This window comes from Vibrio sp. R12-SG2-ISO1 (assembly GCF_059834045.1).
In genome coordinates this window covers 1-57671 of record NZ_JCBDGO010000018.1, presented here as the reverse complement: position 1 = coordinate 57671, position 57671 = coordinate 1, and the positions used below count along the sequence as shown (strand labels likewise).

Sequence of the window (57671 nt, the reverse complement as noted above, 5' to 3'; positions counted from 1 at the left end):
GCGCGGTTCGTCAGTTGGGTGGCGTGGTGCTCAAAGGTGACAGCGTGGTTGGCGGCGAGCTCATCGAGTCGGAATCGGGATATCAGCTGGAGCAGATTTATACCGAGAAGATGAGCAAGACGCCATTGCGTGCGGCTCACTATATTATGGCGACCGGCAGTTTCTTTAGTGGTGGACTGGTGGCTGAGAGACAAGCCGTGCAGGAGCCGCGTTTTCACTTTGACGTTAGTGCCGATGACGAGCGTGACCACTGGGCCAATGACGCGTTTTTTGCTGCCGACTCCCAACCTTTCTTGGCGTTTGGCGTCAAGACCAGTGCCGATTTTTCCCCTCTACTGAATGGCGAGACGGTGCGCAACGTGCGTTGCGTTGGCGCTCTGTTGCAGGGCTTTGATCCGATTAAGCAAGGTTGCGGGGGCGGCGTCGCCATCAGCACCGCTTATCACGCAGCCACTGCAGTCGCAAAGAGCCATCAACACGCAGCTTTTAAAGAGGAGGTTGAGGTATGAACGCTCAAGTTGGTCAATTGTCTTTTGAAAACTGCATCAAATGCACGGTGTGCACCGTGTATTGCCCGGTCGCCAAGATCAACCCTCTTTACCCCGGCCCGAAACAGTGTGGCCCGGATGGCGAACGCTTGCGCATCAAAAGCCCAGATTACTATGATGAGGCCCTGTCGATGTGCACCAACTGCAAGCGCTGCGAAACCGCTTGTCCTTCTGGGGTGCGCATTGGTGATTTGATCGCGAACGCCAAAGGCTCCTTAGGGAAAAAAACGCTTAGCCCCAAAACCGTACGTGATTATGTGCTCAGCCACACCGACTTGTTCGGTTCACTGGCCACGCCGATGGGACACGTTGTCAACAAGATGACGCAACTGATTCCAGTCAAAACCATTTTGGACAAAACCTTAGGGGTGGCTCACCACAAGTCCTTACCTAAATATGCCCAAGGCACGTTTCGCGCATGGTTTAAAAAGCACAAGTCGTCCCAAGCAAAGTTTTCCCGACATGTGAGCTATTTTCACGGCTGCTATGTCAATTACAACCATCCGCAACTGGGCAAAGATGTGGTCGCGGTCCTCAATGCGATGAATTATGGCGTGACCTTACTCGATAAAGAAAAGTGCAGTGGCGTACCTTTGATTGCCAATGGTTTTTTAGATAAAGCGCGCAAAAACGCGCGAATCAACGTTGAGCAGATGACCGCTGCGTTACATGGCTCCAGCCACGGCGTGATCTCAACGTCATCCAGTTGCTGTTTAGCATTGAAAGAAGAGTACCCTCACGTGCTAGGGGTTGAGAATGATGCCATTGTCAACGACGTGCATTTTTTCAGTCGTTTTTTGCTGCGCGCGTTTGAGCAAGGCGAGGGGCCGACACTCAAACCATTAAACAAAGTGGTGGTGTACCACACACCGTGCCACCTTGAGCGGAGCGGTGAGCATCTTTTTACCATCGAACTGCTTAAACGGATCCCCGGTCTAACCGTGATAGTGTTAGACAGTCAGTGCTGCGGATTAGCGGGTACTTATGGATTCAAATCGGAAAATTACGCCACCTCAATGGCGATAGGGGCGCCTTTATTTGCGGCGATGGAAGAATCCGGTGCGGACTATGCGATAACCGACTGTGAGGCGTGTAAATGGCAGATTGAAGAAAATACTTCCCTCGCGTGTCACCACCCGATGACGTTGTTGGCGATGGCGCTTGAGTCTCAATCTCCTTATCCAAGTAATTAAAGACGACACCTTCGATGGCTTAGCGCTATGATGTCAAAGGATAGACAATCAAAAGGATAGGGCGATGAAGTGGTGGCTAGGCTTGAGTATGGTGCTATTGGCATCAGTGGTGAATGCAGAGGAGGAGGCGCATCAGCCCTTTGTACAGGTGTCGATGACATTAGAGTTGGAGGGGGTTGAGCGGGCACTGGATGACACCCGACAGTCGTTAGATACCATTGGTAGCGCGCTTGCAGACATCGCGCAAAGTGAGCACTTGACAGGGCAACAGCAAGAAAAACTCGACCAAACCATTGGCAATCTCAACGAATTGGTATTGCTCTCTAGACAGTCTATGGAGGCACTGCCAAGCGCATTTCAGCACTCTAAACAGACCATCGCCACGAAAAGTCAGCAGTTCTTTGATGAGCTGCGCCAGCAAGTGCTGGTGGCGATCGCACTGATTGGAGTGGTCATCATCGGGATAATATCGGCCATTTTTTGGTTCGTGTTGCGTCCGATGCAAGCGACACTGCTCGGTGCGACTTCACACCTCTCTTCAATGGCCGGAGCAATAAAGACCACGGCACAGGCGCTAGATTCGATCTCTCAGCAGCAAGAGGAGATCGCCAAACGGTTAGAATCGGCGCAGTCTTCCTCGCGTTAATGTGGTAACGATAGACGGATGGGTTCTCCACGCATTCCCCAAAAGGGCGAACCCTCCTCATGGCAAGCGCTATACAGCGAAGAGGGTTTACCCTAACGCCAAAGCACTATAAGGTGTTGATTCTTCATGTTGTGATACTCAAGGATTTGCCATGAACAGCACCATAGACACGTTATTGAATCACCGCTCCATTCGTCAGTTTACGTCTGAGGCGATTGGCCCTAAGCAGCTTGACACTGTACTCAAAGCGGGTTTAGCGGCATCATCATCGAGTTTGTTACAGGTGGTCTCAGTGATTCGTGTGACAGACCCTGACAAGCGGGCACGTTTGGCCGAATTTGCTGGCCAACAGTCTTATGTGGCGAGTGCGGCTGAGTTTCTCGTGTTCTGTATCGACTACCAGCGCCATGTGGAACTTAATCCAAACGTGCAGGCAGATTTTACCGAGCTGACGTTAATCGGCGCTGTTGATGCCGGCATTATGGCGCAAAATTGTTTGGTAGCGGCAGAGTCAATGGGGCTCGGTGGCGTTTACATTGGTGGTTTGCGCAATCGCGCGGCTGAGGTAGATGAGTTATTGGGTTTACCACAGCACTGCGCGGTGTTATTTGGCATGTGCCTTGGGCATCCCGCTCAAGACCCAGATCTAAAACCGAGATTGCCGCTGGAGGTGATTGTTCATCAAAATCACTACCACCCGCTCGATAAACAGGCCGTTGCACACTACGATGAGACCATGCACACCTATTATCAACAGCGCTCCAGCAACAACAAGCAGAGTGGTTGGTCAGAGCAAGTGACGGCCAAATTGTCGGGCGAATCTCGTCCGCACATCTTGGGTTACCTGAACAGTAAAGGATTAGCAAAGCGCTAACCCTTTATCCACCTCAGAGCTTAGCGAGCGGCGAACCTTTCGGTTTGCCGCTGTTGTTTCTTTTGTTGGCTTTTTTAACCAGTGCGATCAAGGTCGAGCTCGACCAAGCGCTGATTTTCGGTGAAAACTGACTGCGATTCATCGCCTCCAACTCGGCGTGGATAGATGCCCGTAACTCTTCTGACATCGACACTTCATCCAACCAGATCGCTGCTAGACGGTTGGCTTGCACATAGTCTTGTTGGCGCAGCGCCTCAATCAACGAACCAGTGCTGTTTAGCGTGGGCTCACGGTTTTGTTGCTCAGTGGTCAGCGTGTGAAGCGCGCGTTTGGTGCGCCACCACAGCCCAAGGGTAATCAGCCAGCCCAGCGCGAGTAGCGCACTCAGCAAAGGCCAAAAACCACGCTCAATGGTGGTAGTGGGTGGGGCGGTCTCGACGGGCGCCGCAGCGGTAATTGAGGGCGCAGTAGAGGCATGGCTTGTGACGGCAGGCTTGATGCTCAGCGTCAAACCATCAACGATTGTTTGGCGCTGGGTCTGTGTGGTGGTGTCCCACCAATCCACGATGACCTCAGGTAGAGTGATCTCTCCAGTCAGTTGAGGGATCAATACTTGTTTTAACTCCATGCGAACGACACCTGGTTGTGGTTCGCTTACCTGCGGCTTTTCGGCGTATTGGCGCACAGACGATGGGTAGGTTATGGACAGATTGGGTAACTGCTCAGCGCTGATCCCAGAGACCTCAAGGGTGAGGGTTCGCGTGATGGAATCGCCTAACTCTAAGCGGTTCGTTGTCTCACTGAGCTCGCCTTGTGATGTTTGCCACTGCTGACGCAGCGTCAGCTCCGAGGCAGGTAGCCAAGTGCCTTGATAGTCGCTTGGTTTATCCAATACGGTGATGGCGTAGCCCTTCGCAGCAGTGCTGGCATCAATCAGGCGGGTACTCCCTTCACGATCACTGCCGTAGACGATACTACCGCGAAAGCCAATACTGTGCAGTGTTTGTGCACCCGGTGTGGTCGCTGTGACTCGATAGTCTTGATCGACAATGGTGACCTCTAATCCATCTATCACACTTTGGTATTGGTTGGGTTCCCCAAGCGGTGAGAGCGTCAGTCCTTGTGCTTGAGGGGCTATAACCTGCGGATTTTGTAGTCGACGCGGATTGGCCTTGACGATGAGCCGAGTGCGCAAGGTGGCACTTTCACCAGGATAGAGTGTCTCTTTGCTCAATGTGGATTGGATTTCAATTAAATCCGAGACTTGTGGCGCATTTTGATCGGCCAAGACGGTAATCTCAATTGGCTCAGAGCGCGCACCTCCGACCTCAAAAGCGGGGATCACTGCGGTGCCAATGCGACTGGCAGCCAGTGAGAGATTCCATTCGCTGCGTGTGGAGCGATTGCCATTGATGATGTTGAGCGAGGAGCCAAAGCTTGGTCGCCCTAGATAAAAGTCATCGCTAAGCAGGCTAAAATCAATGTCATCTGATTCGGCTTTTTGATCCAGTACCACACGCAGTTGGAATACCTCATTTTTCACGACGCGATTTTTATTTACGGTGACTTGAAGCGTGGCGGCGCTGGTGGCGCTAGACCAAAGGAAAAAAAAGATAAAAAGGGATCGAAACGCTGTCATTACCATGTTTTTCCTGTAGATGCTGGGGGAGACTTTTGCTGCGCTTGCAATAGCAGTTGCGCGCGCAATAGGCGGCTAGGATCGCGTGCGGCTTCGACTTGCTCAAGTTTACGCAGCGCGGGATCGATCTCGTTGGCCTTGGTGTCGCCGAGTGTTGCCGATGTGTTAGGCTGCTCAGTTTGGTCGTTTGCCTCCTGCGAACCTCTCTTTAGCTCTGACACCGAGTCTTGTTCAGAATTCGTAGATTGCTCTGCAGTAGCAGATTGCTCTGAACTAGGAGGATTCTCAGAAGCAGAAGGTGCCTCGGACGTAGACTGCTGCGAAGGATTGCTCTCTTGGCTTTGCTGAGGTTCATTGTTTGGGCGCGGTGCTTCGTCTTGTTGCTCGGGCTGCGTGCCAGCGTTGCCTTCAGAGTTTTTACCAGATTGGGAATTTGGCTGAGACGCGGCTTGCTCAGATTGCTCACCTGATTCACCCTGCTGTTGCTGTTGCTGTTGCTGTTGCTGTTGCTGTTGTAGCGCTTGTTCCACAATCGCTTTGTTGTGGCTTGCCGATGAGAGCGCTGGGTTAAGCGTCAACGCTTGCTCATAGTGCTCAATAGCGGCGGAATACTGACCGCTTTGCGCGAGCGCATTGGCGAGGTTGTAGTGTTGGTTGGCCGTTTTTGCGCCGCTTAGGTTTTCAATGGCGGCGTCAAAATCGCCCGCTTGATAGTGTGCCAAGCCTTGCCATTGCGCATCGTTAAACTTCTCGGCGGCAGCCGAGTAGTCACCCGAGAGATAATCTTCATACGCTTGGAGATCTTGGGGTTTAAATGGGTTAGCGGCAACCTCCTGACTGGGCGAGAGCCAGAGCAGCGGCACTAGCAGCGCCGACAGCAAGACGCCACGGCGAAACAGTAGAAGCGAGAGCAGCACGATGAGTGGCAGCAGCCAATAGCCTTGGTTGACCTGATCGCTGACCGATTGATGACTGACGGCGCGAGTGGCTTGGTCGGTTTGATTCATCACGCGGTGAATGAGGTTGATGTCGTCGTTTGTCACCTGAACGGGCACAAAAATACCTCGGCTGGTGGACGCCAAGCGGCGCATATTATCAAAATTGCTTTTCGCGACCACCGTTTGGCCGTTATGCGTCAGCAATTGCCCATCTTGCAAAGGGATTGGCGCGCCGCTTTCAGTGCCAATAGCCAGGACCGACAGCGACCAAGCACCAGAATCGATCAGCTCGGCGCTGCGTGTTTGCTCGTCATCATCCAGATCATCACTAACAAGCAAGATATGGCCGCGATCTAAGCCCGCATTTTTCATCAACTCAATCGCCAGTTCGATGCCTTTGTCTGCCCGAGCGCCCGGGTAGGGCATGATGTCAGGTGAAAGATTGGGCAGCAGGTTAAGTATGGTTTGGCTGTCTGAGGTGAGCGGACTCACCACGTACGCGTCCCCGGCGTAAGCAATCAGCGCGGTGTCACCCTCTTGCCATTGGGCCAATAAATCCGACACCTTGTATCTGGCTTGGCTCAAACGATTGGGTTTGATGTCATTGGCGTACATGGACATCGACATGTCCATCACTATCACTCGCGCTTCGGTGCTGGAAAACGCCGGTCGCTCTGCTTGGCTAAAACTTGGCCCGGATAGCGCAACGATGGCAAGCGTCAGCATTGCGCCTAGCAGTGGCAATAGTCGATGAGTGGGCTGTGATGAGCTCATACCAAGCGCGGCAGCAATGTGCGGCGCAATGAGCGTATGGCTCTTTTGACGTTTGCTGAGCCAGTACAGCAATGCATAGGTGGGCAGCAGTGCCCACAACCACATCGGGTAGAGCAGCGTAAAGTCAGACATGATGCCTCCGCACGATAATCAGGCCGAGTAGGGTGAGAAAGGCGAGCGTGAGCGGGACATAAAACCATTCAGTTTGAGGGCGCCAGACTTGCGTTGCCGACGAGACGGGCTCGAGGGCATTAATGGTGTCGTAGATGGTGGCGAGCTCATCGGCGTTTCTAGCCCGAAAGTACTGTCCGCCGGTTGTCTCGGCGATCGCCATCAAGGTCCGCTCATCGAGATCATGGGCGGTATTGACTTTACGGCTCATAAAGAACTCTTTGACAACCATTTCACCGGCGCCAACACCGACTGTGTAGATGGTCGCGCCATACTGCTTGGCAATGTCTGCGGCTTCAAGAGGATCAAGAACGCCCGAGGTGTTCGAACCATCACTGAGGAGGATCATCACGCGCTGCGGCGCATCACTGTCGATAAAGGTTTTGGTCGCAAGGCCAATTCCTTCACCGATGGCGGTTTTTTCACCGATCAAGCGCAAAACCAATTGATCCACTTGTTTGGCGACGGTATGTCTGTCTAGGGTCAGTGGCGTTTGCAGATAGGCGTGATCAGCAAACAGCACCACGCCGATCCTATCGCCTTCCCGTTTGGCGACAAAATCATTGACCACCTGTTTGACTGCGCTCAGCCGATCAACATAGTCGTCCCCTTGACGCATGTCTTGCTGGCTCATCGAATAAGAGAGATCGAGCACTAACATTAAGTCACGGTGTTTCGGCTGTGTTGTGACGGGATCGCCAAACCACACCGGTCTCGCCGCCGCGAGTAACAGGAGTAGCCAAGTGAGTGAGAGGAGCAGACGTGTGACGCGCAAATTCGGCGTAGCCTGGGCCGCGCCCTGAGGTAAAACCGGCAGATAGAGCGGCGCTCGCTGCGCACTGGCAGGAGCGAAGCGGTAAACCAACAAGGGCAGCGGCAGTGCAAACAGCGCCCACCACCACAGCAGTTGCCAATCAGCCTCGAACAGGGCCACGAGATTTCCTCCGTTTTTTCGGTGGCAGCGCGTGCTCTATCCAATGGGCGCAGTGTTCGATCAACGCCTGAGACTCATCGTTGTGTTGCTTGCTGTAGAGCGCATGTTGCCATTTATCGTAATTGTCGGCAAAGAGCGGGGTGCTCAATTGCTCATCCAAAAATAGATACCACTCTTTTCCTGTTAGCTGAGCGATCTCTTCGCGTGGGAAATAGCACAACGCCGATTGGCGAACCAACTCAATCGCTGATGAGGGAGTGCTGCCTTGTTTCAAAATGCGTAGGGCGGCTTTTTTCGGTGCTAGGCGTTTTTTCTTCCAACGGGTGAAGCCCCAAATAGCGAGCAGGGCCATGATACCGGCGGCGATACTCGCCCACCATGCCCAGGTAAGCGGTAGCCAACTTGGTGGCGAGGGTAACATCATAGGGTCTAGCGGCAGCAATGAAGATTGACTGTTCGAGCTCATTCTAAAATCCGTGTAATTGTTGTTGTAGTGGTTGTGCACTTGAGAGTGCGCTAACGCTCATTCCTAGTTTAAGCGCGAGCCTAGAAAGCTGATTTTGCTTGGCTTTAAAGGCGGCTTCAATGTTTTTTCGCGTTGTTTTTTTTCCAAAATCAATCCATTGGGTATGCTGACGATCCGTCACCTGTTCGCAGCCGCGAAAATCAGTGACGCCTTGCTCAAGAGGATCCCACAACTGCACGATGCGCACGCGATTGTGGGTGTTGAGCCCAGATAGGGTGATCTCATCTTGTTCCGTCAGTCGGGCGAAATCGCTCAGTAGGATAATATCGCTGCCTTTAGGGCAGAGACGGTTGAGTGCTTCCAGCGCGGGTGCCATCGAGCTGTTTTGCGTCACGTGATGGTTCATCAGCGCTTTTTGGTGTTCATTGACCAAGGCGTGATTGAGTGCCAACGCCCCTCGCTGCCTTGGCAGCGGCTTGAGGTCGGTCAGTGTTGAGCCGGTATCGATAACGGCGCCGACTCTATCTTGCCCTTCGGTGGCTATCCACCCGGTGAGCGCGGCAAAATGCGCCGCTTGCACCGACTTTAGTAACAACGTTGAGCCGAACCTCATGCTCGGACTAAAGTCGACATAGACGATAACCGGCTTTTCGCGTTCTTCACTAAACAGTTTGGTGTGTGGTTTGCCTGTGCGCGCCGTGACGCGCCAGTCGATGCTGCGAATGTCATCGCCATGTTGATATTGGCGTACTTCACTGAAATCCATCCCGCGGCCAAGTTGGCGACTTTGGTGTTGCCCTGCCATTTGTGACCACAAACTTTTGGCTGGTGGCAGCCATTTCACCGCGTGCTGCTTAAGATGAAGCAACTCCTTCATGGTGAGGTTCACACCATCACTATGAGGCGGCAGTGTCGGCGTAGGGAGGACGGTATTTTTTGTGACCATGTTTATGCGCTACCGACCAGAGAGAGCAAGGTAGAGACCACGTGATCGCGGCTGATGCCTTCTGCTTGGGCTTGGTAGGTCAGCAGCAGTCGATGTCTTAGCACAGGGTAGGCCATTGCTTGGACGTCTTCTGGCGTAACAAAATCTCGCCCGGCCAACCAAGCGTGAGCGCGTGCGCATCGATCCAGTGCGATGGTGGCGCGCGGGCTGACGCCCATCTCCAGCATCGTTGCAAGGTTGTCGTCGTACTGCTCGGGCTCGCGGGTCGCCATCACCAATCGGATGATGTACTGCTCGACGCTCTCAGCCATATGTACGTTGAGCACTTCTTGTCTGGCGGTGAAAATATCGTGTTGCGAGAGTTGCGGTTTCTGCGCGCCGACTTCGCCTTTGGCTTCGCCGCGGTTTAAGCGTAGGATCGCGAGCTCACTGTCGGCGTCAGGGTAGCTGACGTTAAGGTGGAGCAAAAAGCGATCAAGCTGAGCTTCAGGTAAGGGGTAGGTGCCTTCTTGCTCAATCGGGTTTTGCGTCGCCATCACCAAAAACAGCTCAGGCAGCGGGTAGGTTTGCTTGCCGGCGGTAATCTGTTTCTCTGCCATGGCTTCTAGCATTGCGGCTTGTACTTTGGCGGGGGCACGGTTGATTTCATCAGCGAGCAGCAATGAATGGAAAATCGGACCCGGTTGGAAGCGAAATTCCCCAGTTTCTGGTCTAAATATGTCGGTTCCGGTCAAATCCGCTGGCAATAAATCCGGTGTAAACTGCACGCGATGGAAGCTGCCTTCAATGCAATCGGCTAAGGCTTTTACCGCGCGCGTTTTAGCAAGCCCCGGTGGTCCTTCGACAAGGATGTGGCCGTCAGCCAAGAGTGCAACAAGCAATTGCTTGACCAATTCACTTTGACCAATCACTTGACCGTTCAAATAGTGTTGCAGCTGTGATAGAGCGTGAGTGTGCATGAGCCGTATCTCTCCATGAGTTCTCGCCATAGGCGATAGCGCAGGTTAAGTCTCTGATATTGAGAACAATTAGAATATGGGTATTTTCCCTCGAGATACAACTCTTTCCCCGGTCAATTGACCAAAATTTTGCCAATGGGCTAAGGCATTGTGGAAATACAACCAAAGTGTGAGCTAGTCTAAATGAAAGAGGTAAAGTAATGCTTAAACCTTACGATATAAGTAAAGTGAATAGCACACTCGATGGCTTAGGCTCAGTGAAAGCAGTCTGTCACGGGATGTGCTTGTTTGTTCAACAGGGCTAGGATCAGCATGATAAATTTGAACTCCATTAGTATTAAACAGAAAGTGGTCGCAGGGATTACCTTTGCGGTACTGGCATCTACCATCATTGTCGGCGTGATGGCTCAACGTCAAGCAAGAGCTGTATTAGAGCATCGCTTGATCGATATTGAGTTGCCAACCATGCTGGAAAAAATCAAAGGAGAAATCGACAACGAAGTGAGTCAGTTGTTGATGGCAGCACAACAGATCGCCAACAATGAGTTCACCCAGCAAGCGATCAACACTCGTAATATCGATGCCGATAGCGAGCGTCTTTTGGTGAAGTCGCTAAATAACGTCCGCACGCAGTACAAACTCAACGATGCGTCAGTGGCCAACCGAGAGACCGCCTACTACTGGAACCAAAATGGCTTCCTACGTGAGCTTAACAAGCAGCAGGATGGTTGGTTCTTTGGCTTCACGCAGTCCGGCAATGCGACTATGGTCAGCATGTTCCAAGAGGCCAGCGGTGAAGTGAAGATGTTCGCTAACTTCCAGCAAGTCGACGGGTTCTCCATGTCAGGGGTGTCAAAATCAATGGATGACATGGTGAAGCTACTGAATGGATTCAAGATTGAGCAAACCGGCTTTGTCTTTTTAACCAACGCCAAAGGTGAAGTACAAATCCACCGCGACCAAAGTCAATCAAAAGCGACATTGGCGCAACTCTATGGTAGCAACGCGTCTGATCTATTGGATAAGTCAGACTTTAACCTTGTCCAAGCGAATTACAACGGCCAAAACGTCTTTGTTTCTTCCACTTATATTCCGGTCATGGATTGGTTTGTAGTGGGCGTGGTACCCGTAGATGAAGTGTTCGCGGATTTGACCAAAGTGGCGCATCAAATGCTGATCACGACCATTGTCGTCGCGGCACTGTTTATTTTGATGGGGCTGTTTTTGGCCAACAGTATTGCTAAGCCGATTCGTGCGATTGCACTGCGTTTTAGCGATCTGGGCAAAGGTGATGGCGATCTTTCTCAACGTATCGAGATCAAAGGCCGCGATGAAATCGGTCAATTGTCAGAAGGGTTTAACGGCTTTATTGAGAAGATTCATCAATCAATGAAAGAAGTAGCCTCGACCAGTAGCGCGCTTCAATCAGCGGCGGATGGGGTCTCACACAAAGCCAACACCACGCACGACAATAGCCAAGTGCAGCGTGATCAAACCATACAAGTCGTGACCGCGATCAACCAGATGGGCGCCACCATCAGTGAGATCGCAACCAACGCTGCCACGGCTGCGGAAACTGCCACCCAAGCGTCCGACAACAGTGAAGTAGGGCAACAAGTGGTCAGCAAAGCGAAAGATGCCATCAGTCGTCTCGCACTTGATATCGAAAATACCGGTCAAGTGGTGGAGCAGTTGGCGTCGACGACACAAGAAATTGGCTCCATTTTGGACGTGATTCGCGACATTTCCGAGCAAACCAATTTGTTGGCGCTCAATGCTGCGATTGAAGCGGCACGGGCGGGCGAGCAAGGTCGAGGCTTTGCGGTTGTGGCGGATGAAGTCCGTAATCTCGCCAGTCGAACCGCCGATTCGACCGAAGAGATCCAGAAGATGATCAACCAGTTACAAAGCGATGCCAAAGACGCGGTAACGGCGATGGAGGCGGGTAAATCCGTTACGGGTGAAGGGGTGTCTGCGTCGGACGAAGCGGTGAAAGTGCTGCTGAGTATCTCAGAGCGTATCCATGACATCTCGGATCGCAACACTCAAGTGGCGACAGCGACGGAAGAGCAATCTACTGTGGTGCACACCATCAATCAGAATATTGAAGAGATCAACGCCATCAATGAAGTGACCACTAGCACGGCGGAAGAGTTAGCAGCAGCGAGTACTGAATTGAAAGAGTTGTCCGTCCGCTTGGATAAAATGGTCGGCAGCTTTAAGCTATAACGACGTACAACGCTTTCGCGTGTCAAACTAGAAACTCTGGGGTTAAGTAGGTAAACTTGCCCCAGTTTTATTTTGGTAAGGGTATGTCAATCATGAGTGATGTTGAAAAAGAACTGGAGCTGATGTCTCAAGAGATGGGGGATGAGCCAGAGGTGGCATTGCCATCAATCGAAGAGCAAAAAGCCATCGCACAAAAGCTGAAAGAGCTTGAAGCCGAAGGTAAATTGACTCCAGAGGTATTGGAAGAGTACTTTGGAAAATTCTACGCCAAGACGGACGCGCCGATTCACTGATTGCGCTGGTTTACTTGGTCAAGAAAGCAGAAGAGAAGGTTGGCATTGCCAACCTTTTTGCTTTTTATCCCCTATGGCCGTTGTGTTGATCGACGTGGGCGCGGCGCCAATGACTATCTGGCGACGACTTGGTTTCTGCCCGCCTTTTTCGCCTCATACAGCGCTTGGTCAGCGCGTGATACCGCTTCACTCCAAGTATCATGCATGTTGAGGCTGCTGACGCCAAAGCTTGCTGTGCAGAATTCATCGTGCTTAGGAAGCAAGTGAGTGCGCTCAATGACCTGACGCAGCTTCTCTGCGACAAATTCAGCGTCTTCAAGTGACGTTTCGGGCAAAATGAGCAAGAACTCTTCACCGCCGTAACGAAAGCAAAAATCGTTGGCGCGCGTTTCCACGTGCAGAATACGACCGATACTGTTTAACACGCGATCGCCTGTTTGGTGGCCATAGAAATCGTTGATCTCTTTGAACCGATCAATATCCAGCAATACGAAAGAGAGATCGGTTTGAAAACGGCGTGCTCGGGCGGACTCTTTGGGCGCCAATTCAGACAGTGCACGTCGATTATAGAGTTGGGTGAGGTCGTCTTTCAGGGATGTGTCGTAGATGGTGGCGACCAAGCGGCCGGTTAGGAGCCAAGTGATCGAAAAGCCAATAAAAATCACCATAGAAATGAGAGAGATGAACGCCAGTTGGTGCACTAAGCCAGACTGCATGAAATCCTGAATTTGTTGTTGGAACGGCAAAATAGCGACGCGAAACAGGCTGTATCCACCTTGAATAATCATGGCAATAGAAAGTAACCGTTTTGAGCCAGGGATGTCTTTGTGCGTCCCTTTGAGGTTGGCGTATAAGGTGAGAAAACACATTAATGCAATAAAGCTTGCGACCAAAAAAATCCGTACATTGGTCGAGGGAAAGAAATAGGTAAAGTAGGTCAACCCCAAAATGATCATCGGCAAGCCATAGTAGCCGATGTTTGCCAAACGATGAGGAAAGCTGCGCAACAAGCACACGCCGTGGAGCAGCAAAACAAAGCTCAGTACAATCGCTGAATTGGCGGTGATCTTTGAGATCCAGTAAGAGGTGTGATTACCAAAACTCAGAAATAGAAAACCCACGCCGAGCAAAAGCAGCGCCAGCGCTATGGTATTGATTCCCCTAATGTTTGGCTGTAGGCGCTGAATCAGCAAAAGCCCACACGCGTACGTAAACGACAAAAAAACACAAATCACCGACAAGGTCGGAATATCTAAACGCGGCAAGTTTATGATCCATTTGATTTATTTGTGTTTAAGTGTAGTTGATATAATTGTGTTTAATAGAAAAAGACCACCGAATTCGGTGGTCTTAGTCAATAAAAGTGACCGATGGCTCGATCGCGCGCGGGGTGTGGCTTATTTCACACGCCAAGCGATGGTTTCGCCGCCACGAATGGGCACCACGATGTCGTCACCAAACGGCATGGTTGCTTCGACCGACCAGCTATCTTTCACCAAAGTGACGGTGTCGCTGTTGCGAGGGATGCCGTAAAAATCAGGGCCGTTGTGGCTGGCGAAGGCTTCCAGTTTGTCCAGTTTTCCTTCGTTCTCAAACACTTCAGTGTAGAGCTCTAACGCTGCGTGTGCAGTGTAAGAACCCGCACAGCCGCAAGCCGCTTCTTTTTTGCCCTTGGCGTGTGGTGCCGAATCGGTGCCCAAGAAGAACTTCTTGCTGCCACTGGTGGCCGCTTCAATCAATGCTTTTTGGTGGGTGTTGCGTTTAAGGATCGGCAGGCAGTAGAAATGTGGGCGAATGCCGCCGACAAGCATATGGTTGCGGTTGTAGAGAAGATGGTGAGCGGTAATCGTTGCTGCGACATTGTCATTGGCGTTATTCACAAACTCAGCGGCATCGGCAGTGGTGATGTGCTCAAGAACAATCTTTAGATTAGGAAAGTCATTGACGATTGGCGCAAGTACAGTGTCGAGGAACGCTTTCTCACGATCAAAAATATCCACGTCGTGATGAGTCACTTCGCCGTGCACTAACAGCAGCATGCCCACCTCTTGCATCGCTTCAAGCACGGGGTAGATGTTTTTCGCATTGGTCACCCCAGAGTCGGAGTTAGTGGTCGCACCCGCTGGGTAGAGTTTCGCTGCCACCACTTTGCCTGATGCTTTTGCTTGGCGGATATCCTCGGCGGTGGTGTTGTCAGTCAGATACAGCGCCATCAATGGTTCGAACTGCTCGCTTGGCTTTTCTGCCAGGATGCGCTCTCGGTAAGCCAGCGCCATCTCGGTGTTGGTCACAGGTGGGATAGTGTTTGGCATGATCAGCGCGCGGCCGTTGTAGCGACTGATGTCACGCACGGTGTCTTTGAGTACGTTACCGTCGCGTAAGTGAACATGCCAGTCGTCAGGACGTGTGATCGTAAGTGTTGTCATTGATTGCTCCCACCATAGATTGAATTATCGGATTGGAGCCTAAACGCGGCGAAAAGTGTGAAGGCAAACGCTTACGTTTAGGCGACAGGATGATAGAGCAAAGTCACTGGAATTTCATCTACTTTCTCGGATTTTGACCGATTTCGCCTTAAGTATCCGCGCGCCGCAGCGTATACTGCTGAGACAATCATTACGCTTAGGATTAGCAATGTCAGCGCCAGATTCTTCACAACAACCGCAACTCTCCCAAATCAATGTCTACCCCGTCAAATCGGTGGGTGGTATTGCACTTTCGACCTCGTGGGTGGAAAAACAAGGCCTCACGTTTGACCGTCGCTTTATGCTTGCGACTGCCGATGGTCAAATGGTCACCGCGCGCAAGTTCCCGCAGATGGTCACGGTTCGTTCCAGTTTAACGGCAGATGGGCTTGTGATAACCGCCGAGGGGCATGCGCCACTTCGCTTACGTTACGACGCGTTTAAAATGCAAGCGGCGTCTGCTCAAGTGTGGAATGACCGATTTACTGCCTACACCACCACGGATGAGGCTGATGACTGGTTTAGCGCAGTCATTGGTCAACGGGTAGAGCTGCTTTATACCGGCGAACAGTCCAATCGTCTGCGTGAAAAGCTGGGCCACAATGTCAGCTTCGCTGATGGTTATCCGTTGCTTATTGTCAGTCAGGCGTCGCTTGATGAACTCAACCGCCGTAGCCCTGAACGCCACGATATGGAGCAGTTTCGCACCAACTTAGTGGCGGGAAACACTGCGCCTTTTGAGGAAGATCGTTGGAAGCGCATTCGAATCGGTGACGTTGAATTTGAAGCGGTGAAGCCTTGTGAACGCTGTGTGTTGACTACAGTGGAAGTCGAAAAAGGCGCGTTTCGTCGAAGTAAAGAGCCTTTACAAACCTTATCGCAATTTCGCGCCAATGAGCGCGGTGGCGTGTTCTTTGGTCAAAACTTGGTCGCAAAGAACGAAGGCTTGATTCGACAAGGTGATGAGATAGAAGTGTTGGAGTACAAAGAGCCAGAGTTCTACGCTGACAAAGGTCAGCCGAGCCTCTCTGCTGTGGAAGCGCCAGTGCAGGACTCAGTAAAATCGCTGACCATCAGTGTCAACGGCAACATCTTCAGTGGTGATAACCAACGCACCTTACTTGAGCAAGCGGAGGACGCGGGTATCCCGATGGCAAACAGTTGTCGTGCTGGGCTGTGTGGTGCGTGCCGCGTTACGGTGGAATCTGGTGAAGTGGACCAAGAAGATGTGCCGGCACTTCATGGCTTTGCTCACGAACCGGGGTTAGCGTTAGCTTGCTGCTGTGTGCCGAAATCGGACATCGAAGTCATCAGCTAAATAGATCAGTTAAATAAAGAGATAACCTTACCTCTGAAATGAAACAAGCCCCAATCGCGCGGAAGATGTGCAGCATATAATCCGTGCGATTGGGGCCTGAATGTGAGAGGGGTTCTCACTATCCGCTGACAACAATAACCGGCGTGTCGTTTTCTTGTGCAAACAGCGCAATCTCTTCCGGCGGCGCTTCGTTGGTGATGACTAAATCAATGTCGGCCAAGGTACCCAGTTTTACCATCGCATTGCGGCCAAATTTACTTGAGTCGACGCCAAGAAAGACACAACGGCTATTTTCCATAATTGCGCGTTTGACGCGCACTTCATGATAATCGAAATCCAGCAATGAGCCATCGAAGTCAATTCCGCTGATGCCCAAGATGCCGAAATCGAGGCGGAACTGGGAGATGAAATCCAGTGTCGCTTCACCCGTCACACCGCCGTCCTTACCGCGTACTTCGCCGCCTGCCAAGATGACTTTAAAGTCCGGTTTGCTCATTAATAGGGTGGCGACATTGATGTTGTTGGTGACGATACGTAAGTTTTGATGCTTGCTCATCAGTGCTCGTGCGACGGCTTCAGGCGTTGTACCGATGTCGATAAATAGGGTGGCACCGTCAGGGATGTGAGTCACAAGTTCTTGTGCTACTTTGCTTTTTTCCGATTGGTGAGACACTTGACGGATTTGATAGGAAGAATTTTCTGAGCTTGAGACAATGGTCGCGCCGCCGTGGTTACGGCGGATCTTGTTCGCCTCGGCCAGCTCGTTTAAGTCACGACGAATTGTTTGTGGGCTGACATCAAAACGCTCAACTAACTCTTCGGTACTGACGAAACCTTGGGTTTGAACGAGCTCGATGATCTCTTGATGACGTTTTAACGCTTTCAAATTCACTTCCTTATTAAATGGCGTACAACACAGAAGTGTACGGACAGTCGCAGAGAAAAGCCAATGAACTTGGTCGTTCGAAGTGAAAGTATGCGCGTTTTCAGAAAATGTTCACAAAAACGCGCGTGACGAATTTAAGGTTTCATCGGAAAAACTCGGACTCGCGCATCCGGAGTGGGCGACTAGGCCGTCTCTTTGGCCACAGGTGATGCCAATAGCGGTTTGGCTCGCCCGAGTTTGAGCTGCGACAAAATGACCCCAGTGATCACCATCAATCCTCCGACAAGGTGATAGAAATGCATAGTTTCACCCAGTAACACAGAGGCTAATGTCACCGCTAAGATCGGCAACAAGTTCATAAACATTGCGCTTGAGTCAGCGCCGATCGCATCTATCGATTTGACCCACATCCAAGGCGCGAGCACTGAGGCGGCGATGCCAGCGTAAGCGATAAGCGGCAGAGCATCGCTACTGGGTATTGGCGACGCGCTGGTGATGAGCAGTGGAAATAGCATCATGAGTGCAAACACGCCTTGTAAATAGATGACGACCCAGTTTGAGAGCGGCATTTTCCAACGTTTAAGCAACACGCAGTAGGCGGCGTAGCAAAGTGCGGCTAACAGCATCAAGCCGTCTCCTGGCGTCATATCTTGATGGAGGAAATAGGTCATATCGCCTTGGCCCAACATATAGCTCAAGCCGATTAATGAAAGTACGCCACCGAGAATACTTACCGCAGAGATCGATTTACCCAGCAAGGGGACACTCAGAAACACACTAAGCAGCGGCACCAAAGAGGTGATGAGCGCCATGTTCGAGGCGGTCGTTGTTAAGCCTGCGTAGTAACCGAGCGACTGGTTGAGCACCATGCCCAGCATGGCAAGAAACGCCAGTTTCGTCAGGTGTGGTTTGACGTGGTGCCACTGTTTCACCACGCTCGGAAGACAAAAAGGCGATAGAAGTACTACGGCAACAAACCAGCGATAGAAACTCATCGCACCGGGTTCAATGTGGCTGGCGGCCAGTTTGGTTACGATGGTATTCCCGCCCCAAATGAATACGGTAAACAGTGGAAGTAAGTAGTTCATGTGAGCCCCATCGCAAAGTAATCAGTGGAACCGAGTGTGACAGGTCTATATAATTACAAATATCTCCATTAAGACATTGCGCGTCATAGGAAGACAATCTTGAGAAAATCGGCGAAACACCTTCATCCTTCCTTATCCATTGATAAGGCACCATCAGACGTATTTATGAATTTCGAGGCGTTTCTTTCGAATACAGAAACGCGTATGCATAGCCACCCTTGGGGGCAAGTTCAACTGATCAGTGGTGGGATATTGGAGATGGAAGCCGAAGATACGCGCTTTTTGGCTCCGCCCCATTTGGCTATTTGGGTGCCTGCGGGCGTTCGTCACACCAGTTACAATCGCAAACCTATTTCCTACTGTTCTCTCAATGTGGCGCAATCGCTGACGACAAATTTCCCAGATAGAACCAGCCTGATTAAAGTGACGCCGATTGTTTCCGCGATCATTGATGATTTTCGTCAGCGAGACATCAACGTTGCTGATTCTGATGCGGATAAACGCTTGGTTCAGGTGCTGCTTGACCAATTAGCCACCCGAGATACTCAGCATCACTTCTTGCCCTCGAGCGATCATAAATATTTAGCACCGATTCTAGCGGCGGTGGAAGAGAACCCCATCGATAACACGAGCTTGTCGCAATGGGCTGAGCGCGTCCATACCACAGAACGCACGTTAGCCCGTCACTGCCAAGCCGAGCTGGGGATGAGTTTTACCGAGTGGCGATTGCGCGTTCGTTATCTGCATTCGATGGAACTGCTGCGTAATGGTCACTCGGTGAAAGAAGTGGCGTTGACGCTCGGATATAACCAAGCCAGCCCCTTTATTGGCATGTTTAAGAAGTACTCTGGCCAAACGCCAGAGCAATACAAGAACAAACTACTTCATCCGGACAAAGGCTAAGATAGCCGCAAGCGTGAGCCAAGTAGGTCGGATTACTCCAATTCCACTGGCGGTCTAAAGACCATTTCATGAATGACGACATCGTCCGGTAGGTTCAATAAAGTGAGGACGGTCTGTGCCACGCTAGCGGGCTGCATATAGTTAGGGCGACTGGCAGCGCGAAATCCAGTGTCTGTACCACCTGGGAATAAGTTGGTGACTTTAATGCCGTGTGGTTGCGCTTCTTTCATCAATACGCCCGTCAGACCTGCCAATCCTTGCTTCATCGCCGTATATACCCCCATGGTTTCACTGGAGCGTTTGGCCACGGTACTGGCGACGTTAATGATGTAGCCGGATTGCTGCGCTTTCATCAGTGGTAGCGCTTCTCGGCAAAGAAGAGCGGGAGCACGTAGGTTGATCGCGTATTGCTGGTCAAACTCTTCTAGGGTGAACTCATCAAGGCCACACTTTCGGCTGTTCATGCCGGCGTTATTGATCAGCACGTCTAGCCCACCTAAGGTGTCGGTCGCTTGCTTGAATAGCGCTATGCACTGGTTGGCGTCGGCAAGATCAAACGCTGCGACATGGCATCCGGTCTCTTGTTGTAAGGTGGCCAGTGCTGCTGCATTTCTTCCGGTGGCAAACACTTGGTGCTGCTGGGCGCAGAGCTGCTGCGTCAGCGCGTAACCAATTCCACCACTCGCGCCAGTAACCAGTATCTTCATCATCCTTTCCTTATGTTGGTGTTGCTCTGTTTGGATGAAGTCTAACAGAGGCGCAGTGAAAAGAATTGGTCAACATACACAGGAATTGACTAACTTGGGTACATAAACAAAAATCCCCCCTCGCTGCGCATTAATTTGAGCGCAGTGAGGGGGGATGTGATTAGCCAATGTCGTTGTTAGTCTGTACACGCTTCGCGCCAGATTTGTTTTGTAAATCTAGAAGAGCGATCTCGGTTTGCCAAATAATTGTTGATAATGATATCGATTATTCTTCCTAAACTGTGATCTCACTTCAAAATTGTGTAGGGTCACCACGCTATCGAGTTCCTGTCTCTACTCAATCACTGAAAGGGCGGGATGCAATCTTTATCACAATCTTATTAAACACTTTGCTAAATAACTGAAAAATTTGGCGAATACCATTACGCTTATTTGGATGATGACAAGGAGATGAGGTGTTGGATGAGAGTATTGTTGGGGCTACTCAGCCATCTCTTGGTGTTTGCTGCGGGGATTGGACTGGGTATCTACGCATTGCCGATTATTACCCAGCCTCCGTCTCCAGATATCAGTCAGATTAAAGCCTTGTCTCATACCGCGCTCTACAGCGCCACATTTGATAGAGCACGCCAAGACAGTGATTTTCTTCATTGGGGAGAGGGCTCTGTGTCGATTACGCCAGATGCTATTGGGTTTATAGGTCAGCTTGCACCGGGCCCAGATTATAAACTCTATCTTTCGCCTCAATATGTGGAAAGCGAAGCGTCGTTTTTGGACCTTCAGGCAGAAATGGTGCTGATTGGGGATGTGAACACCTTCGAGCGTTTTTATCTCACTATTCCTGCTGGCGTCCATGTGGAAGAGTACAACACGGTGATCGTCTGGTGTGAAACCTTCAAAGAATTTATTACTTCTGCCCGTTACAAATAAAGCGTGTTTGACGTTCAAAACACGAGACCCTTGGTCAAAGTCACTTATTTATTCCCTTCATCCATTGTTTGTATGGTTAGGTATTCAGTACACTAAGGACAAATAATATTTGCAGTGCTCGGCGATGGGCACTGTGCAACATAACGAGGTTTGGTGTGGACAAAATTCACCTAGTGATTGACTTCCTGTTGACTCACAAAATGGTTTTTACAGCGCTGATTATTTTGCTGATTGCTTTGGTCCGTCGCGTGGTATTGGCTAAGATTCGTGGTGACGTGGCTTTTGTCAGTGAAGAGCAACGCAGTTGGATGTATCGCACAAAAAACGCCGCTTTTGCGGTCACTGTGGTGTTGCTGTTCACATTGTGGAAACCGGAAATCAGTGAATTCGCACTCTCAGTGACGGCGATTGCGGTGGCCATTGTGGTTGCCTCAAAAGAGATTATCCTCTGTTTCACTGGCTCCATTCAGCGTGCGAGCTCGCGTTCGTTTCGCATGGGCGATTGGATCGAAGTGGGCAAAAGTACTGGTGAAGTCATCGAACACAATTTGATGGCCACCGTGATTCAGGAGATTGATATCTATCACGGTGAGTACAACTACACAGGCAAGACCATCACCTTACCAAACAGCTTATTTTTTACCTATCCGGTCAAAAACTTGAACTTCATGAAGCGGTACGTGTTCCACCATTTCTCAATCATCGTGCCGGATTTTGTCAATCTGTACCCGATGCTTAAAGATGTCGAAGATAAAATTAATGAACGCATTCATTACTTTAGTGAAGTCGCCAAACGATACAATGCCATTATTGAAAAGCGAGCGGGGGTCGATTTGCCCGGTTCAGAGCCTCATATCGCGGTCACCAGTGCGGCGACGGGTGAGCAAATTGTTCAGTTCACTCTCTTTTGCCCTACAGACAAAGCGTCTCATCTAGAGCAGGGGATTCGTATGGATTTTATGGCTTTGTATGAGCAGCGTTTTCCTAAAGTAGCGCCGTAGCGTTATCAAGACGTTCTCAAGGAGGAGAGCATGATCAAGCAAGTGGGTCCGACAACAATTAAAGAAACACACACGCTAAGTTGTCACTGTGGTGCGGTTAAACTGGCGCTCTCTTTACCTAATGGGATTGAGAAACCGCACCGTTGCGATTGTTCAACCCGAGATCAGTAACGCATCTTCATTTTCAACGCAATATTAACCAGCGCAATCAACACTGGCACTTCAATCAACGGGCCAATCACGCCTGCAAAGGCTTGATCTGAGTGGAGGCCGAATACCGCAATGCTGACCGCAATCGCCAGTTCAAAGTTATTCCCGGTCGCGGTAAATGCAATCGAGGCGTTTTTATCATACTCAATTCCGAGCTTTTTCCCGATCCAAAAGCTGGTAAAAAACATCAATACGAAATAGAGCGTGAGCGGAATCGCAACACGTATGACATCCATAGGTAATTGCAAAATCATATCGCCTTTGAGGCTAAACATGAGAACAATGGTCGCAAGCAGTGCAATCAGGGTGATGGGTGAAATACGTGGTACAAACACCTCGTTGTACCAAGTTTCGCCCTTAAGCTTGGTGAGCCATTGGCGGCTGAGAAAGCCAGCAAGGAAAGGGATCCCCAAATAGATCAGGACGCTTTCGGCAATATCGAGCATAGAGATATCGACCTCAAACCCTTGGTAGCCGAGCAGTGGCGGCAGAACGGTAATAAATAGCCAAGCCATAAAACTGTAGGTAACAATTTGGAAGGCGCTGTTGAGTGCCACCAATGCGGCGCCGTACTCTTTGTTGCCACCGCCAATATCGTTCCACACCAACACCATTGCAATGCAGCGCGCTAAGCCAATCAAAATGATGCCCACCATGTAACCCGGTTTGTCTGCAAGAAACAGCAGTGCGAGCACAAACATCAAAATGGGCCCAACGAGCCAGTTCATGATCAGAGAGAGTTTGATGGCTTGCTTATCGCGACGAACTTGGCCAAGCAGTCGGTAATCCACTTTGGCAAGAGGAGGATACATCATCAAAATTAAGCCAATGGCGAGGGGCACGTTGGTTGAGCCCACTGACATTGCCTGATTCCATTCAGCCATGTGGGGGTACAGTGCGCCGATCGCAACACCGAGTGCCATTGCGGCGAATATCCACACAGTGAGATAGCGATCGAGAAAGCTCATGTTTTGAGCTGCGTTAGCGTGATTAGCATTCATGGTTGGGTCTCTATATTCGTTTATCGTCGAAATTCGATTAATAGCTTAAGACAAATGACGTCAATCATTTGGGCTGAACAAGTGGTGAAACAAATCGCCAAATTGTGCCAGTGCCACAGTATTGACGCGGTAGCAGACTTTGGGTGGTTTGGGCTCGCTAAGGATAAATTCTGCCTGTTTCAAGATTCTCAAGTGTTCGGAGACGGTAGATTGCGCCAGCCCCAGTTCGCCCACAAGGTCACTATTGAGGCACTCTCCGCGTTTGTCCATTTGTAGAAGAATGCGCAGGATACGCACGCGAGCCGGGTGAGCGAGTGCCTTGGCCAATAACGCTATTTTTTCCTCTTCGAGAGTGTCGCGAGTGTCGCGCTCATCGCGCACTACATCCTGAAGATTGGCCGGTTGGCAGTGAGTGCTCATGTTGCGATTCCTTAATCGTGAAAAGACGATTAATGCTACGCTTCGAGAGGCTGGCATGCAACAGATAAAGCGATCGTCATCACGCCGTCTCAAAAGTAGGATGCTCCGATGTTTATGCCAGTATGGAAATTAGCCAGCATAAAATGCTAATCATTCATGGTGCGAATGCTCTAAATCAGTGGGTTTTATCTATTGAATTATTAATAGGACATGTTGCGCTCTGTATTCAATGTTTTGTGATATCGAGCCCTAAAAAGAGTGCTAAATTTACAAAATAATAACAACAGCGACGAATTCAACATCATACCCAGTGTGTGATGTTGGAAGCAGTTCAAAGCAATAACGATAAAATCGATTCAGAATGGCTAGGAAAACAGGTATGAAACCACTAAAAATCAAGGACGTGTCCATTGCGATCAGAGCATGGTCAATCCTAGCGCTATTCGCGCTGGGGCTTATTGTTAACACTCTACTTAACATCGACAAATCCCGAGAGCACATGCGTTACAACTACGAGCATGGGGTTGAAACCTTAGTGCAAAGCGCGATGGGTGTCGCCAATCGCTACTACGAATTAGTCCAAAGTGGCGAGCTGACGTTGGAAGAGGGCCAAAAGAACGCCCTTCAATCGATCTCTGCAATGCGTTTTGACGAGGGGAACTACATCTTCGTGGGAGACAAACACGGTGTCCAATTAGCAACGGGCGTCGCTTCTTTGCTAGGCAAAAACATCATGGAGTTCAAAGACAGCTCTGGACATTTCTTTGTTAAAGACTTGTACAAGATGGCGCAAAGTGGTGGCGGCTTCGTCAACTACACTTGGAAGAATCCAGATAAAAATACCATCGATCCGAAAACCAGTTATGTGATGCAGTTTGAACCCTGGGGTTGGATGATAGGGTCTGGGATGAACATGGTGGCGCTTGAAAATGCAACCAGAATGTCGGAAATCGCCTCATTGAGCTACGCGCTGGGGATTTTGGTGGTCTTATCCTTGATTGTCGGTTACTTCATAAAAACCATCACTAGCCCAATTAAACGCACGGTGAGAGCGATGCGTGAGTTGTCAAAAGGTGAAGGCGATCTGACTCAGCGCTTGCCGGAAGAGGGCAGTGCAGAACTGATATTACTTGCGCGTTATTTCAACCAGTTTATTGCCTCACTACAGACCATCATGCAGAGCATCAGCGATGCCGGGGCTCAAGTCTCAGCATCCGCTTCGCAACTGACACACTCGGTGCATCATATTGATGATAGTTTGAACCAGCAGCAAAACGACGTCGATATGTTGGCGACGGCGATGACTCAAATGCTAGCGACGGTGGAAGAAGTGGCCAGTCGCACCGTTGAGGCCAATGATGCCAGTGGATTAGCGGCGAAAGAAGCTTCGAACAGCCACGCGATTATTAGTCAAAATGTCGCGGTCGCCAATGAACTTGCACAGCAAATCGAAGCAGCAACAGAGGTGGTGCAGCAACTAGCGAGCGATGCGAATAACGTTGACACGGTTCTGGAAGTCATTCGAGGCGTTGCTGAGCAGACCAACTTATTGGCGCTCAATGCTGCCATTGAAGCGGCGCGCGCCGGTGAACAGGGTCGAGGCTTTGCTGTGGTCGCCGATGAAGTAAGAACGCTATCTGTGCGAACGCAGGAGTCGACATTAGAGATCCAGAGCATTGTTGAAAAACTGCAAGCCGGTGCGAAAAATGTGGTGGAGGTGATGAACCAAGGCGCTGAAAAAGCGGGCAGTGCGTCTTCGTTATCGAGCCAAGCGGGAGATGCGCTGAATCTCATCAACAAAGAGGTACACACGATTGAGGAGATGAACCAGCACATCGCAACGGCTGCGGAGCAACAAACGGTCACGGTCGGAGACATCAACCGCAATGTTGTCAGCCTGCGTGATATGGCGTCAGAAGTGTCGGTAGAGTCAAAACAAATGGCGTCATCAGGTCAAGAATTGAACCGTGTCTCCAATGATCTACTGGCCATGATTCAGCGCTTCAAGCTGGCATAAACGTCTCTCAACACACAAGGCACGTCTTTCGACAACTGAGGTAAATCGCCAGCTCTGATGATAGAATCACGACCCATTATTTAGAGCAACATCCATCAGAGCCGTGCGATTCATTATGAGACACCTTAGAACCACTCTTCACCCCGATATTGATCACCTAGACGACAAAATTGTGTTTAAGCGTAATGCTGCACGCGCCATTGTCATCAGTGGAGAGGATATCCTCTTACTCTATACCGCGCGTTACCACGATTACACCATCCCTGGTGGCGGCCTCGATCCCGATGAAGATGTCATCGCAGGTATGGTGCGCGAACTGCAAGAAGAAACCGGCGCGCAAAACATTCACGCCATCAAGCCATTCGGCCTATATGAAGAGTTTCGTCCTTGGTACAAAGATGACGCCGATGTGATGCACATGATCTCCTACTGCTACACCTGCAAGGTGGACAGAGAGCTCGGTGATACGGCCTACGAAGATTACGAAATAAAAAACGGGATGAAACCTGTGTGGATGAATATCCACGATGCCATCGCTCACAACGAGAAAACCATGGCGCAAAGTGACAAAAAGGGCATGAGCATCGAGCGCGAAACCTTCTTGCTGCAACTGATCGCCAAAGAGATGCTGTGAGCGAACATGGGTTTCGTACAGCCCCATGCTCGTTTGACATGATGGCACTATCTTAGTATCGAGCAATGATGTCGCTGCGCTCCATTAATACGGTGACATGACCAAAGATGAAATCGACGGTGCTACTGATTTGTGACTCGTCAAAATAGGCGCGTCCTGCACGAGAATATAATGTGTCTTGATAGCTGATCACGGAAACATCTCGAAATTGAGCCCGATCCCCTTGATGGGAAATAAGCAACGCCACCGCTTGAGTCCCATTCTGGCGGCTCGGATCGTCTTTTGCTTTCTTTTGGTTTTGTGGGAAATCAAAGCCATTTTCTATCGTGAGGCTTCGAGCTTGAAAGTCAGCAGAATCGACACTGACCGTACGACTGCCAAAGGTGCCAAACTTCTTCCCGTTCTCATCCATCATACTGTTTGCTGTGACAATTCGCAGAGCTGACGTCGCTCCGATTCCAAGAATTACCAATCTATTCACGCTTTAAATCCTTTTGTTTATGTCATTGAAATAAAATAGAAACGGTGTTTTATTGTGATCTAATCCAGGTTCTTTGATTTGCCTTTACTAAATATTTTTAGATTAATTTATAGGAAGTTAGTAAATATTATTTAAATCACATTTAATCACGTAATTTATTAAAACATCGTTTCACTGATCACGTTTTGGTCAAATGCCACTTTCAAATAAGGGTCTTTAAGGCGTAAGTTAAATTGAACTTAACGAGAACAAAACGGTGTTTCGAAATGAAAAATAAAATTATAACTTCTGCTATCCTACTCGCACTAACCAGTACAGCGGCGCATGCGGTCTCTATCAATATGCGTCACGAATGGACGCCTAAATTTGAGGGCAAAGACCAAGTCCATAAAGATCGTATCGCGGTTTCCCATCGCCATGCGAATGGTGTCGGTTGGGAAGTGGAAACTAAGTGGCAAAGTGGTGACGGCTTCTTTGACTTCGACCAGTTTGTTGATGCGGGTAACCAAGCCAACATCAGCTACCGCTGGAAGCTTGATGACCAATTTACTCTAACCCCTCAGTACAAATGGGAAACGGGCAGTAATAAACATGCCCACCAGTTTAACCTAACGTTGGGTTACAAAATTAACGACGATTGGTCGACATCTTTCCGTCATCGTTACCACTATGAGATCAAAAATGGTGGCGACGATAACTCACACTACAACCGTTGGACAGTGGGCCTAGGTTACAAAGGCATCGACAACTGGTCGCTGAGTGCATCGTCAGACTACACCTGGAAACAAGAGGGTGAAGATGTGTGGAAAGGTGACAGTGACGGATTTACTGAATTCAACTTCAAAGCAGAGTACAAAATGGGTGGCGGATGGTATCCGTTTGCTGAATTTGGTGTGACACCAGATAAGAAAGAGAACAGCTCTGAGAAAGATGCTTGGAAACCTCGTTACCGTATCGGCATGAAATACAGCTTCTAATCACCATCTTGACGATACCTAAAACCCTGTTGGTACTCCGGTGCCAATAGGGTTTCAATGAGGATACCCATTATGCAAAAAACGCCCATTGCTCTGTGTATCGCGGCGGCGATGTCTATCACTGGATGTGCGACCGATACGCAACAATCACAATCTCTCTCTCCTGATACGCTCACTTGGCAGGCCATTACGTTTGGTCAATCCACCGATTTAAACTTTGGTTCAACCATATTGCCGGAAAAAGTCGGCACCAATGAAGTGCTCGTTAATGGCAAACCGGCCACCGAGGGTGCTTTGGCGGACACCTTTACCATTGAAAGCCGTGGCGGCAAGCTCGCTAACTCTCATGAAGGTGTGACGTTTTACTACACCAAAATCCCAACCGATGTGAATTTCACCCTGTCTGCGACCATCACCTTGGATCAGCTTGGCCCTGAAACCGGTTCAAAACCCAACCGCCAAGAAGGGGCGGGGATCATGGTGCGTGATATCATCGGTGAACCAAGATTGAATCCTCAACCTGAAGGTCTGGAAGAGTTTCCTTCGGCATCGAACATGGTGATGCATGCGCTGCGTGCAAACAAGAAAGCGACCAATGGTTTGGTGAACATCAACGCCAATTACCGTGAAGGTATCTACCAACCTTGGGGTACGGGCGGCAACCGCATGAGCCGTGATGAGTTCATTAAAGGCGTGCCATTTGGCTCAGATAAGCCCTACAAAATGTCGTTAACACGTACCGACAGCGGCTACCTTGTCACCTATGATGATGGCACAGTGCAGCAGAGCGAAGAGATCAAAGGTGCGAATGCCAATATTGTTCAAGTGCAAGATCCGAATTACCAATACATCGGTTTCTTTGCCTCTCGAAATGCGAAAATCACCGTCAGCGATGTGGATCTCACGCTAACCCCAGCCAACACAGTGGATGCGCCGCTTTACAAAGCCACATTGGAAGACGTGGTGCTGCAACAAGTGTCGCCTGATCGCAGTGCGATTGATAACTATACCTTGCAGTCGCGTGCCAACTATTCGGGTACGTTCAGCGTGAGCCAAAACGGTCAGACTTTGGTCGATAACGTGGCGGTCAGTGCCGGTGAGTTTTTCAACTACGACGCCACGCTCAAGCACAACCAAGCGCAATTTACTGTGACTTACACCCCTGTCGAAGGGCCGGATCTAAGCGCGAAAAGCTACGTTCAATCGGTTGAAAAAGTCACGTTGAGCGATCCAATGAACCTGACCGTTAGCCCTAACAGCCAGCTTGATCTTGCAGCCGCAGTAGAGCTAGTGGCACCGGGTGGCACCATCACATTAGAGCCGGGTGTCTACCCAGGTTTGACGCTGCCAGTGTCTGTGAGTGGTACCCTAGATAAACCCAAGCATCTGATCGCAAAAGATGGCGTGACCTTTAGCGGCGATATTTTGCATGACGCCAGCTACTGGAATGTGAAGAATATCGAGGTGGCAGGTGCGCGCTATATCGTACATGGCAGCCATAACCACTTTGATCGCATTGTGACGCACAGTGCACCTGATACAGGTTTCCAAATCACCTCACAGGCGAAGATTGGCCGTGCACTGTGGGCAAGCTATAACGTGGTGGAAAACAGCGAAAGCTACAACAACATGGATGAGTCACAAATCAATGCGGATGGTTTTGCTGCCAAAATGCGCATCGGTGATGGTAACACCTTTATCCGTTGTGTTGCCCATCACAACATCGATGATGGTTGGGATTTGTTCAACAAGGTTGAAGATGGTGCCAATGGCGTCGTGACTATTCTAGATTCTGTCGCGTACCAAAATGGACAAACGCTTGAAGTAGCAGGTAAAGGCGGTTCACGTGGTAATGGCTTTAAGCTCGGCGGTGAAGGTTTACCTGTGGCGCATATTGTGCGCAACAACTTAGCCTTCCACAACCACATGGATGGCTTTACCGATAACTTCAACCCGGGTGCATTGCAATTGGAAAATAACGTGTCTATCGACAACAAACGTTTCAATTTCCTCGTACGTAAGAGTCCATACACCGAGACGGTGAAGCAAGGTACCTTTACGGGTAACCAGTCATACCGCTTCTTTGTCGACAGTGACTACAGCGATGTGGTGAACGCGGATGTGAAGCAGAACAACTACCTGCTTGCGGATGGCATTACCGTCAATGACCAAGGTCAGGCGATAGAGTCGCAGCGTTTGGTGGAGCTGAAAAAAGCATCGAAAATTTCCGCTACCGAACCGGTTCCCGGTCAATCGGAAGCGATGCGCTTAAAAGCGTTGTTATCACAACCCTAACCTCCGAAAGGCTTAGCAATCGCTAAGCCTTTTTTTATCGCTTTTTATGGAGTACAACACGATGAAAATCGCCTCACTTTTCATTCTTCCCTGTACCATGTTGGCGCTACCCACATGGGCAGCGTGTTCACCTGACACCGATTCGACGCCAAGCTCTCTTGGCGCAACAGGCTGGGCGACCGGTGTGACGGGAGGATGCGGCGCGACACAAATCACCACAGTCACCAACCGTCAAGAGCTGATGGATGCACTCTACGAGGGTCAACCAAGCATCGCCGCAGATGGTGCGTGGGTTGAGCCATCTCATCAGGCAAAAATCATTTACGTCAAAGGTTCCATTGATTTGAACAGTGATGCGACAGGTCAACCCATCGCACCTGAGCAGTATATGGCACGTTGTGACTCGCCCTACGATAGCTACGACGATTTCTATGCCGCTTATTATCAGGCCTATCGTCCGCAAGAGTGGAACAAACAATCGCTCGTAAACGGTCGTCCGCCGGAGTTAACGGGGGAACTGGAAACTCTGCGTCAATGCTTTAGTCGCCAGCAAAACAACCATATCGTGCTGCGTGTCGGCTCGAATACATCACTGATTGGCGTTGGCACCGACGCGGAAATTAAGCATGGTCAGTTGCGATTAGGTCAACTGCGCTATGACAGAGAAAAGAATCAAGCCAAACCGTACAACTATCACGCGCAAAATATCGTGATCCGAAACCTTCGCTTTACCGATGCGTTTGATGATTTCCCAGGGTGGGGACCAAGAGATTCGTTTAAAGTCGACAAAAAAGAATTTGGTCAAGGAAATTGCAGTGAGACGTTTGTTGATGACAAGGTCAATCCAACCGGGTGCGCGCTGCGCGGAGGACGTTGGAACTCTGAGTACGACAACATCACAGTAGAAAACGCGTCTATGGTGTGGATTGATCACAACAGTTTTAGCAATGGTGAACGGACTGACGATCGCTTCCCACCCGTGTGGGACGCTCCATACAACGAAAAGACGCAAAAAGTGCAACACCACGACGCCTTGATCGATATTGTTGGCGCGTCAACCAAAGTGACGGTCTCGAACAACCATTTCAAGCATCACGATAAGGTTGGCTTGATTGGTGGTTCTGACAGTGCCAATGCACAAACCGGCTATGGCCCAGACGTGTTGGATGTCACTTTTCATGACAACCATTTCGAGACCACAGGGCAACGTATGCCGCGCGTGCGCTTTGGTCGCGTTCATGTGTACAACAACCTGTATGAACTTGATTACCGCACCTCTCCTTATCCTAAATATCGGATGGGCGATGCCATGATGGTGGGCACGGCAGGTAAACTCTATGTGGAAGAGAATGCGTTTGTGATCCCCGGTAAAGAAAAAGACATCGTCAACAAGTTGATTGGTTACAGCTCTAGCCAAAGCAACAAGAAGAAGTGTCTTAATGCAGGTTGGAGTGAAGCAAAGTGCGGCTCTTATTACTTCGCGCACAACAATTGGTTGAATGGTCGGCCTGTTGAATTGAATGAGGTTGCTCACGCTAAGGCGAGGAAGAGTAAAAGCAATGCGCCTTTGATCTCGCTAGATCCGGCTCAAGAGGCGCGTTTCTGGCACCCAAGCCAACACTACGCCTATGATGTCAAAGCACCCGAAGAGTTGCTTAACATATTGAAAGATAAGGTTGGTGCGGGCAAGCTGAGTCAATAACTCAAACGGTATTGTCGCTAAACAAAAAAGCAGCCATCTGGAAGGAGGCTGCTTTTCTTCATTGCGTTTTTGACAGCGCGTCTATTACTGTGTCACTGAGGCCAAAAAATCACCAAAGCGTTGCCACGATTTTTCGTCGGCGTCTTTTCGATAGCGGTCGCTGTCAAACACGGTGAATGCGTGGGGCGCGCCGCTGTAGGTGATCATTTCATGGGGCACTTGGGTCGCTTCTAACTCGGTAGCGAGCGCGGCAAATTGATCCATGGTAATGGCCGTGTCCGCGGTACCATGCAGCACTAGGATAGGCGCTTTAGTTTGTTGATAGGATTGTCCTTCAGGCGTCGATAGGCCGCCGTGAAACGTAGCAAACCCCTTTGCTTGCATGCCTGCACGCGCCGATTCAAGCACTGCGGCTCCGCCAAAACAGTAACCCATGACCACCGCGTTGCTGACATCGCCCCCTAAGCTGGCGGCAAAGTCCAAACTGCCTTGCATCAAAGCGCGCAATTTGTCTCTGTCTTTATAGAGCTCGCCAGTGTGTTGGCGGCGATCTTCAATTTTCTCAGGCCGAATCCCTTTGCCGAACAAATCCGCAGCGAAGACGTTGTAGCCTTGCTCTGTCAACATCTGTGCCCGTTTCATTTCATAATCGGTCAATCCATCCCAGTCGTGCACCAGTAAGACCAACGGGGCATCGTCACCCGCTTTGGACCAGTAGCCCTCGTATTCACTACCATTTACATTGTAAATTTTACTTTCGCCTGCCAACGCATTGACGCTCATCAGCGCGCTACTGAGTAGCGTTAACCCTAACCCGATTCTCTTTTTCATTGTTCACCTCCGTTGTTTCAACAAGCTTAGTACGTATTGAGTCAAAATACGTTATCGCTTGTCTTACGTAAGCGGCGCACAAAGAGCGCAAATTGAAGCCATGTTTTTATAGGGGAGGATTAGGACGGCGTCGACACCTCATCCACCAAGTACAGAATCGATTGATACGGGATGCCACTGTGATGGGACAATCCGATTTCACAGGTGCGACTGTTACTAAATCCGCGGCGACACCCTTCGGGAACTTGCGCTTTGAGCGATTCGAGCGCTGCTTGGTTGAGCTCCGGTGTGGTGAATCCTTTGTCGCCCGCCCAGCCGCAACAGGCGATGTGCTCAGGTAGCACGACGTCGGTGGCACAGGCCTTGGCGAGCGCCAGCATGTCGGCTTCCAATCCCATGCGTCTCGCGCTACAGGTGACATGCAACATCACGGTTTCTTGTTTGGGCGTCAACGTTAAGTGTGGCAGCAAGTAACGATGAACGAAGCCCGTCGGCTCGACGATGGTCAGCGGCTGGGTAAAGTGCTCAATGCTGCGCTTCGCGCACGGGCTGGTGTCCATCAAAATAGGGTACTCCCCTTGGTAACTGGCGGCGTAGAGCGTTTTTTCCAGTTGTATGGATTTTTGCTTGGCGAGATCCGTCATTCCTTTGCTGTCATAGGGCATACCACAGCAGAGGTTGTCGAGATGGTCTGGAATGATCACTTCAAAGCCTGCTTTTTTGATCAGCGAGAGCGTGACTTGAGTCAAGCTGCGCGAGTCTGGGTTATCCGCTTGCTGGCCCATAGTTCTTGAAGCGCATGAGGGCAGATAGACTACTTTCTTATCGGATTTGACCAAGAGTTCCATCGCCTTATCGACGCGGTGGCGGTTTGGGGTGGGAATTTCTGCTAACCATTGTGGCGTTTTGCCTTTGGTGATTCGGCGAATTTGGCTCATGACCGCCGCCATATTGTTAGGGCGTAGCAGGGCAGAGGCGATACGGTTTGCTCCTAGCGCGGCGCGGGTTAACGTGGTCGTAGTGGCGAAGTGATCCGCTGTCCAACGTGCAATTGGCGTGAAGGATTGATACTTAGCACTGCGCAGTTGCTTGACCAGATCACCCGTGTTGATGCCCACCGGGCAGCGATCGGCGCACAATCCGGTGGCGGCGCACGTATCCAAACCTTGATGTTCAAACACCTGCTCTAGTTCATGCGCGCTAGGGTGTTGATGGCGTTTGCGGTGCTGGATCTCACGGTACAACACAATCCGCTGGCGAGGTGAAAGCGTCAAGGTGCGCGATGGGCAGACCGGCTCACAGAAGCCGCATTCAATGCAACGATCGACAATCGGATCCGCCGCGGGCATCGGCTTCAAATCTTCAAGGTGCGCGTTGGGGTTTTCGTTGATGATGACACCCGGGTTGAGCAGTCCTTCGGGATCAAACAAGCGCTTAATTTGCTGCATTAATTGATAGCCGTCCTGGCCCCATTCGAGCTCGACATAAGGGGCCATATTGCGCCCAGTGCCATGCTCTGCTTTAAGTGAACCTTGGTATTTCACCGCGACTAACTCGGCAACGTCATCCATGAATGCGCCATAGCGGACGATCTCTTCTTGGCTATCAAACCCTTGGGTAAAAACAAAATGGAGGTTGCCTTCCAGCGCATGGCCGAAAATGATCGCCTCATCGTAGTGGTAGCGATCGAACAGTTGCTGCAAATCGCGCACACCGTGAGCCAAATGCTCAACGGGAAAAGCGACATCCTCGATGATAACGGTGGTGCCGACTTCACGAACGGCGCCGACTGCAGGAAACATGCCTTTTCGAATGCCCCACAGCGTGGCGACGGTGTTCGCATCGCGGGTAAAATCGACCGATTCGATAATCGCGTAATCGGTCAGAGCCGCCATCACACGCGCACATTGCGCCTCGAGCTGATCAGCACTTTCCGCGTGGGTTTCAACCAACAGCGCGGCGGCATCCGTGGTCAGTGTCGACATAAAGTCGGGCATACCCGGTTTATCGGCGACGGATTTCAGCGCGCGGCCATCCATCAGTTCGACGGCGGCAACGGGCGATTGGGAGAGAGTCGTGACGGCGCGACTGGCGGTCTCGATATCAGCAAACACCAGTAACGACGAGGATTTGAACGGGTGATCGGCCACGGTGTGGTAAGTGATGTCTGCGATAAAGCCTAAGGTGCCTTCAGAGCCAATCATCAGATGTTCGAGCACTTCAATCGGGTCATCAAAATCGACCAGTGCGTTGAGGGCGTAGCCCGTGGTGTTTTTTAGGCGATATTTGTGGCGAATGCGTTCTGTGAGTGTGGGGTTAGCGCGCGTTTTTGCCACCAGTTGGGTTAGGCCGTCAATGATGTCAGGGCGCTGACGTTTAAATGCCTCGACACTGGCTGGGTCGGCGCTATTAAGCACAGTCCCATCGCTTAAAACCAAAGTCAGGCTATCGATGGTGCGATAGGAGTTTTGCGCCGTACCGCAACACATGCCACTGGCGTTATTCGCTGCGATGCCGCCAATTTTACAGGTATTGATTGAGGCGGGATCGGGGCCAATTTTACGCTGATAGGGCGCAAGGTAACGGTTGGCGTCAGCGCCAATCACACCGGGTTGCAGGCGGATTTTTTTGCCATTATCGATGATCTCATGGCCGCGCCAGTGATCGGTCAAGGTGATCAACACAGAATCCGACACCGCTTGGCCTGAAAGGCTGGTGCCTGCGGCGCGAAAGGTAAAGGGTACCGCAAACTCGCGGCAGGTGCGGATCACCCAAATCACTTCATCGAGGTTGGACAACTTGACCACTAGTTTTGGAATCAAGCGATAGAAACTGGCATCGGTGCCATACGCAAGGCGCTTGGCGTCATCGGTGATCAGTCTATCTTTATCAAGGCGCTGGCTCAGCGTCTCAATCAAGGCCGAGTAAGGATGAGAGTTCAACGTATTGGGCATATCCGCTTCCTGCTGTGTAGAGTGGGGCTATCATGGCCTAACCACTTGTTTTTATTATGTCGTTTGGTGCCTGTCTTGCTGCACGGTTTGCTGATTATATTTGGCTCAGCGCATCTAGATTGAGATCCGCAAGTGATTTTGCGCCAGTCAGCGTCATCGCGACGCGCATTTCACTTTCATACAGGCTCAGTAAGTGTTCAACCCCGGCTTGACCTTGCGCAGCCAAGGCATAAATAAATGAGCGACCGAGCAGGGTGCAATCGGCGCCAAGGGCAATCATTCTGACGACATCAAGGCCGCTGCGAATGCCCGAATCGACCATGATCTTCACCTCACCTTTGACGGCGTCGGCGATAGCGGGCAGGGCTTTGGCGCTGGAGAGGACGCCGTCGAGTTGGCGTCCGCCGTGGTTTGACACCACAATGCCATCGGCGCCAAATTTCACCGCGTCTTTGGCATCCTCAGGATCTAAAATGCCTTTAATAATCATTGGGCCTTGCCAAAACTCACGAATCCACTCGAGATCTTTCCAGCTGATGGAGGGATCGAAATTGGCTCCCAACCAGCCAATGTAATCTTCTAACTGAGTCGGTTCGCCGCGATAAGCTGAAATATTGCCCAGGTCATGCGGTTTACCGTTGAGACCCACATCCCACGCCCACTTTGGGTGACACGCCGCTTGCCAGACTCGCTTTAGCGCGGCGTAATCACCACTCATACCTGAATGGCGGTCACGGTATCGCGCACCGGGTACGGGCATATCGACAGTAAAGACCAAGGTGGTGACGCCGGCCGCTTTGGCCCGTTCAAGAGCGTGTTTCATAAAGCCGCGATCTTTGAGCACATAGAGTTGAAACCACATTGGGCGCGCCATCACAGGGGCCACTTCCTCAATTGGGCAGACAGACACGGTGGAGAGCGTAAACGGGATGCCTTTGTTGTCAGCGGCGCGCGCCGCTTGCACCTCGCCGCGCCGAGCGTACATACCGGTGAGCCCGACAGGGGCCAGAGCAATAGGCATCGAGAGGGTGTCGCCAAACAGATCGCAAGAGAGTGACAGATCTTCCATATTGCGCAGTACCCGCTGCTTAAGCGCGATGGCCTGTAAATCCTCGCAGTTGCGGCGCAGTGTATGCTCCTGATTTGCGCCGCCATCAATATAGTGAAACAGAAAGGGCGGCAAGGCACGTTGAGCGGCCGCGCGATAGTCGGTAGGGGCGGAAATGATCATGGCGATGTCCTTACGGCATTAGGTTGTGATTGAATTGTTTATTAATTGTGAATTTATCGCTTTCCTTTTTCTCGGTATAGGGAAATAATGAAAATGATTAATTCCAAAAATGACATAATACGATGCGTGCAGACGATCTTATTCTCTTCTCTCAAGTGGTGGAACTGGGCAGTTTCAGCAAGGTGGCAGAGCAAAATAACCTGACAAATTCGGTAGTTAGCAAACGAATCGCAAGATTGGAGCACGATCTCGGCGTGCAGCTTTTATATCGTACAACGCGAAAATTGACCCTGACAGAAGCGGGCAAAGCCCTGACGCAAGGTGCGAAAAGTGTGAAGCAAGCCGCGCAAGAAGCGCTCGATACGGTGTCAGGGTATGGCGAGAGTATATCGGGTCACATTCGCATGTCGGTGCCGACCATCTCGGGCGATTTGATCTTGGCTGATGCGGTGGCGGAGTTTTGCAATCTTCACCCCGGTTTAACTGTCGATATGTCACTGGATAACAAGTTTGTCGATTTGCTGGAAGGGGGTTTTGACTTAGTGATCCGCACCGGTTACCTGGAAGACTCGAGCCTGATCGCGCGTCATATTTTAGACTCGCAGTGGGTGGTGTGCGCGTCCCCTTCCTATATTGCCAAACAAGGTAAGCCGATTGAGCCTCGCGATCTGTTGCAGCACAACTGCCTGCAATACGCCTATCAAACCACGGGCGCCAGTGAGTGGGAGTTCAAGGGCAAGCAGAGCCACTACTTCGTTAAAGTCTCCGGCAGTTTTTCCACCGATAACGCCACTGCTCTACGCAAAGCGGCGCTCGGTGGCCACGGCATTGCCTATGTACCGCGCTGCTTGGTTTACCATGATTTGCGCAGCGGTCAGCTGGTTGACCTCTTCCCAGAACAAGTCGCTAAGCGGCTCGGCATTTACGCCGTCTATCCTTTTGCTCGCCAGCCACCCAGCAAGGTTAAGCTGTTGATTGAGCACATCCGCACCCGATATCTGGCGATTTCGCACTATTTTTGAATCGGCTCTCTATTCGAGCACCGATGCCTGTTTAAGCTGATGAATATCCGACTTCAAATCGCTGATGATCCCTTGGTAACTGCTCATTTGGCTGTCCGTTTGCTTTACCTCAGCATCATAAAAATGGGGGTACTCTTTTTCTAGGCTTTGGAAAGCCATAGTGGTGATCGCGAGCTGCGCCATCAAGTAGGCATCATGCGTCGTCGATTCCGCAATCAAGCTATCGAGTTCATCGCGTGTCAGGGCGAGTTCGTTTTGCAACTGCATGAAGGTGCGTTCACTTTCCGGGGTCAATGTGTGTTGATCATCGTCTAGCTGCGTTAATGTCGCGTTATGGGTGAGCAGAGTGAGTAGTTTCGCGACCGATTGAGAGAACTGTTTGGGCTCGCTAAGCATGCCGGATTGATAGGCTTGGCACAGCGCAAAGGAGGCATCTCGATAGAGCTGAATGCTTTGCGAGCGTTTGTATTGATGAGAAACCCCGGCGGAGTAAGCACGCAGCGCTTCAATCTTCAGTTCATTGGAGTCGGATTCAAAGGCGGTGTTGACCATCAGTGCGAGCGCTTGCTGATTGACAGCGCTGGTATCACCAGCGTGGATAATGCAGGTGCGATAACGTTCTTGCTCAGCCATGATCGCGTCTTCGTTTTTCCACAGTGAAGTCAAGATAGAGCTGGTGGCGCTGTTGGAGCTACATCCTGTTAATAGGACGCTGCCAAGTAGCAGCAGGGCGGTGCGAACGGAGCGAATCTCTATGATGGAGTCTAGGGTGACAGGCAATGTCGATGTCGTATATTTCATGCTATTTGTTCCTTAATTAAATATCTTCCTCAATTAAAAGAAGTAACCTAACCCGATCCCGTACGTCACTTGTACATCGTCCCCTTGTTGAGCGGTGATAGTGCTGTGTTTGGCATCGTTAGTGAGTTGCTGCAGATAGGCGCCTGCGCCCAGTGCCCAGTGGCGATTGAGGCGATGGACTACTCCTGTCCAGGCGTAGTATTGACGTAGCCCACCACTGGCTGCAAAAGGCGCAATGCCGGTCAATTGGCTCTCTTGGTCACTGACGGAAAAGTTGTGGCGCATAAACTCGCCGTTGGCCCAAGTCAGACCCGCACCAACGCCGACAAACGTTTCTTGGTTAACCGGCACCCAGACACTGTTGTAGAGGTTAATGTTGGCGCCTTCGGTGTCACCGCTAAAGGCATGGCTTGCGAGTGCGCCAGCGCGATAGCGAAACGGTAACGCGTAGTCGGTGTTCACGACGCTGTAGCCGACAAATAGCCCCAATTCGGTGCCGGACTCTATGGCGTTGAGCTGATCCACCGCCGAATTTTTGACCTCATCTCGACCCAGTTTGTAAAGCACGGCGGGACCATATTCAAAGTGTGAGTCAGTGTTGACTTTAATGCCCGCATAAGGCCCATACCACTCCATATACCTTCCGGATTCAAACGCGTAGCGGCCGCCGGGTACTGCGCCTGTCATGCTCTCTTTGGCGCCGTGATACTCCGGTGTTTTGCCAATACCAATGCCGAAAAAGTCCGGAAATCGATATGGCGTCGCCGTGACATGGCTCGAATACAGGCTGGTAATAAGCAGCAGAGAGAGACATAAGCGAGCAATGGGCGTTGGGGGCGAGCTGAGAGTCATAGTCATCAAGATGTCTTGGTTGCAAGGGGAAGAAAAGCGCCTTGGAGCGCGCGGTTGGCGCCATTTTAGTGATCTTGATTCATCACCGTACAGGCATGCTCAGTTATACATTGCATAACAAGTGGAGATGTAATGGTGCGGGATTGCTGAGGAAATGTGATCTTCTTGGCGATGGTGGCGCTTTCAAATCAGAAGAAGGGATTGGGTTGATCGAGAATTCATCAGATTCATAACGATTGAAGATGTTTTGAATAAATTTGGCTTTATGTATTTCACGCTTATCGAAAATTATTATGCACACCGTTCAATTACCAATAATTATTCGAGGGCTTACGAATGAACAGCAACAAAACACTTTTGGCTTTGGCCATCGCATCGCTAACGGCAACCTCTGTGTCGGCTTCAGAAATTTACAATGACGGTAAAAACTCTATCCAAATGGGCGGACGTGCAGAAGCGCGCGCGTCAGTCATGGACGGCGAATTCGAAGATCGCTCACGTATCCGTCTTAACTTCTTAGGTAAAGCGGAATTGGCCAACGGCTTCTACGGCATCGGCTTCTACGAAGGTGAATTCACCACCAATGAGCAAGGTCAAGCGACCGATACTGACGCAGATAACCTCACCAACCGTTACGCATACGCAGGCTTTGGCTCCCTGTTTGGTGAAGTGACTTACGGTAAGAACGAAGGTGCGCTGGGCGTCATTACCGACTTTACCGACATCATGGCTTACCACGGCAACTCGGCGGCGTACAAAATCGCTATCGCTGACCGCACCGATAACATGCTCACCTATACCGGCAAATTTGGTGGCTTGGGCGTGAAAGGTTCGTACCGCTTTGCAGACCGTATTACTGAAGGTGCGACTGGCAAACTCGATAAATTCGACAACAATGACGCGGATGGTTACTCACTCTCCACCACCTACGCGTTTGATATCGATGAGTTTGGTATCAACCTTGGCCTAGGTTATGCCGATGGCAACGAGTTTGATGAGCAAGGCTACGTGATTGAACGTGACCAATTTATGCTCGCAGGCTCGGTTGCATTCCGAGACTTCTACTTTGCCGCCACGTATGTCGATGGTGAAGATAAAAACCGCACCCTAAGACAAGCGTCGGACCTGTCAGGTTATGAAGTGGCGGCGTCGTACACACTGAATAAAGCGGTCTTTACTGCGACCTACAACTACCTAGAAGAAAAAAACAAATACACCGGTGAGAAGAGCGACGCAGCCGATAACATCGCGATTGATGCGACCTACTACTTCCAGCCGAACTTCCGTGGCTACATCTCATACAACTTCAACAACTTGTCTGACAGCGATGTGCAATACAAGTGGCAAAAAGAAGACGAGCTAGCGCTTGGTATCCGCTACGACTTCTAACGTTATCCCCCGCACCGAAGTGGTTTAGCCGCTTCGGTGCGTTCAATCTCAACCGATTGTCACGAGCCAGTGGCTCACATACCAATAGGACCAAACCCATGAATACGTTTACGCACAACAGTTTACTGGTGGCGATGGCGCTCGGCTTAACCGCGTGCAGTGAAGGCGAGGTGACCCTGCCGTCGACTGCCGTAGAGCAAACCACCGTACAGGTGATCGAGCTTAAAAGCCCTTCCTCGCAAACACTCAAGCACTTTAATGGCATCATTAGCTCGCAAAATAGCGCTGGGCTGTCGTTTCGCGTGGCAGGTACCATAGAGACGCTGCTGGTCGATGAGGGCGACTTCGTTGAAAAAGGCCAATTGCTCGCCAAACTGGATAAGCATGACTACCAAGTCGCGCTTGAAGAGCTAGAAGCGAAGATGCTGGAAGCTAAGTCGGCGCACGCTCTTGCCAGCAATGAACTGAAACGCGTTAAGCAAGCGCGCGCCGATGACGCGATCGCCAGTGTCAATCTTGATCGTGCTATGAGTGCGTATGAGCGTTCGGCGGCGATGGTCAAAGTGGTGGAGAAGAACATTCAGCGCGCGCAAGATGCGTTGCGCTACACCGAGTTACGCGCCCCGTTTTCTGGGCTAGTGGGCCGTATTGCGTATGATGAATTTGAGCAAGTTCTACCGGGCGCAGCAGTGATTGGCTTGCAAACCCCTAACGCGCTGCAAGTGGAAATTGATGTGCCGGAAAACTTGATCAACTCAATCAATACTGGGCAAGAGGCGACATTAAGCTGGTACGGCAGCGAGGCTCAGCGTGCGGCCAAAGTGACCGAAATAGCACCGTTTCCTCACCTTATTAAACAAACCTACACGGTCAAACTTGCGCTGTCTGAGCCAAGTGACGAACTCTTTATTGGTAAATCTGTTGTTGTGTCGACCACTAACGCTCAGCAGGTACCGGCTTACTGCTTGCCTTACTCGGCCTTGGTGGGCGAGCAAGACACACTGCACGTACACCTCATCCGTGATCAGAAGGTTGAGAAGCGCGCTGTCGCCGTTCGTTCACTCAATGCCAATACGGCATGTGTTGACGGACCACTCTCGGTAGGTGAGCAGGTGGTGGTGAGCGGAACACACTATTTGTCTGATGGACAAAAAGTGGTGAATGTTCTGGTTCGAGCAGATTAAGGGTGAGATGCAAGCATGATGAATCTAGCCGAATTTGCCATTCGACAGCGCACCTTTGTGCTGTTTTTTACTGCGTTGAGCGTGATTGCCGGTCTGTTTTCCTATTTTGATCTTGGCAAGCTCGAAGATCCCAGTTTTACTGTCAAAACCGCCGTGGTGGTAACGCTTTATCCTGGTGCGAGCGCTGAAGAGGTCGAGCAGCAAGTCACCGACACCATAGAGACCAAGCTGCAAGAAATCGGCGCGTTGGATAAGCTGCGCTCCATTTCTGTTCCGGGGCGTTCGATGGTGTTTGTTGATCTACACGAGTCAACCAATTCCAAAGCGTTACCTCAGCTTTGGGACTTGATGCGTCACAAGATCAATGACGTCAAATTGCTGCTGCCATCCACTGCGCAGATCAGCATAGTGCAAGACGAGTTTTCAGAAGTCTACGGCATGCTGTTCGCCATTCATGGCGACGCCGCCAAACCGGAAGAGCTGCGTCGCTACGCCGAGACCCTGCAGCGCCAACTGAAAGCCGTGTCTGGTATCAAAAAGATTGAGCTACACGGCGTGCAAAAGCGCGTGGTGCACATTGATATGCCCGATGAGCGCTTGGCGCAGTATGGCTTGTCAGTGACTCAAGTTTTGAATCAACTCAACGCACAAAACACGACTTTTGATGCTGGCAGTTTTGATGCGGGTTCACAGCGTATTCGCGTCGAGCAAAGCAGTGAGTTTCAATCCATCGATGACATTCAAAACTTGGTGATCAAAGGCGGCGTCAGCGAGCTGAGCACGGGTTTGATTCGCTTGGGCGATGTCGCGGATGTGACGATGGGCTATCTAGAGCCGGCGCTCACTCAAAGCCGTTTTAACGGCGAACAAGCAGTGACCTTGGCGGTAAGTCCGGTTGATGGCATCAACGTTGTCGCGCTTGGAGATACCATCACCGAGATGATCGCGCAATTTAATGCTGAACTGCCTTTGGGTGTGAGTGTATCCACCGTCGCTTATCAGCCAGAAGAGGTACAGAAGTCGATCGATGAGTTCGTTGGCAACTTGGCCGAGAGCGTGGCGATTGTCTTCATCGTGTTGTTGGTCTTTATGGGATTCAAAAGTGCGGCGATTGTCGGCGGTAGCTTGATCCTGACCATTCTGCTGACCTTGATTTACATGAACGTGCGTGAGATTGATTTGCACCGCGTCTCACTGGGCACCTTCATTTTGGCGCTCGGTATGTTGGTGGACAACGCGATTGTGATCACCGATATGATGATTGTCAAAATCAACAAAGGCGTGCATCGCACTGTTGCCGCGATGGAGTCGTTCAAAGAGACCGCCATCCCTCTGCTTGGCGCGACCGTGATTGCCATCATGGGCGCAAGTCCTGTGGTGTTCTCCCAGACGGATGCGGCGGAATTTGCAGAGTCGGTGTTTGACATCATCGCAGCCTCATTGCTGCTCTCTTGGCTAGTCGCCATGGTGTTTACCACCTTGATGTGTTGGTTGTTTATCAAACCCAGTAAAAAAGCGCAGCAGGGCGAGGGCAGCAGTCATCGACTGGCGAAGATCACTGGCTGGATTGTCGATAACCCGAAAAAGGCGTTGTCAACCCTAGTGCCAACTATTCTCGTGACGATTGCGTTAGTGCCGTTTGTTGGATTGAACTTCATCCCGCAATCGGATCGTGAAATCGTGTTCCTGGATTACTGGCTACCGAATGGTGCGAAAGTCGAGCAGACCTCCAGTGATATGCGCCAAATCGAGCAATGGCTGCTCGCTCAGCCTGAAGTCGAAAGCATTTCGACGGCGGTGGGCGCAAGCGTGCCGCGCTTCTCAGTGACGGTGGAACCGGAGCCATTGGATGCGGCTTATGGGCAGATCCTCATTAATACGCACGATTTTCACGGCATTAAAGATCTGGTCGCTCGTGGTGATCGCTACCTTGCGGAGCAGTTCCCGAATGCGCAGCCACGTTTTCGCGCCTTGAAGCTTGCGACGTCTGATAAGTTTGCCGTCGAAGCGCGCTTCTCAGGGCCAGATGCGAATGTGCTGCATGGGTTATCTGAGCAGGCTCAGGTGATTTTTGCTAGCCACCCAGACGCACGTTATGTGCGTGACGACTGGCGCCAGCAGACGCAAGTGATGAAGCCGGTTATCAACCAAGACAAAGCGCGCCGCGCTGGTATTAACCGTGCAGACATTGCGCTGGCGATGAAACGTGCATCCGACGGGTTGACGGTTGGCATGATGAACCTCAACGACGAACTGATCCCCATTCAAGTTCGCGCGACAGAGCGCACTATGGCGTCGCTCGAAACCTTGCCGGTGAAATCGATTCTTGGCCTGCACACTGTGCCGCTTGGTCAGGTGGTGGATGGTTTCGAATTCTACCCAGAGGAGTCGATGATTTGGCGCCGCGACCGAGTGAAAACCATCACAGCGCAAGCGGGTGTCGCTCGCCATGCCACGCCAGCCCAAGTGCGTGACGCGGTCAAAGATCGCATTGAGGCAATTGAACTGCCAGACGGTTACTCCATGGAGTGGGGCGGTGAGTATTACGATGAGCACAAAGCGGTGACCGATATTTTGATGCAACTGCCTAAGGCAATGATCATCATGATCATCATCTTGGTGGCGATGTTTAACGGTTTTAAACAGCCGATCATCATCCTCGCGACCATTCCACTGGCTGCAACAGGGGCGGTATTCTCGCTGATGGTATTTGATAAACCGTTTGGCTTTATGGCGCTGATTGGTGCGGTCACCTTGACCGGTATGATCATCAAAAATGGCATTGTCTTGATGGATCAAATTGAGCTTGAGCGCAAAGCGGGGCTTGGCTTGGCCGATGCGGTCAAAACCGCGACGCTTAACCGCACCATGGCGATCTCGATGGGCGCGTTGACTACAGCGCTAGGCATGATTCCGCTGATGAGCGATCTGCTGTTTGACCAAATGGCAGCCACGATTATCGGCGGTCTAGCCGCGGCTACCGTGCTGTCACTGATGGTGATGCCTGCGGTGTACATGCTCACCACCAAAGACGAACCGACGCGCGGCGATGACGCGTTTAACTTCGATACCCAACCAGCAGGTCAATGATCATGATGACACGTTTTACTTTCAAACTGCTGCCTGTTGCGATGGCGTTATCGCTCTCGGCCTGTGCAGTCGGCCCGGATTATCAAGCGCCAAGTATGACCTTGGCCGAGGCTTACCTCAACGCCGAGCACAGTGAGCAAGCAACCCAAGATTTGTGGTGGCAATCCCTCGGTGATGAGACGCTCAATCAATTGGTGGCACAGTTGCAGCAGCAAAATATCCACCTGAAAACGGCAGCAGAGCGCATCCAAATGGCGAATGCTTACCAAACCATTGTGGAGTCGTTCAAAGTGCCCACCGTCAATGTGGGTGCAGGGTACTACAACTACCAGTTCAGTAAGAACGATTCGGCGCTAGGCCCGATCCTTAACCCGCTTGGTCAAAGCGTGCCGGGGCTTGACAACATTGCTCCAGGGCTCGGTTCAATGACCTTGATGGACAATCAACATGACGGATTCGCTTTAGGCGCGAATCTCTCATGGGAGTTGGATCTGTTTGGCCGCATTGATAAGCAATCGGAAGCGGCGAAAATTCGTGTCGAACAAGCCGAGATCTACCGTGAAGGGTTAAATCTGGCCCTCACTGCGGATCTGATTCACAACTACTTGCAGTATCGCGGCGCACATCAGCGCAAGCAATTGGCGCTCGAGAACATTGAGGATCAAAAGAAGACCCTCAAGTTGGTGACGAGTGTGGTGAACAGTGGCTACGGCTCGGCGCTTGACCAATCGCAAGCCGAAGCCATGCTGGCGGCCACGCAGGCGATCATTCCACAGTTAGAGATCGCGGAGCAGGTGCATAAGCATCGCATGGCGATTTTACTCGGTGTGCCGCTGACTCAAATCGATACCCAGCTAGCCACGCATCAGAATGTGCCTGAGTTGCAAGGCTTGATTCCGGTCGGTTTGCCGTCGGAGCTGCTGACCCGCCGCCCAGATATTCGTATCGCGGAGCGTGACATGGCCGCCATCAATGAGGAGCTTGGCGCGGCGATGGCCAATCGCTATCCGAAGTTCTTTATTACTGGTACGCCAGGTGTCTCTGCTGGCAGCTTTGATGATCTGTTTAAAAGTGATTCCTTTGGCTGGGCGGGCAGTGCTGGCGTGAGCTGGAACGTGTTTGATGGCGGCCGTGGCAAGGCCAACGTAGAGATTCAGGAATCTCGGTTGAACAACGCCGCGCTGCGCTACGAGCACACGGTCAACAGTGCGATTGCTGAAGTGGACTCGACGCTATTTGCCTATGGCCGCAGCCAACAAAACCGCGATCAAATTGACATTGCGATGCAGGCGACCGATCGGGCGCTGGATAAAGCCAAGTCACTCTATCGTGCAGGGCTGATTGACTACATTGCGCTGCTGGACGCCCAGCGTCAGCACCGCGTGATGCAAGATCGCCAAGTAGCCGCCAAGCTGCAAACGGCGCAGGCGACCGTGGCGGTGTACAAATCGCTCGGCGGTGACTGGTCTGTGCAATAACGCGGGTAAACCTAACCATTAATCAAAGTCTTACTGCTCGATGAGTACTGGTCCTCCTCATGGGCAGTGAGGCTTTCTTCTCCAAGGAACTGACATGAAACCCAACGCTTGGGTAGTGTGCAGCGCCATTGCTTTGGCTGGCTGCTCATCGATCCCCGAAAAAACCAACCAACCACTGACGAGTTCAGCTGAGCCGCGTTATACGGTGAGCGAAAAAATGGCCACGCTGCCAGACAATACAGTGGTGTTGCTGAGCTTTTCTGGCGGCGGCACTCGTGCAGCGGCGTTTTCCTACGGTGTCATGAAAGGACTGCGTGACTACCGCTATGAGTACCAAGGGCAAACCCATCGTTTGCTCGATCAGGTTAACGCCATCAGCTCTGTCTCTGGTGGCAGTTTTACCTCTGCCTATTACGGCTTGTACGGCGAAGCCATCTTTGACGATTTTGAACAGGCGTTTTTGTACAAAGATGTGACGACAAGTTTGAAAGACATCGTCATGAGCCCCGAGTACTGGTTCTCCAAACATTCGCGCTCGGCCGCGGCGGCGGACTATTACAACGCGCATATTTTCCAAGATACCACCTTCTCGGCGCTACGCGATGATGGGCCGATGATCATTATCAATGCTACCGATCTCTCGACCGGCGCGCGTTTTTCATTTACCCAGGAGTATTTTGACCTCATTTGCTCCGACTTAAATCGTTACTCAATTAGTGACGCTGTCACGGCGTCCAGTGCTGTGCCTCTGCTGTTCTCACCTGTCCTGCTCGAGAATTATCCCGGCTGTGAGCGAGCGGTCTACAGCGCGCAGAGTCGACACCGTACCTTACACAGCGCCACCAATCGTTCGCTGAAAAAATTTGAGGACAGAGAGCGCTATCAATATCTGCATTTGGTTGATGGTGGCATCAGTGACAACCTCGGACTGCACGCTCTGTATGACTTAGTGACGACCCAAGATTTTGGCTTAGTTGCTGAGAAAGATCGCCTGCAAACCGTGGTGGTGATTTCGGTCGATGCTGCGGTGCGTCCGGATTGGGAAATCGGCCATCAAAAACAAGAGCCGACGATGGCGAATCTATTGGGTTCGGCCAGTGACGTACAGATCCACCGTTACAACGATTTGTCCAAAACCTACCTCAGCATGATTTTGGATGAGTGGCAAGCGCAGCAGCCTGATAGGCGCTATCTGTTTGTCGATATCAATCTCTCAACGGCGGAGGACCAGGCTTTTGTTCAGTCCATCCCAACCGATTTTCATCTCAAAGAAGCGCAGGTCACGCGGCTGATTGAACACGGCTACCAACAAGTGATGACACACCCAGAGCTGGCGCATTTCATCTATCAAGGCACTCACCCACAAGAGGCAAACAGAGAGTAATATGACCCTATCGGAGACATCGGTGATCGACACCATCGAAGTGGTGGATTTTGTATCCTTCACTATCGCTATCATCCTACTTTTTATCGGTAAGTTCGTCTTATCGCGCAGTCGTGTGCTGCAAAAATACAGTTTGCCTGAGCCGGTGATTGGCGGCTTTATCTGTACTTTGGTGGTTGCCTTGGTTTACTACCTGTTTGGGAAAGAGATCCAGTTCAACTTGCAGGTGCGTGACATTTTGCTGCTCTACTTTTTTGCCGGAATTGGCCTTAAAGCAGACATCGACAGTTTGCTCAATGGCGGTAAGCCCTTGATGGTGCTGTTGCTGCTGGCCAGCGTCTACATCGTACTGCAAAACGTACTCGGTATCAGCGTCGCGACCTTGTTTGGTTTTGACCCGAAAGCAGGGTTAATGACAGGTTCGATTTCGCTGATTGGTGGCGTAGGCACTACCGTTGCGTGGGCGCCCACTTTTATTGACGATCTCGGTATTGCTAATGCGATGGAACTCGGCATTGCTGCCAACACGCTAGGCTTGATTTCGGCGTGTGTCATCGGCGGCCCGATTGCAGCGTATTTGATGAAGCGACACGCCATCAGCGCCAATAGTGCCCACGATTTGGATATTGGTATGGCGCACACCAGCAGCAAAAAAGACATCTCGGTGGATTATTTTGGTGTGCTGCGCGCTTGGCTATGGCTCAATGTTTCTTTGATTATTGGCTACTTTTTGGATTTGTCGCTAGAGGCGGCGGGGCTCAAGCTACCCATGTTTGTGGCGTGTTTGATAGGCGGGATTGTACTGGGCAACTTAGGTCGCTGGATTCTGACCAAGCTGCGCAGCGAGGAGTTTAATACTTACGCCGAAGACGCCGAAAAAGGGCTCTCACTCATCCAAGATATCTGCTTGGGGATGTTTTTAACCATGGCGTTGATGAGCCTCAAATTGTGGGAGCTGCAAGGCAGCGTAGGTTACCTTGCGGTGGTCATGAGTGCTCAAGTCTTGTTGTCGATTGTGTTTACCGTCTGGGTGGTATTCCGCGCGATGGGCAAAGATTATGAAGCAGCTGTCATGTGCGCCGGTTTTGGTGGGGTGACCTTAGGCTCGACCGCCACCGCGATTGTCAATATGACCGCGGTGACGCAGCAATACGGCGCTGCGCATAAGGCATTTATTATTCTGCCTTTGGTGTGCGGATTTTTCATCGACGTGGTCAACGCCTTGGTGATCAACTATTTTGTGACTTGGTAACGAGGGTTATTGGGCCGAGAACAACGATAGCTCAGAATCAAACGCGGCGCCTGAGGCGCCGCGTTGCTTTGTAGGAAAATTAACCCAAACTCAGTGCTTGGCGCTCGCGATGTAGTGCTTAATTTTATCGCGCAGCCAAATACCGGCATCGGAGTTACTGTCTCGACGGTGCCAGATCATTGTATGGTTGATAGAGATGCTGTCGAGTGGGTAAGGGAGCAGTTTGATGCCTAAGCGATGTTCGACTTGTTGGCCGAGTAGGTAACTGGACGTACACAAACAATCCGACATGCTGGCGAGATGTAAGGCCCCGAGCAAAGAATCGCTGACCGAGCTGATATCACGGGTCGGGATGTAAGATTTAGTGAATCGCTGAGCAAGCGACATACTGCCGCGCTCCATCATCATAATGATGTGCTTCTCAGCGTAAAACTGCGCTTCGTTGATGTGATCATGAATACGTGGATGATCTTGGCGACACGCTACCACGCAGTGATCCTCAATTAACAATTCACTCATAAACGCTTTATTCTGCGGCACATAAATATCGATAGCCAAATCGAATTGACTTAAGCTCAATTGCTCTTCCAATAATTCCTCGGAAATAGGAATAGGATGCAATTCGATTGTAATATTTTCGAGTTCGTTATCTCGCTCTATCGCTGGATGTAAAATATTTAGCATTGCTTCGTTAACTAATACTTTAAATGTGCGATGTTGTGCGGGCGTAAATTCAGAAAGAGAGTCAACGGCATCATCTAATAAGTAAATGGATTGTTTCAGTTGTTCCGCAAAGTTAATGCCTTTTTGCGTAGGAGTGATAGAGCGCCCTTGGCGAACAAACAAGGCGGCCCCGATCTGGTTTTGCAAGCGTTTAATTGCGGTACTGACACCCGGTTGGGTCATATCCAGTTTGTCCGCGGCGGCGGTAATTGAACCAGTACGATAGACTTCCAAAAATATCCGCAGCGCGCTTAAATCAAGCTTACTTTTATCACAACTCATCGGTTGACTCCTAAACAATATAGCTATGATTTTCATCAAACCAAGAAAGAAGTCAATATATTTTCTGTTGCTAAGAACTATTAATAATATTGGTAATTACAACATTGAACCAATTATGAGAAATGAGTCGAAATTTCTGGATAAAACACAGGTTAAATAATGATTAAATTTCAGTTTTAATATTTATTTGTTTTTCCGCATCAAGGTGTAGATATTTAATTTAATGAACTTCGCTGGCTGCATTTAGGATTATTGTCTAATACTCTGCTCTTCAGCGCGGCAAAGTGGTGATGGGCTTTTTGTACATCTTGTAGCTCTAGCATCCATTGTGCATTGCGCTGCGCGCTGCAAAACGCGGTCATGTGATGGAGTAGATCCTCGCACTGGTGGTGCAGAATATGACTGATGGCCTCAACTAATGGGTTGGGCTCAATCGACATAAACTGAAGTTGGGCGTAGGTTTGGTTGAGCAGTTCAAAGGCACGTTGATGTTGCCCCATTTTGTTGAGGATTTCTGATTGTGTGATGGCGGCATCTCGTAATGCTGTCGTCAAACAGCGAAACTGGCATGGTTTGGTGTTGTCATCCTCCATCGCGTGTTGGACATGGCTGGGTAGGTAGGCCAACACTTGATCGTACAGGTAATAGGCTTCAGGCCAATGTCCTTGCTCCAGCAATTGTTCGGCTTTGAGATAGTGTGTCCAGCATTGCTGTAAATCCATTGATATCACTCCACATTAAACGGCACACTGGGCATTTAAATGCAATTGGTTATTATTTGCAAATAATTATCATTTTCCATTTTGTTGGAGGTAATTTGATGGTTATTTGAGCAGTTGAACGTGAATACTGTGTAAGTCACTAAAAACTAAATAAAACTGACCTAAACTAAGGAAACAGAACAATAACAATGAAGGACCGAACTATGGCTATTCAAAGACTTGAGGCGAGCCAGCTGTATCATTTTGCGGAGCTAGAAAAGCTCGACAGCAAATCAACCAAAGAGTTGGCCCCTATTGATGAGATTGTCGGTCAAGAGCGTGCGCAGAAAGCGGTAGAGTTTGCGATGTCGATCAAGGAGAAGGGATACAACATTTACGCGATTGGCCAGAATGGACTGGGCAAGCGCACCATGATTTTACGTTACCTCAACCGCCACAAACACGACGAGAGTGCGTTGTACGATTGGTGCTATGTGGCGAATTTCGAGGATATCCGTACCCCAAGAGTGTTGAAGCTCCCTTGTGGTGTCGGCAGCCGATTAAAGCAAGACATTGAAAAGTTGATGGGCAAGTTAGTCAATGCGATGCCTCTCGCGTTTGATAACGAACTCTACTACAGCCGTGCGGACAAATTGAAAAACCAATTGGCCGCCAAGCAAGAAGCTGAGCTTGCCAATATCACCAAAGAAGCGAAAGCCAAAGGCATCAGCCTAACCATCACGACGCAAGGCGATTATCAGTTTGTTGCGATGAACGGCGAAGAGATGCACACCGAAGAGTCGTTTGATGCACTAAGCAAAAAAGAGCAGGAGTACTTCGGCGCGACCATTGATGAGCTTGAAGTCAACCTGAGAAACATGGTGCGTCAGCTCACCGAGTGGGAAGAAGCCTACAGCGAAAAAATCAAAAAACTCAATGATGACGTGACACTCGATGTGATTACGCACTTTATCAAACAGTTGAAAAAGGATTACTCAGGATACCCAGAGATCAAATCCTACCTGAGTGAACTTTCGCAAGACATCGTCGAGAATGCCGACATCTTTCTTGAGCAGAGCGCTGAGCAAGGAGAGGTGGCCGCGGCTTCACTGGACAAAAAACTGCCCCGCCGTTACAAGGTTAACGTTCTAGTAAGCCGTAAAGAGAGTAAGTTCCCCATTGTGGTGGAAGAGAATCCGAACTACCACACTTTGTTCGGTTACATCGAAACCGCCACCTTTAAAGGCACAGTCTTCACCGACTTCTCGTTGATACGTGCGGGGAGCTTGCACAAAGCCAACGGCGGTGTACTGCTGATGGATGCGCAAAAAGTGTTGGAACAGCCCTATGTGTGGGATGGGCTTAAGCGGGCGTTAAGAGCGCGTCAGCTCAGTTTAACGGCGCTAGAAAAAGAGGTGACACTCACCGGCGCCGTCTCACTCGATCCTGAGCCGATTCCTTTGGATGTAAAAATTATCCTGTTTGGTGACTATCGCACCTATCAGTTGCTGCAACACTACGATCCTGAGTTCAGCGAACTGTTCCGTGTCACCGCCGATTTTGAAGATGAGATGACGCGCACGCCTGAATCGGAATTGCACTATGCGCGCTTTATTTCAAGTGTCGTGAACGACAACAGTATGCTGCATTGTGACCGTAAAGCGATTGCGCGCATCATCGAACACAGTTCACGATTGGCGGGCGATCAAACCAAGTTATCACTCCATTCGGCCAATATCGCCAATTTGTTGCGTGAATCGAACTACGTCGCGCGTCAAGCCAACTCAAATATGATACGCGTCAGCCACGTCGAAGAGGCACTGGCTAATCAAGAGATGCGAGTGAGCCGTTTGAAAGACACCGTGATGGAAGGGTTCACCAACGGCACAACTCTGATTCGAGTGGAAGGCGAGGCGGTCGGTCAGGTCAATGCGTTGTCGGTGCTCAGTACCAGCGAGTACATGTTTGGCGCGCCGAATCGCATCACCGCCACCACCTGTTATGGTGATGGTGATGTGATTGATATTGAGCGCAGTGTCGACCTTGGTGGCAGCATTCACTCCAAAGGTGTGATGATTTTAACCGCCTATCTCTCATCGGTGTTTGGTAAAACCGCGAAAGTGCCGCTCAGCACCACGATTACGTTTGAGCAGTCCTACGGCGGGGTAGATGGCGACAGCGCCAGCATGGCGGAGTTTTGCGCGGTGGTGTCGGCGTTTTCTAAGCAGCCCAATCGTCAGGATATTGCGATCACCGGTTCGATGAACCAATTTGGCGAGTCTCAACCGATTGGTGGCGTCAACGAGAAGATTGAGGGCTTCTTTGATGTGTGTACCATCAAAGGTCGCTCGCCAAATCAAGGGGTGATCATTCCTCGCTCAAATATGCACAACCTGATGTTGCGTCCTGACATCGTCAAAGCGGTGGAGAAAGGCGAGTTCAACATTTGGGCGATTGATCATGTGACGGAGGCGATTGAGTTGTTTACCGGCAAAGCCGCTGGTCAGCCGAGCGATGAGGGCAGCTACCCGATTGACACCATCTTTGGTATTGCGCAGGCCAAACTCAACGCTCTGCGCAAGTAGTTCGGTTATCTCACTAGGCTTCTCACCCTTGGGTGTGATAGGAAAAGAGAGAAGAGAAACAAAAGAGAGACCTCGCCTTAGCGAGGTCTCCTTATTTGAGCGGTTCTGTACTGGAGTGGCGATGTTCAACGTGCGATGTTCATGGAGAGCTGTAAATCCAACGACAGCGAGGCGAGTTTGGTTTTCAGCACTTGACGCATGGTGTCCAACTCCGAGACTTTCAGCTGTTTCTGGTCGGTGGTGACATCGAGGCGGACACGCAGTTCTCGACCCACTTTCGTCACGCCAGCGACTTCCAGTTGCGAGCTAAGTTGCGCGTCAAGGGCGCTCACTTCTTTGTCCACGCGGCGCAGAATTTCTTTGCTTGGTGCCATCATCAGTAGTTCTCGCATCGCATCGCGAATCATATCAAACGGTACTTTGATAAAGTAAAACGACATGGCAATCATCATCATCGGGTCTGCGTATACTGCGTAGTGCGCGAACGGCGAATAGGTTAGCGCCAAAGCGAGTAAGAAACCGAGCGTAACCGCGACACTAAGCAGTGTATCCATTTGCCACTGCTTGGCTTCCGCCTCGATCAGGCCAGAGGAAAAACGCTGAGATTTTTTCGCGATCATCCACCATGCATAACCACAGCCAATGACGTTCACGATGCCAAACAGAGTCGCAATCGAAGGATCAACCTCGCGGCCGCCATTCGCAACAGCGATGAGTGCGGAGTACAGCGAATACCCAACAATCGATAAGATAACCGCTCCTTTGATGGCGATTACCACCGGCTCTAACACCGCTTTACCAAAAGGAAAATGACTTTTCTGTGGACTCTGAATGTAACGTGATACCGCGAGCGACAATAAAGTTAACAGTAAACTAACAAGTGAGTAGACGCCGTCAAAGACGATAACCAGTGATCCAACCAATGAACCGAGTACTAAACCACCCACAGCAAAGCCAGACGCAATAAGGGCTGAAAAGGTCAGTATTCGTTTTTCATTTAAGCTGGTTTGAGCACACATAGCATCATCTCTGTCGTAAACACGCTTATAGTTTTTACTTAAGCGGACATTTAAACAACTGAGAAATGTGCATGGTCGAAGGGTGAAAGGAAGGGTTGGTAAGTATTTGATTAAAAATCAGGTATTTACCAAGTAAATTATGTGTCAATAAATTTGACGCTGGCTGTCGGTCGGTTTAGAAATCAAACAAATATTCATTGAGGCGATCCGCAAGCCAAGTCATCCCTGGGTGCTCTGCCATGCCCGCAGACGTAAACATGCAGTAATCTTCCTGAGTAAGTCCGTAGGTATGTTTGATGACCGAGAGCTTTTGCTGACGCAACAAATGGCGAATCAAGGGTTCAGGTAACACGCCCCATGCGTCCTCTTCCATAATGGTTTTGAGCATATAATCGAAGCTTGAAAAACCGATGTGTCGCAATGAAAAAGGCTGAAGTTCTGGGTTGTCTTTCTCATTAAGATACACCATGACCGCTTGCATGGCATTACGCAGCTCATCGTCGGATACTCGGCGCAATTGACTGAGCTTATGATCCGCGCTGCATACTGACATCATGCGAATTTTGCCTAAAGGTTGGTAGGCGATGTGTGGGTCATCGATGCGTTCGTAATCCACACCAAAGGCAAAATCGACTTGCCCAGTGGCGACCAAGTTTGCCAAGTCGCCACTGGATGCCAAGACGAGGTTGAATGAGGTGGCAGGGAACTGGTTGTTGAGTTTGTGGGAAAGATCTAGCCACATATCATCAGGCAATGAATCGTCACGAGCGATCCACACTTCGGCGTTAAATTCACCTGAGACTTGCGCGCAGGTTTGGCGAATTCTCGCGGCGGTGACCAGCAAGTTTTGGCAATCTTTGTAGATGGCTTTGCCGGCCTCAGAGAGGGTCAAATGGTTGCCAGTGCGAATGAACAGGTCGATTTGCAGATCTTTTTCCAACGCTTTAATGGCCATACTGAGCTTAGTTCGATTGCAGTCTAACTGGCGAGCCGCCTCTGAGACGGAACCCGTATCGGCGATGGTACAAAATGCCTCAATTTGCGATAAGTTCATATTTTGGTCAATTTGGTTGGGTTATCATCGATCTTATACGAATAACAGATGTCTGTCTGTTTTCAGTAGCGAAATGCTATCAATTTCATGCAGTTTTGGTAATCTTCTGCTATGCCAAATGAAGATGTTATAGGGAGATCATGATGGCGGCAACTTGGGATGAACTCGCACCGGACTGGGAGAAAGATGAGTCCACCAGCCTTTATGCGCAAAAGGCGTTCGAGTCATTGGAGAATGCAGTCCGCATTCAAAATACACATGTGTTAGATTTTGGTTGCGGTACAGGATTACTGAGCCAAAAACTCTCTCCATTGGTGAAAGACATCGTCGCGCTAGACAGCTCGGAAGCGATGATTGAACAACTCGATCTCAAAGAGCTCGCCAATGTTGAGCCCGTCGTCGATATTCTTTCACGCGGCTTAGTCGCCATGCACCCGGCTTTTCGACACCAGTTTGATCTCGTCGTGGCCTCCTCGGTGTGCAGTTTTCTTCCTAACTACGCGGAAACCGCAGACGTGGTTTACAGCCTACTTGATGCCGGTGGCCACTTTGTTCATTGGGATTGGCTCTCTGACGGCAATCAAGAAGGCGGAATGAGCAAGGAGCACGTTAACCAAGTGCTCACCGGTGTTGGTTTTAGTGAAGTGCTGACTTCTGTACCGTTCGCGGTAGATACCCCCCACGGCAAGCTGCCGGTTTTGATGGCGATAGCCAAAAAATAATTCGCTAAGAGCTTGAGTGTCTTTGCACTTAATGCTGATGCCCGTAATGCTGATAGCGACGAACTTCTTCTAAAACCTCGGGGTTAGCAATAGCACCGAGGTTTTTTATTGTCTCGCCATGAAGCACTTGCTTCACCGCCAGTTCAACCAACTTGCCAGATTTGGTTTTGGGTATATCACTCAACGCGTAAATTTCGCTGGGTACGTGGCGTGGTGAACATTGGCTTCTGAGTCGTGCGGTGATGGCGGCTTTGAGTCTCTCATCGAGTATTACCCCCTCTGCTAACTGGACGAACAGGACAATGGTTTCGTCTCCCTCTTTTACGCGCCCAACCGCGATAGAATCAAGGACTTCGGGTAACTGGTTCACTTGCTGATAAATTTCAGCGCTGCCGATCCTGACGCCACCCGGGTTGAGGGTGGCATCACTACGGCCAAAAAAGCGCACACCACCGGTTTGACTCATTTGAACGTCATCACCATGATGCCAAGTGTCGGCAAATCTCGCCCAATACGCTTGATGATAGCGACGGCCATCGTCGTGCCAAAAGCCGAGCGGTTGGTTGGGAAAGCTATTGCGACAGACTAACTCGCCGCGTTGATCTGTCACGGCTTGTCCCTCTTCATCAAACACAGCGACATCCAGCCCAAGTCCGGGTCCCTGACACTCGCCTACATAAACGGGTGACAACGGGTTACCCAGGACAAAGCAGCCACAAATGTCCGTTCCCCCCGAAATCGATGCGAGATGGAGATCGGATTTAATCTTATCGTACACATAGTGATATTGGTTGGGGTAGAGCACCGAACCGGTTGAACACAATGTCTTTAGTGACGACAGATTCACGTCATTTTTTGGTGTGTAGCCAGCTTTCTCAATCGCTTCTAGATATTTGGCTGAAGTGCCAAATAGGCTGACTTGCGCGCGTTCAGCCAGTGACCATAGTGTCGCTGACGTTGGATAAACGGGGCTACCATCATAAATCACTAAGGTTGCGCCACTGGCAAGGGCAGAGACATGCCAGTTCCACATCATCCAACCGCACGTGGTGTAATAAAACACACGATCATTGGGTTTGATGTCGCAATGCAATTGATGCTCCTTGAGGTGATTTAATGTGGTTCCCCCGACACTGTGGACGATGCATTTGGGTTTGCCCGTGGTGCCTGAGGAGTAGAGGATGAAAAGCGGATCGTTAAAGCCGACCCGCGCGAATTCAATACCCCTAGGTAAACAACTCGACAGCACCGACTCCCAATCGGAAAAGCCCTCGTTAAAAAACATATCACAGGCGTGATCCGCGAGGTATTCAATCTGACAGGTGTTGGTAATGCTCGAAATGGCGTCACAGATTTGCCCATTTTTCTCAACCATAGAGTGGGTTTTGCCACCGAATTGATAGCCATTGCAGCAAAACAAGATCTTAGGTTGTACCTGACCAAAGCGCTCGACCACACTGTCTACGCCAAAA

48 protein-coding genes and 1 pseudogene (1 of these 49 running past the window's edge) are annotated in these 57671 nt (G+C 50.5%); 25 read left to right on the top strand and 24 right to left on the bottom strand.

From position 1 onward, the window contains the following. The 4 genes from glpB to nfsA all read left to right on the top strand — a co-directional run. Nucleotides 1-509 carry the final stretch of a glycerol-3-phosphate dehydrogenase subunit GlpB gene (gene glpB / locus AC6R10_RS13120; protein WP_500672505.1) on the top strand. 832 nt of this gene lie to the left of the window's left edge, so 509 of the gene's 1341 nt are visible here — the last part of the coding sequence; the start codon falls outside the window, past its left edge; it ends in the stop codon at nucleotides 507-509. Then, a complete protein-coding gene (gene glpC / locus AC6R10_RS13115) occupies nucleotides 506-1741 on the top strand; it encodes an anaerobic glycerol-3-phosphate dehydrogenase subunit GlpC (RefSeq protein WP_500672504.1) in 1236 nt (411 codons plus the stop codon). The genes glpB and glpC overlap by 4 nt, the downstream gene beginning before the upstream one ends. 64 nt (nucleotides 1742-1805) lie before the next feature. Further along, entirely contained in the window at nucleotides 1806-2387 is a 582-nt protein-coding gene (locus AC6R10_RS13110) for a hypothetical protein (protein ID WP_500637289.1), read from the top strand. A 151-nt stretch (nucleotides 2388-2538) separates the two neighbouring features. Beyond that, nucleotides 2539-3261 carry an oxygen-insensitive NADPH nitroreductase gene (gene nfsA / locus AC6R10_RS13105; protein ID WP_500672503.1) on the top strand — a complete coding sequence of 241 codons (723 nt, stop codon included), beginning with the start codon at nucleotides 2539-2541 and terminating at the stop codon, nucleotides 3259-3261. Between the two features lie 13 nt (nucleotides 3262-3274). Here the strand turns inward: nfsA and AC6R10_RS13100 are convergent, their stop codons facing one another. The 6 genes from AC6R10_RS13100 to AC6R10_RS13075 are packed head-to-tail and all read right to left on the bottom strand — an operon-like array spanning nucleotide 3275 to nucleotide 10088. Next, on the bottom strand, nucleotides 3275-4900 hold the full coding sequence (locus AC6R10_RS13100) for a protein BatD (protein ID WP_500672502.1): 1626 nt from the start codon (nucleotides 4898-4900) through the stop codon (nucleotides 3275-3277). Further along, nucleotides 4900-6744 carry a VWA domain-containing protein gene (locus tag AC6R10_RS13095; RefSeq protein WP_500672501.1) on the bottom strand — a complete coding sequence of 615 codons (1845 nt, stop codon included), beginning with the start codon at nucleotides 6742-6744 and terminating at the stop codon, nucleotides 4900-4902. The genes AC6R10_RS13100 and AC6R10_RS13095 overlap by 1 nt, the downstream gene beginning before the upstream one ends. Further along, a complete protein-coding gene (locus AC6R10_RS13090; RefSeq protein ID WP_500672500.1) occupies nucleotides 6737-7717 on the bottom strand; it encodes a vWA domain-containing protein in 981 nt (326 codons plus the stop codon). The genes AC6R10_RS13095 and AC6R10_RS13090 overlap by 8 nt, the downstream gene beginning before the upstream one ends. Next, on the bottom strand, nucleotides 7698-8183 hold the full coding sequence (locus AC6R10_RS13085) for a DUF4381 domain-containing protein (protein WP_500672499.1): 486 nt from the start codon (nucleotides 8181-8183) through the stop codon (nucleotides 7698-7700). The genes AC6R10_RS13090 and AC6R10_RS13085 overlap by 20 nt, the downstream gene beginning before the upstream one ends. A gap of 1 nt (nucleotide 8184) precedes the next feature. Beyond that, entirely contained in the window at nucleotides 8185-9129 is a 945-nt protein-coding gene (locus tag AC6R10_RS13080) for a DUF58 domain-containing protein (protein WP_500672498.1), read from the bottom strand. A gap of 2 nt (nucleotides 9130-9131) precedes the next feature. Beyond that, entirely contained in the window at nucleotides 9132-10088 is a 957-nt protein-coding gene (locus tag AC6R10_RS13075) for an AAA family ATPase (RefSeq protein WP_500626746.1), read from the bottom strand. Nucleotides 10089-10400: 312 nt separating this feature from the next. Here AC6R10_RS13075 and AC6R10_RS13070 point away from each other — a divergent pair, with 312 nt between their 5' ends. Further along, nucleotides 10401-12317, top strand: a complete 1917-nt coding sequence (locus AC6R10_RS13070; RefSeq protein ID WP_500672497.1) for a methyl-accepting chemotaxis protein — start codon at nucleotides 10401-10403, stop codon at nucleotides 12315-12317. Between the two features lie 92 nt (nucleotides 12318-12409). Continuing rightward, nucleotides 12410-12610 carry a restriction endonuclease subunit S gene (locus AC6R10_RS13065; protein WP_334552116.1) on the top strand — a complete coding sequence of 67 codons (201 nt, stop codon included), beginning with the start codon at nucleotides 12410-12412 and terminating at the stop codon, nucleotides 12608-12610. Between the two features lie 113 nt (nucleotides 12611-12723). Here AC6R10_RS13065 and AC6R10_RS13060 read toward each other — a convergent pair whose 3' ends face one another. Both AC6R10_RS13060 and pyrC read right to left on the bottom strand, forming a co-directional pair. Then, a complete protein-coding gene (locus tag AC6R10_RS13060) occupies nucleotides 12724-13875 on the bottom strand; it encodes a GGDEF domain-containing protein (protein ID WP_500672496.1) in 1152 nt (383 codons plus the stop codon). Nucleotides 13876-14007: 132 nt separating this feature from the next. After that, nucleotides 14008-15036 carry a dihydroorotase gene (gene pyrC, locus AC6R10_RS13055; protein WP_500672495.1) on the bottom strand — a complete coding sequence of 343 codons (1029 nt, stop codon included), beginning with the start codon at nucleotides 15034-15036 and terminating at the stop codon, nucleotides 14008-14010. Between the two features lie 208 nt (nucleotides 15037-15244). On the opposite strand from pyrC, the gene AC6R10_RS13050 reads away from it, so the two are divergent. Continuing rightward, nucleotides 15245-16393 (top strand): YcbX family protein, encoded by a 1149-nt coding sequence (locus AC6R10_RS13050; RefSeq protein WP_500672494.1) that lies wholly within the window; start codon nucleotides 15245-15247, stop codon nucleotides 16391-16393. Between the two features lie 118 nt (nucleotides 16394-16511). Here the strand turns inward: AC6R10_RS13050 and AC6R10_RS13045 are convergent, their stop codons facing one another. Both AC6R10_RS13045 and AC6R10_RS13040 read right to left on the bottom strand, forming a co-directional pair. Beyond that, nucleotides 16512-17279, bottom strand: a complete 768-nt coding sequence (locus tag AC6R10_RS13045) for a DeoR/GlpR family transcriptional regulator (protein WP_334552112.1) — start codon at nucleotides 17277-17279, stop codon at nucleotides 16512-16514. A 182-nt stretch (nucleotides 17280-17461) separates the two neighbouring features. Further along, entirely contained in the window at nucleotides 17462-18367 is a 906-nt protein-coding gene (locus AC6R10_RS13040; RefSeq protein WP_500672493.1) for a DMT family transporter, read from the bottom strand. Nucleotides 18368-18466: 99 nt separating this feature from the next. On the opposite strand from AC6R10_RS13040, the gene AC6R10_RS13035 reads away from it, so the two are divergent. Continuing rightward, on the top strand, nucleotides 18467-19270 hold the full coding sequence (locus AC6R10_RS13035) for an AraC family transcriptional regulator (RefSeq protein ID WP_334552110.1): 804 nt from the start codon (nucleotides 18467-18469) through the stop codon (nucleotides 19268-19270). Nucleotides 19271-19302: 32 nt separating this feature from the next. Here AC6R10_RS13035 and AC6R10_RS13030 read toward each other — a convergent pair whose 3' ends face one another. Further along, nucleotides 19303-19980 (bottom strand): SDR family oxidoreductase, encoded by a 678-nt coding sequence (locus tag AC6R10_RS13030; RefSeq protein WP_500632107.1) that lies wholly within the window; start codon nucleotides 19978-19980, stop codon nucleotides 19303-19305. Nucleotides 19981-20439: 459 nt separating this feature from the next. Here AC6R10_RS13030 and AC6R10_RS13025 point away from each other — a divergent pair, with 459 nt between their 5' ends. From AC6R10_RS13025 to AC6R10_RS13015, 3 genes and pseudogenes are all read left to right on the top strand, one after another. Then, nucleotides 20440-20907, top strand: a complete 468-nt coding sequence (locus tag AC6R10_RS13025) for a DM13 domain-containing protein (protein WP_487902224.1) — start codon at nucleotides 20440-20442, stop codon at nucleotides 20905-20907. Between the two features lie 200 nt (nucleotides 20908-21107). Continuing rightward, on the top strand, nucleotides 21108-21908 hold the full coding sequence (locus AC6R10_RS13020) for a mechanosensitive ion channel family protein (protein ID WP_420378201.1): 801 nt from the start codon (nucleotides 21108-21110) through the stop codon (nucleotides 21906-21908). Between the two features lie 30 nt (nucleotides 21909-21938). Continuing rightward, a pseudogene (locus AC6R10_RS13015) lies at nucleotides 21939-22064 on the top strand (GFA family protein); the annotation flags it as partial. Nucleotides 22065-22072: 8 nt separating this feature from the next. Here the strand turns inward: AC6R10_RS13015 and arsB are convergent. Then, complete coding sequence (gene arsB, locus AC6R10_RS13010; protein ID WP_487902226.1) at nucleotides 22073-23119, bottom strand: ACR3 family arsenite efflux transporter; 1047 nt, start codon at nucleotides 23117-23119, stop codon at nucleotides 22073-22075. Nucleotides 23120-23179: 60 nt separating this feature from the next. Continuing rightward, nucleotides 23180-23539 carry an ArsR/SmtB family transcription factor gene (locus AC6R10_RS13005; RefSeq protein WP_500629137.1) on the bottom strand — a complete coding sequence of 120 codons (360 nt, stop codon included), beginning with the start codon at nucleotides 23537-23539 and terminating at the stop codon, nucleotides 23180-23182. A gap of 379 nt (nucleotides 23540-23918) precedes the next feature. On the opposite strand from AC6R10_RS13005, the gene AC6R10_RS13000 reads away from it, so the two are divergent. After that, entirely contained in the window at nucleotides 23919-25556 is a 1638-nt protein-coding gene (locus AC6R10_RS13000) for a methyl-accepting chemotaxis protein (RefSeq protein ID WP_500672492.1), read from the top strand. 115 nt (nucleotides 25557-25671) lie between these two features. Next, nucleotides 25672-26190, top strand: coding sequence for an NUDIX hydrolase (locus AC6R10_RS12995; RefSeq protein ID WP_334552102.1), 519 nt, complete (start codon nucleotides 25672-25674; stop codon nucleotides 26188-26190). Nucleotides 26191-26242: 52 nt separating this feature from the next. Here AC6R10_RS12995 and AC6R10_RS12990 read toward each other — a convergent pair whose 3' ends face one another. Next, entirely contained in the window at nucleotides 26243-26671 is a 429-nt protein-coding gene (locus AC6R10_RS12990) for a pectinesterase family protein (protein ID WP_500672491.1), read from the bottom strand. A gap of 266 nt (nucleotides 26672-26937) precedes the next feature. Here AC6R10_RS12990 and AC6R10_RS12985 point away from each other — a divergent pair, with 266 nt between their 5' ends. The 3 genes from AC6R10_RS12985 (at nucleotide 26938) to AC6R10_RS12975 (ending at nucleotide 31645) form a co-directional block, all read left to right on the top strand. Then, nucleotides 26938-27648, top strand: a complete 711-nt coding sequence (locus AC6R10_RS12985) for an oligogalacturonate-specific porin KdgM family protein (protein WP_487902231.1) — start codon at nucleotides 26938-26940, stop codon at nucleotides 27646-27648. Nucleotides 27649-27720: 72 nt separating this feature from the next. Further along, complete coding sequence (locus AC6R10_RS12980) at nucleotides 27721-29943, top strand: right-handed parallel beta-helix repeat-containing protein (RefSeq protein WP_500672490.1); 2223 nt, start codon at nucleotides 27721-27723, stop codon at nucleotides 29941-29943. 61 nt (nucleotides 29944-30004) lie between these two features. Then, the gene (locus AC6R10_RS12975; RefSeq protein ID WP_500672489.1) at nucleotides 30005-31645 is read left to right on the top strand and encodes a pectate lyase family protein; all 1641 of its coding nucleotides are present in this window, start codon (nucleotides 30005-30007) and stop codon (nucleotides 31643-31645) included. A gap of 84 nt (nucleotides 31646-31729) precedes the next feature. Here the strand turns inward: AC6R10_RS12975 and AC6R10_RS12970 are convergent, their stop codons facing one another. The 3 genes from AC6R10_RS12970 to lldD all read right to left on the bottom strand — a co-directional run bounded on the left by AC6R10_RS12970 (nucleotide 31730) and on the right by lldD (nucleotide 36661). Further along, nucleotides 31730-32476 (bottom strand): dienelactone hydrolase family protein, encoded by a 747-nt coding sequence (locus AC6R10_RS12970; protein WP_500672488.1) that lies wholly within the window; start codon nucleotides 32474-32476, stop codon nucleotides 31730-31732. Nucleotides 32477-32595: 119 nt separating this feature from the next. Beyond that, a complete protein-coding gene (locus AC6R10_RS12965; RefSeq protein ID WP_500672487.1) occupies nucleotides 32596-35430 on the bottom strand; it encodes an FAD-binding and (Fe-S)-binding domain-containing protein in 2835 nt (944 codons plus the stop codon). 94 nt (nucleotides 35431-35524) lie between these two features. Beyond that, complete coding sequence (gene lldD / locus AC6R10_RS12960) at nucleotides 35525-36661, bottom strand: FMN-dependent L-lactate dehydrogenase LldD (protein WP_500656895.1); 1137 nt, start codon at nucleotides 36659-36661, stop codon at nucleotides 35525-35527. A 122-nt stretch (nucleotides 36662-36783) separates the two neighbouring features. Here lldD and AC6R10_RS12955 point away from each other — a divergent pair, with 122 nt between their 5' ends. Beyond that, the gene (locus AC6R10_RS12955; RefSeq protein WP_500672486.1) at nucleotides 36784-37683 is read left to right on the top strand and encodes a LysR family transcriptional regulator; all 900 of its coding nucleotides are present in this window, start codon (nucleotides 36784-36786) and stop codon (nucleotides 37681-37683) included. 9 nt (nucleotides 37684-37692) lie between these two features. On the opposite strand, the gene AC6R10_RS12950 is transcribed toward AC6R10_RS12955, so the two are convergent. Both AC6R10_RS12950 and AC6R10_RS12945 read right to left on the bottom strand, forming a co-directional pair. After that, a complete protein-coding gene (locus AC6R10_RS12950) occupies nucleotides 37693-38484 on the bottom strand; it encodes a hypothetical protein (protein WP_500672485.1) in 792 nt (263 codons plus the stop codon). A gap of 33 nt (nucleotides 38485-38517) precedes the next feature. Continuing rightward, nucleotides 38518-39342 carry a MipA/OmpV family protein gene (locus AC6R10_RS12945; protein WP_500632887.1) on the bottom strand — a complete coding sequence of 275 codons (825 nt, stop codon included), beginning with the start codon at nucleotides 39340-39342 and terminating at the stop codon, nucleotides 38518-38520. 330 nt (nucleotides 39343-39672) lie between these two features. Here AC6R10_RS12945 and AC6R10_RS12940 point away from each other — a divergent pair, with 330 nt between their 5' ends. The 6 genes from AC6R10_RS12940 to gltS all read left to right on the top strand — a co-directional run bounded on the left by AC6R10_RS12940 (nucleotide 39673) and on the right by gltS (nucleotide 49113). Further along, nucleotides 39673-40725, top strand: a complete 1053-nt coding sequence (locus tag AC6R10_RS12940) for a porin (protein ID WP_500672484.1) — start codon at nucleotides 39673-39675, stop codon at nucleotides 40723-40725. 98 nt (nucleotides 40726-40823) lie between these two features. Then, on the top strand, nucleotides 40824-41909 hold the full coding sequence (locus AC6R10_RS12935) for an efflux RND transporter periplasmic adaptor subunit (RefSeq protein WP_500672483.1): 1086 nt from the start codon (nucleotides 40824-40826) through the stop codon (nucleotides 41907-41909). A gap of 15 nt (nucleotides 41910-41924) precedes the next feature. Next, nucleotides 41925-44999 (top strand): efflux RND transporter permease subunit, encoded by a 3075-nt coding sequence (locus AC6R10_RS12930; protein WP_500672482.1) that lies wholly within the window; start codon nucleotides 41925-41927, stop codon nucleotides 44997-44999. A 2-nt stretch (nucleotides 45000-45001) separates the two neighbouring features. Further along, a complete protein-coding gene (locus AC6R10_RS12925) occupies nucleotides 45002-46477 on the top strand; it encodes an efflux transporter outer membrane subunit (protein ID WP_500672481.1) in 1476 nt (491 codons plus the stop codon). Nucleotides 46478-46571: 94 nt separating this feature from the next. After that, nucleotides 46572-47861, top strand: a complete 1290-nt coding sequence (locus tag AC6R10_RS12920; RefSeq protein ID WP_500672480.1) for a patatin-like phospholipase family protein — start codon at nucleotides 46572-46574, stop codon at nucleotides 47859-47861. A gap of 1 nt (nucleotide 47862) precedes the next feature. After that, on the top strand, nucleotides 47863-49113 hold the full coding sequence (gene gltS, locus AC6R10_RS12915; protein WP_500672479.1) for a sodium/glutamate symporter: 1251 nt from the start codon (nucleotides 47863-47865) through the stop codon (nucleotides 49111-49113). Between the two features lie 90 nt (nucleotides 49114-49203). Here gltS and AC6R10_RS12910 read toward each other — a convergent pair whose 3' ends face one another. After that, complete coding sequence (locus tag AC6R10_RS12910; RefSeq protein WP_500628736.1) at nucleotides 49204-50118, bottom strand: LysR family transcriptional regulator; 915 nt, start codon at nucleotides 50116-50118, stop codon at nucleotides 49204-49206. A 215-nt stretch (nucleotides 50119-50333) separates the two neighbouring features. After that, a complete protein-coding gene (locus AC6R10_RS12905; protein WP_500672478.1) occupies nucleotides 50334-50840 on the bottom strand; it encodes a hypothetical protein in 507 nt (168 codons plus the stop codon). A gap of 203 nt (nucleotides 50841-51043) precedes the next feature. Here AC6R10_RS12905 and AC6R10_RS12900 point away from each other — a divergent pair, with 203 nt between their 5' ends. Next, nucleotides 51044-53404 carry a Lon protease family protein gene (locus AC6R10_RS12900; RefSeq protein ID WP_334552084.1) on the top strand — a complete coding sequence of 787 codons (2361 nt, stop codon included), beginning with the start codon at nucleotides 51044-51046 and terminating at the stop codon, nucleotides 53402-53404. A gap of 125 nt (nucleotides 53405-53529) precedes the next feature. On the opposite strand, the gene AC6R10_RS12895 is transcribed toward AC6R10_RS12900, so the two are convergent. Together AC6R10_RS12895 and AC6R10_RS12890 are read right to left on the bottom strand one after the other, a co-directional pair. Further along, the gene (locus AC6R10_RS12895) at nucleotides 53530-54423 is read right to left on the bottom strand and encodes a cation diffusion facilitator family transporter (protein WP_500628733.1); all 894 of its coding nucleotides are present in this window, start codon (nucleotides 54421-54423) and stop codon (nucleotides 53530-53532) included. Nucleotides 54424-54598: 175 nt separating this feature from the next. Then, complete coding sequence (locus AC6R10_RS12890; RefSeq protein ID WP_487902307.1) at nucleotides 54599-55477, bottom strand: LysR family transcriptional regulator; 879 nt, start codon at nucleotides 55475-55477, stop codon at nucleotides 54599-54601. A 143-nt stretch (nucleotides 55478-55620) separates the two neighbouring features. On the opposite strand from AC6R10_RS12890, the gene AC6R10_RS12885 reads away from it, so the two are divergent. Further along, nucleotides 55621-56199: a class I SAM-dependent DNA methyltransferase gene (locus tag AC6R10_RS12885; RefSeq protein ID WP_500672519.1), complete on the top strand. Its 579-nt coding sequence runs from the start codon at nucleotides 55621-55623 to the stop codon at nucleotides 56197-56199. 28 nt (nucleotides 56200-56227) lie between these two features. Here the strand turns inward: AC6R10_RS12885 and AC6R10_RS12880 are convergent. Beyond that, nucleotides 56228-57671 (bottom strand): acetoacetate--CoA ligase (locus AC6R10_RS12880; RefSeq protein ID WP_500672477.1); only part of this gene is annotated, 1444 nt, incomplete at its 5' end.

What these genes read in the sequence shown, in the direction of transcription:
- glpC (WP_500672504.1), top strand. Translation starts at nt 506, where the DNA reads ATGAACGCTCAAGTTGGTCAATTGTCTTTTGAAAACTGCATCAAATGC.
- AC6R10_RS13110 (WP_500637289.1), top strand. Translation starts at nt 1,806, where the DNA reads ATGAAGTGGTGGCTAGGCTTGAGTATGGTGCTATTGGCATCAGTGGTG.
- nfsA (WP_500672503.1), top strand. Translation starts at nt 2,539, where the DNA reads ATGAACAGCACCATAGACACGTTATTGAATCACCGCTCCATTCGTCAG.
- AC6R10_RS13100 (WP_500672502.1), bottom strand. Translation starts at nt 4,900, where the DNA reads ATGACAGCGTTTCGATCCCTTTTTATCTTTTTTTTCCTTTGGTCTAGC.
- AC6R10_RS13095 (WP_500672501.1), bottom strand. Translation starts at nt 6,744, where the DNA reads ATGTCTGACTTTACGCTGCTCTACCCGATGTGGTTGTGGGCACTGCTG.
- AC6R10_RS13085 (WP_500672499.1), bottom strand. Translation starts at nt 8,183, where the DNA reads ATGAGCTCGAACAGTCAATCTTCATTGCTGCCGCTAGACCCTATGATG.
- AC6R10_RS13080 (WP_500672498.1), bottom strand. Translation starts at nt 9,129, where the DNA reads ATGGTCACAAAAAATACCGTCCTCCCTACGCCGACACTGCCGCCTCAT.
- AC6R10_RS13075 (WP_500626746.1), bottom strand. Translation starts at nt 10,088, where the DNA reads ATGCACACTCACGCTCTATCACAGCTGCAACACTATTTGAACGGTCAA.
- AC6R10_RS13070 (WP_500672497.1), top strand. Translation starts at nt 10,401, where the DNA reads ATGATAAATTTGAACTCCATTAGTATTAAACAGAAAGTGGTCGCAGGG.
- AC6R10_RS13065 (WP_334552116.1), top strand. Translation starts at nt 12,410, where the DNA reads ATGAGTGATGTTGAAAAAGAACTGGAGCTGATGTCTCAAGAGATGGGG.
- pyrC (WP_500672495.1), bottom strand. Translation starts at nt 15,036, where the DNA reads ATGACAACACTTACGATCACACGTCCTGACGACTGGCATGTTCACTTA.
- AC6R10_RS13050 (WP_500672494.1), top strand. Translation starts at nt 15,245, where the DNA reads ATGTCAGCGCCAGATTCTTCACAACAACCGCAACTCTCCCAAATCAAT.
- AC6R10_RS13040 (WP_500672493.1), bottom strand. Translation starts at nt 18,367, where the DNA reads ATGAACTACTTACTTCCACTGTTTACCGTATTCATTTGGGGCGGGAAT.
- AC6R10_RS13030 (WP_500632107.1), bottom strand. Translation starts at nt 19,980, where the DNA reads ATGATGAAGATACTGGTTACTGGCGCGAGTGGTGGAATTGGTTACGCG.
- AC6R10_RS13025 (WP_487902224.1), top strand. Translation starts at nt 20,440, where the DNA reads ATGAGAGTATTGTTGGGGCTACTCAGCCATCTCTTGGTGTTTGCTGCG.
- AC6R10_RS13020 (WP_420378201.1), top strand. Translation starts at nt 21,108, where the DNA reads ATGGTTTTTACAGCGCTGATTATTTTGCTGATTGCTTTGGTCCGTCGC.
- arsB (WP_487902226.1), bottom strand. Translation starts at nt 23,119, where the DNA reads ATGAATGCTAATCACGCTAACGCAGCTCAAAACATGAGCTTTCTCGAT.
- AC6R10_RS13005 (WP_500629137.1), bottom strand. Translation starts at nt 23,539, where the DNA reads ATGAGCACTCACTGCCAACCGGCCAATCTTCAGGATGTAGTGCGCGAT.
- AC6R10_RS13000 (WP_500672492.1), top strand. Translation starts at nt 23,919, where the DNA reads ATGAAACCACTAAAAATCAAGGACGTGTCCATTGCGATCAGAGCATGG.
- AC6R10_RS12995 (WP_334552102.1), top strand. Translation starts at nt 25,672, where the DNA reads ATGAGACACCTTAGAACCACTCTTCACCCCGATATTGATCACCTAGAC.
- AC6R10_RS12985 (WP_487902231.1), top strand. Translation starts at nt 26,938, where the DNA reads ATGAAAAATAAAATTATAACTTCTGCTATCCTACTCGCACTAACCAGT.
- AC6R10_RS12980 (WP_500672490.1), top strand. Translation starts at nt 27,721, where the DNA reads ATGCAAAAAACGCCCATTGCTCTGTGTATCGCGGCGGCGATGTCTATC.
- AC6R10_RS12975 (WP_500672489.1), top strand. Translation starts at nt 30,005, where the DNA reads ATGAAAATCGCCTCACTTTTCATTCTTCCCTGTACCATGTTGGCGCTA.
- AC6R10_RS12970 (WP_500672488.1), bottom strand. Translation starts at nt 32,476, where the DNA reads ATGAAAAAGAGAATCGGGTTAGGGTTAACGCTACTCAGTAGCGCGCTG.
- AC6R10_RS12965 (WP_500672487.1), bottom strand. Translation starts at nt 35,430, where the DNA reads ATGCCCAATACGTTGAACTCTCATCCTTACTCGGCCTTGATTGAGACG.
- lldD (WP_500656895.1), bottom strand. Translation starts at nt 36,661, where the DNA reads ATGATCATTTCCGCCCCTACCGACTATCGCGCGGCCGCTCAACGTGCC.
- AC6R10_RS12955 (WP_500672486.1), top strand. Translation starts at nt 36,784, where the DNA reads ATGCGTGCAGACGATCTTATTCTCTTCTCTCAAGTGGTGGAACTGGGC.
- AC6R10_RS12950 (WP_500672485.1), bottom strand. Translation starts at nt 38,484, where the DNA reads ATGAAATATACGACATCGACATTGCCTGTCACCCTAGACTCCATCATA.
- AC6R10_RS12945 (WP_500632887.1), bottom strand. Translation starts at nt 39,342, where the DNA reads ATGACTATGACTCTCAGCTCGCCCCCAACGCCCATTGCTCGCTTATGT.
- AC6R10_RS12940 (WP_500672484.1), top strand. Translation starts at nt 39,673, where the DNA reads ATGAACAGCAACAAAACACTTTTGGCTTTGGCCATCGCATCGCTAACG.
- AC6R10_RS12935 (WP_500672483.1), top strand. Translation starts at nt 40,824, where the DNA reads ATGAATACGTTTACGCACAACAGTTTACTGGTGGCGATGGCGCTCGGC.
- AC6R10_RS12930 (WP_500672482.1), top strand. Translation starts at nt 41,925, where the DNA reads ATGATGAATCTAGCCGAATTTGCCATTCGACAGCGCACCTTTGTGCTG.
- AC6R10_RS12925 (WP_500672481.1), top strand. Translation starts at nt 45,002, where the DNA reads ATGATGACACGTTTTACTTTCAAACTGCTGCCTGTTGCGATGGCGTTA.
- AC6R10_RS12920 (WP_500672480.1), top strand. Translation starts at nt 46,572, where the DNA reads ATGAAACCCAACGCTTGGGTAGTGTGCAGCGCCATTGCTTTGGCTGGC.
- gltS (WP_500672479.1), top strand. Translation starts at nt 47,863, where the DNA reads ATGACCCTATCGGAGACATCGGTGATCGACACCATCGAAGTGGTGGAT.
- AC6R10_RS12910 (WP_500628736.1), bottom strand. Translation starts at nt 50,118, where the DNA reads ATGAGTTGTGATAAAAGTAAGCTTGATTTAAGCGCGCTGCGGATATTT.
- AC6R10_RS12905 (WP_500672478.1), bottom strand. Translation starts at nt 50,840, where the DNA reads ATGGATTTACAGCAATGCTGGACACACTATCTCAAAGCCGAACAATTG.
- AC6R10_RS12900 (WP_334552084.1), top strand. Translation starts at nt 51,044, where the DNA reads ATGGCTATTCAAAGACTTGAGGCGAGCCAGCTGTATCATTTTGCGGAG.
- AC6R10_RS12895 (WP_500628733.1), bottom strand. Translation starts at nt 54,423, where the DNA reads ATGTGTGCTCAAACCAGCTTAAATGAAAAACGAATACTGACCTTTTCA.
- AC6R10_RS12890 (WP_487902307.1), bottom strand. Translation starts at nt 55,477, where the DNA reads ATGAACTTATCGCAAATTGAGGCATTTTGTACCATCGCCGATACGGGT.
- AC6R10_RS12885 (WP_500672519.1), top strand. Translation starts at nt 55,621, where the DNA reads ATGGCGGCAACTTGGGATGAACTCGCACCGGACTGGGAGAAAGATGAG.